53 protein-coding genes (2 of these 53 only partly in view) are annotated in these 56,489 nt (G+C 68.0%); 39 read left to right on the top strand and 14 right to left on the bottom strand.

The window, feature by feature from the left end; all coding sequences use genetic code 11:
* On the bottom strand, window positions 1–1,047 hold the start of the coding sequence (locus OV287_RS35740) for a di-heme oxidoreductase family protein (protein WP_267538516.1). It extends 1,227 nt beyond the left edge of the window; the window shows 1,047 of its 2,274 coding nt (coding positions 1–1,047); the start codon lies at window positions 1,045–1,047; its stop codon lies off the left edge, out of view.
* A 518-nt stretch (window positions 1,048–1,565) separates the two neighbouring features.
* Between OV287_RS35740 and OV287_RS35735 the strand changes: the two genes are divergently transcribed.
* Window positions 1,566–2,132 (top strand): hypothetical protein, encoded by a 567-nt coding sequence (locus OV287_RS35735; RefSeq protein WP_267538515.1) that lies wholly within the window; start codon window positions 1,566–1,568, stop codon window positions 2,130–2,132.
* Window positions 2,133–2,314: 182 nt separating this feature from the next.
* On the opposite strand, the gene OV287_RS35730 is transcribed toward OV287_RS35735, so the two are convergent.
* From OV287_RS35730 to OV287_RS35720, 3 genes are all read right to left on the bottom strand, one after another.
* On the bottom strand, window positions 2,315–3,598 hold the full coding sequence (locus OV287_RS35730; RefSeq protein WP_267538514.1) for an MFS transporter: 1,284 nt from the start codon (window positions 3,596–3,598) through the stop codon (window positions 2,315–2,317).
* A gap of 12 nt (window positions 3,599–3,610) precedes the next feature.
* On the bottom strand, window positions 3,611–4,150 hold the full coding sequence (locus OV287_RS35725) for a TetR/AcrR family transcriptional regulator (protein WP_267538513.1): 540 nt from the start codon (window positions 4,148–4,150) through the stop codon (window positions 3,611–3,613).
* Window positions 4,151–4,327: 177 nt separating this feature from the next.
* Window positions 4,328–4,864, bottom strand: coding sequence for a hypothetical protein (locus OV287_RS35720; RefSeq protein WP_267538512.1), 537 nt, complete (start codon window positions 4,862–4,864; stop codon window positions 4,328–4,330).
* A gap of 504 nt (window positions 4,865–5,368) precedes the next feature.
* Here OV287_RS35720 and OV287_RS35715 point away from each other — a divergent pair.
* The 4 genes from OV287_RS35715 to OV287_RS35700 all read left to right on the top strand — a co-directional run bounded on the left by OV287_RS35715 (window position 5,369) and on the right by OV287_RS35700 (window position 8,758).
* Window positions 5,369–5,992 carry a hypothetical protein gene (locus OV287_RS35715; protein WP_267538511.1) on the top strand — a complete coding sequence of 208 codons (624 nt, stop codon included), beginning with the start codon at window positions 5,369–5,371 and terminating at the stop codon, window positions 5,990–5,992.
* A 432-nt stretch (window positions 5,993–6,424) separates the two neighbouring features.
* Entirely contained in the window at window positions 6,425–6,595 is a 171-nt protein-coding gene (locus tag OV287_RS35710) for a hypothetical protein (RefSeq protein ID WP_267538510.1), read from the top strand.
* Window positions 6,592–8,214 carry a hypothetical protein gene (locus OV287_RS35705; protein ID WP_267538509.1) on the top strand — a complete coding sequence of 541 codons (1,623 nt, stop codon included), beginning with the start codon at window positions 6,592–6,594 and terminating at the stop codon, window positions 8,212–8,214. Before OV287_RS35710 ends, OV287_RS35705 begins: the two co-directional genes overlap by 4 nt.
* A 214-nt stretch (window positions 8,215–8,428) precedes the next feature.
* Window positions 8,429–8,758, top strand: a complete 330-nt coding sequence (locus tag OV287_RS35700; protein WP_267538508.1) for a hypothetical protein — start codon at window positions 8,429–8,431, stop codon at window positions 8,756–8,758.
* An 87-nt stretch (window positions 8,759–8,845) separates the two neighbouring features.
* On the opposite strand, the gene OV287_RS35695 is transcribed toward OV287_RS35700, so the two are convergent.
* Window positions 8,846–9,472 (bottom strand): MBL fold metallo-hydrolase, encoded by a 627-nt coding sequence (locus tag OV287_RS35695; protein ID WP_267538507.1) that lies wholly within the window; start codon window positions 9,470–9,472, stop codon window positions 8,846–8,848.
* A gap of 246 nt (window positions 9,473–9,718) precedes the next feature.
* On the opposite strand from OV287_RS35695, the gene OV287_RS35690 reads away from it, so the two are divergent.
* Window positions 9,719–10,975, top strand: a complete 1,257-nt coding sequence (locus tag OV287_RS35690; RefSeq protein ID WP_267538506.1) for a linear amide C-N hydrolase — start codon at window positions 9,719–9,721, stop codon at window positions 10,973–10,975.
* Between the two features lie 230 nt (window positions 10,976–11,205).
* On the opposite strand, the gene OV287_RS35685 is transcribed toward OV287_RS35690, so the two are convergent.
* Window positions 11,206–11,508 (bottom strand): hypothetical protein, encoded by a 303-nt coding sequence (locus OV287_RS35685; RefSeq protein ID WP_267538505.1) that lies wholly within the window; start codon window positions 11,506–11,508, stop codon window positions 11,206–11,208.
* A 212-nt stretch (window positions 11,509–11,720) separates the two neighbouring features.
* Between OV287_RS35685 and OV287_RS35680 the strand changes: the two genes are divergently transcribed.
* Window positions 11,721–12,959, top strand: a complete 1,239-nt coding sequence (locus OV287_RS35680; protein WP_267538504.1) for a hypothetical protein — start codon at window positions 11,721–11,723, stop codon at window positions 12,957–12,959.
* Between the two features lie 58 nt (window positions 12,960–13,017).
* On the opposite strand, the gene OV287_RS35675 is transcribed toward OV287_RS35680, so the two are convergent.
* The 3 genes from OV287_RS35675 to OV287_RS35665 form a co-directional block, all read right to left on the bottom strand.
* The gene (locus OV287_RS35675) at window positions 13,018–13,968 is read right to left on the bottom strand and encodes a hypothetical protein (protein WP_267538503.1); all 951 of its coding nucleotides are present in this window, start codon (window positions 13,966–13,968) and stop codon (window positions 13,018–13,020) included.
* A 256-nt stretch (window positions 13,969–14,224) separates the two neighbouring features.
* Window positions 14,225–16,849 carry a DUF4962 domain-containing protein gene (locus tag OV287_RS35670; protein ID WP_267538502.1) on the bottom strand — a complete coding sequence of 875 codons (2,625 nt, stop codon included), beginning with the start codon at window positions 16,847–16,849 and terminating at the stop codon, window positions 14,225–14,227.
* Between the two features lie 106 nt (window positions 16,850–16,955).
* Window positions 16,956–17,777: a mechanosensitive ion channel family protein gene (locus tag OV287_RS35665; protein ID WP_267538501.1), complete on the bottom strand. Its 822-nt coding sequence runs from the start codon at window positions 17,775–17,777 to the stop codon at window positions 16,956–16,958.
* A gap of 373 nt (window positions 17,778–18,150) precedes the next feature.
* Here OV287_RS35665 and OV287_RS35660 point away from each other — a divergent pair, with 373 nt between their 5' ends.
* Complete coding sequence (locus OV287_RS35660) at window positions 18,151–20,097, top strand: glycoside hydrolase family 15 protein (protein ID WP_267538500.1); 1,947 nt, start codon at window positions 18,151–18,153, stop codon at window positions 20,095–20,097.
* 80 nt (window positions 20,098–20,177) lie between these two features.
* Here the strand turns inward: OV287_RS35660 and rpmF are convergent, their stop codons facing one another.
* Complete coding sequence (gene rpmF / locus OV287_RS35655) at window positions 20,178–20,366, bottom strand: 50S ribosomal protein L32 (protein WP_047856808.1); 189 nt, start codon at window positions 20,364–20,366, stop codon at window positions 20,178–20,180.
* Between the two features lie 251 nt (window positions 20,367–20,617).
* On the opposite strand from rpmF, the gene plsX reads away from it, so the two are divergent.
* The 10 genes from plsX to ribD all read left to right on the top strand — a co-directional run bounded on the left by plsX (window position 20,618) and on the right by ribD (window position 29,720).
* Entirely contained in the window at window positions 20,618–21,682 is a 1,065-nt protein-coding gene (plsX, locus tag OV287_RS35650; RefSeq protein ID WP_267538499.1) for a phosphate acyltransferase PlsX, read from the top strand.
* Between the two features lie 48 nt (window positions 21,683–21,730).
* On the top strand, window positions 21,731–22,714 hold the full coding sequence (locus OV287_RS35645) for a beta-ketoacyl-ACP synthase III (RefSeq protein ID WP_267538498.1): 984 nt from the start codon (window positions 21,731–21,733) through the stop codon (window positions 22,712–22,714).
* Between the two features lie 29 nt (window positions 22,715–22,743).
* Window positions 22,744–23,676, top strand: coding sequence for an ACP S-malonyltransferase (gene fabD / locus OV287_RS35640; protein ID WP_267538497.1), 933 nt, complete (start codon window positions 22,744–22,746; stop codon window positions 23,674–23,676).
* 1 nt (window position 23,677) lies between these two features.
* A complete protein-coding gene (fabG, locus tag OV287_RS35635; protein ID WP_267538496.1) occupies window positions 23,678–24,424 on the top strand; it encodes a 3-oxoacyl-[acyl-carrier-protein] reductase in 747 nt (248 codons plus the stop codon).
* 105 nt (window positions 24,425–24,529) lie between these two features.
* On the top strand, window positions 24,530–24,772 hold the full coding sequence (acpP, locus tag OV287_RS35630) for an acyl carrier protein (RefSeq protein WP_047856813.1): 243 nt from the start codon (window positions 24,530–24,532) through the stop codon (window positions 24,770–24,772).
* Between the two features lie 77 nt (window positions 24,773–24,849).
* Window positions 24,850–26,106, top strand: a complete 1,257-nt coding sequence (gene fabF, locus OV287_RS35625; protein WP_267538495.1) for a beta-ketoacyl-ACP synthase II — start codon at window positions 24,850–24,852, stop codon at window positions 26,104–26,106.
* A gap of 117 nt (window positions 26,107–26,223) precedes the next feature.
* Entirely contained in the window at window positions 26,224–26,673 is a 450-nt protein-coding gene (gene rpiB / locus OV287_RS35620; protein WP_267538494.1) for a ribose 5-phosphate isomerase B, read from the top strand.
* 32 nt (window positions 26,674–26,705) lie between these two features.
* A complete protein-coding gene (glyA, locus tag OV287_RS35615; protein ID WP_267538493.1) occupies window positions 26,706–27,962 on the top strand; it encodes a serine hydroxymethyltransferase in 1,257 nt (418 codons plus the stop codon).
* Between the two features lie 78 nt (window positions 27,963–28,040).
* Complete coding sequence (nrdR, locus tag OV287_RS35610; RefSeq protein ID WP_267538492.1) at window positions 28,041–28,538, top strand: transcriptional regulator NrdR; 498 nt, start codon at window positions 28,041–28,043, stop codon at window positions 28,536–28,538.
* Window positions 28,539–28,544: 6 nt separating this feature from the next.
* Window positions 28,545–29,720 (top strand): bifunctional diaminohydroxyphosphoribosylaminopyrimidine deaminase/5-amino-6-(5-phosphoribosylamino)uracil reductase RibD, encoded by a 1,176-nt coding sequence (gene ribD / locus OV287_RS35605; RefSeq protein WP_267538491.1) that lies wholly within the window; start codon window positions 28,545–28,547, stop codon window positions 29,718–29,720.
* A 24-nt stretch (window positions 29,721–29,744) separates the two neighbouring features.
* Here ribD and OV287_RS35600 read toward each other — a convergent pair whose 3' ends face one another.
* Entirely contained in the window at window positions 29,745–30,242 is a 498-nt protein-coding gene (locus OV287_RS35600) for a PilZ domain-containing protein (protein ID WP_267538490.1), read from the bottom strand.
* A gap of 285 nt (window positions 30,243–30,527) precedes the next feature.
* Between OV287_RS35600 and OV287_RS35595 the strand changes: the two genes are divergently transcribed.
* From OV287_RS35595 to OV287_RS35580, 4 genes are all read left to right on the top strand, one after another.
* A complete protein-coding gene (locus tag OV287_RS35595) occupies window positions 30,528–33,662 on the top strand; it encodes a serine/threonine-protein kinase (protein ID WP_267538489.1) in 3,135 nt (1,044 codons plus the stop codon).
* The gene (locus OV287_RS35590; protein WP_267538488.1) at window positions 33,659–34,552 is read left to right on the top strand and encodes a sigma factor-like helix-turn-helix DNA-binding protein; all 894 of its coding nucleotides are present in this window, start codon (window positions 33,659–33,661) and stop codon (window positions 34,550–34,552) included. The genes OV287_RS35595 and OV287_RS35590 overlap by 4 nt, the downstream gene beginning before the upstream one ends.
* 17 nt (window positions 34,553–34,569) lie before the next feature.
* Entirely contained in the window at window positions 34,570–35,967 is a 1,398-nt protein-coding gene (locus OV287_RS35585; protein WP_267538487.1) for a hypothetical protein, read from the top strand.
* A gap of 71 nt (window positions 35,968–36,038) precedes the next feature.
* Complete coding sequence (locus OV287_RS35580; RefSeq protein ID WP_267538486.1) at window positions 36,039–36,503, top strand: SRPBCC family protein; 465 nt, start codon at window positions 36,039–36,041, stop codon at window positions 36,501–36,503.
* A gap of 63 nt (window positions 36,504–36,566) precedes the next feature.
* On the opposite strand, the gene OV287_RS35575 is transcribed toward OV287_RS35580, so the two are convergent.
* From OV287_RS35575 to OV287_RS35565, 3 genes are all read right to left on the bottom strand, one after another.
* The gene (locus OV287_RS35575) at window positions 36,567–36,998 is read right to left on the bottom strand and encodes a DUF4265 domain-containing protein (protein ID WP_267538485.1); all 432 of its coding nucleotides are present in this window, start codon (window positions 36,996–36,998) and stop codon (window positions 36,567–36,569) included.
* Window positions 36,995–37,483: an HNH endonuclease gene (locus tag OV287_RS35570; RefSeq protein WP_267538484.1), complete on the bottom strand. Its 489-nt coding sequence runs from the start codon at window positions 37,481–37,483 to the stop codon at window positions 36,995–36,997. The genes OV287_RS35575 and OV287_RS35570 overlap by 4 nt, the downstream gene beginning before the upstream one ends.
* A gap of 71 nt (window positions 37,484–37,554) precedes the next feature.
* Window positions 37,555–39,960: a YfhO family protein gene (locus tag OV287_RS35565; RefSeq protein WP_267538483.1), complete on the bottom strand. Its 2,406-nt coding sequence runs from the start codon at window positions 39,958–39,960 to the stop codon at window positions 37,555–37,557.
* A gap of 238 nt (window positions 39,961–40,198) precedes the next feature.
* On the opposite strand from OV287_RS35565, the gene OV287_RS35560 reads away from it, so the two are divergent.
* From OV287_RS35560 to OV287_RS35480, 17 genes are all read left to right on the top strand, one after another.
* Window positions 40,199–40,843: a riboflavin synthase gene (locus OV287_RS35560; protein ID WP_267538482.1), complete on the top strand. Its 645-nt coding sequence runs from the start codon at window positions 40,199–40,201 to the stop codon at window positions 40,841–40,843.
* Between the two features lie 23 nt (window positions 40,844–40,866).
* Window positions 40,867–42,063, top strand: a complete 1,197-nt coding sequence (ribB, locus tag OV287_RS35555; RefSeq protein WP_267538481.1) for a 3,4-dihydroxy-2-butanone-4-phosphate synthase — start codon at window positions 40,867–40,869, stop codon at window positions 42,061–42,063.
* A 39-nt stretch (window positions 42,064–42,102) separates the two neighbouring features.
* On the top strand, window positions 42,103–42,600 hold the full coding sequence (ribH, locus tag OV287_RS35550) for a 6,7-dimethyl-8-ribityllumazine synthase (protein WP_267538480.1): 498 nt from the start codon (window positions 42,103–42,105) through the stop codon (window positions 42,598–42,600).
* Between the two features lie 2 nt (window positions 42,601–42,602).
* Window positions 42,603–43,022, top strand: coding sequence for a transcription antitermination factor NusB (nusB, locus tag OV287_RS35545; protein ID WP_267538479.1), 420 nt, complete (start codon window positions 42,603–42,605; stop codon window positions 43,020–43,022).
* Window positions 43,019–43,510: a M17 family peptidase N-terminal domain-containing protein gene (locus OV287_RS35540; protein ID WP_267538478.1), complete on the top strand. Its 492-nt coding sequence runs from the start codon at window positions 43,019–43,021 to the stop codon at window positions 43,508–43,510. Before nusB ends, OV287_RS35540 begins: the two co-directional genes overlap by 4 nt.
* A 50-nt stretch (window positions 43,511–43,560) precedes the next feature.
* A complete protein-coding gene (locus OV287_RS35535; protein WP_043409781.1) occupies window positions 43,561–43,935 on the top strand; it encodes a response regulator in 375 nt (124 codons plus the stop codon).
* Window positions 43,932–46,271 (top strand): chemotaxis protein CheA, encoded by a 2,340-nt coding sequence (locus OV287_RS35530; protein WP_267538477.1) that lies wholly within the window; start codon window positions 43,932–43,934, stop codon window positions 46,269–46,271. The genes OV287_RS35535 and OV287_RS35530 overlap by 4 nt, the downstream gene beginning before the upstream one ends.
* A 34-nt stretch (window positions 46,272–46,305) precedes the next feature.
* Window positions 46,306–46,869 carry a chemotaxis protein CheW gene (locus OV287_RS35525; RefSeq protein ID WP_267538476.1) on the top strand — a complete coding sequence of 188 codons (564 nt, stop codon included), beginning with the start codon at window positions 46,306–46,308 and terminating at the stop codon, window positions 46,867–46,869.
* The gene (locus OV287_RS35520; protein WP_267538475.1) at window positions 46,866–47,474 is read left to right on the top strand and encodes a chemotaxis protein CheW; all 609 of its coding nucleotides are present in this window, start codon (window positions 46,866–46,868) and stop codon (window positions 47,472–47,474) included. The genes OV287_RS35525 and OV287_RS35520 overlap by 4 nt, the downstream gene beginning before the upstream one ends.
* Window positions 47,471–49,447: a HEAT repeat domain-containing protein gene (locus OV287_RS35515; protein WP_267538474.1), complete on the top strand. Its 1,977-nt coding sequence runs from the start codon at window positions 47,471–47,473 to the stop codon at window positions 49,445–49,447. Before OV287_RS35520 ends, OV287_RS35515 begins: the two co-directional genes overlap by 4 nt.
* A 24-nt stretch (window positions 49,448–49,471) precedes the next feature.
* Window positions 49,472–50,341, top strand: a complete 870-nt coding sequence (locus OV287_RS35510) for a CheR family methyltransferase (RefSeq protein ID WP_373371857.1) — start codon at window positions 49,472–49,474, stop codon at window positions 50,339–50,341.
* On the top strand, window positions 50,338–51,372 hold the full coding sequence (locus OV287_RS35505) for a protein-glutamate methylesterase/protein-glutamine glutaminase (RefSeq protein ID WP_267538472.1): 1,035 nt from the start codon (window positions 50,338–50,340) through the stop codon (window positions 51,370–51,372). Before OV287_RS35510 ends, OV287_RS35505 begins: the two co-directional genes overlap by 4 nt.
* A 16-nt stretch (window positions 51,373–51,388) precedes the next feature.
* Window positions 51,389–52,180, top strand: a complete 792-nt coding sequence (locus OV287_RS35500) for a hypothetical protein (protein ID WP_267538471.1) — start codon at window positions 51,389–51,391, stop codon at window positions 52,178–52,180.
* 222 nt (window positions 52,181–52,402) lie between these two features.
* Window positions 52,403–53,014 (top strand): transglycosylase SLT domain-containing protein, encoded by a 612-nt coding sequence (locus OV287_RS35495; RefSeq protein ID WP_267538470.1) that lies wholly within the window; start codon window positions 52,403–52,405, stop codon window positions 53,012–53,014.
* Between the two features lie 90 nt (window positions 53,015–53,104).
* Entirely contained in the window at window positions 53,105–53,569 is a 465-nt protein-coding gene (locus tag OV287_RS35490; RefSeq protein ID WP_267538469.1) for a hypothetical protein, read from the top strand.
* A complete protein-coding gene (locus OV287_RS35485; RefSeq protein WP_267538468.1) occupies window positions 53,569–55,389 on the top strand; it encodes a hypothetical protein in 1,821 nt (606 codons plus the stop codon). Before OV287_RS35490 ends, OV287_RS35485 begins: the two co-directional genes overlap by 1 nt.
* A gap of 84 nt (window positions 55,390–55,473) precedes the next feature.
* Window positions 55,474–56,489 carry the 5' portion of an ATP-grasp domain-containing protein gene (locus OV287_RS35480; RefSeq protein ID WP_267538467.1) on the top strand. Its footprint extends 145 nt past the window's final position, so the window shows 1,016 of its 1,161 coding nt (coding positions 1–1,016); the start codon lies at window positions 55,474–55,476; its stop codon lies off the right edge, out of view.

The raw sequence follows: 56,489 nt of genomic DNA, 5'->3' as shown, positions 1-56,489 counted from the left end.
GAAGTGGTTGTCTGCCTCGTTCGACAGATGCTGGTTGCCCGTGGTGCGGCCGCCGCTCTGGCCGATGTCCGGCATCGGGTACGAGTCCTGATAGGCCCCGGAGACCTCGAGCGGCACGATGCCGCCGCTGCCGACGATGTACAGCATGATGGTGGAGTAGTAGTTGAACCGGCCATCCACCGGACCCCGGAGGAAGACACCGACCTCGAGCTCCATCCTGTCACCCACCCGGATGGCGCGGCCCTCCTTGGCGTTGAAGTTGACGCTGGCGGTGTAGAGGTAGTCATTCACCGTGGTGAAGTCTGCGTTGTGCCAGTACTCGGCCACGGTGTTGATGCCGCGGAAGAACGCGCGGAAGTCCGGGCTGTCATACGGGTAGACGGTGTGGAGGTTGACGACGATCCGGCTGCCACCCTTGGCCACCTCGTCCACGATCTCGATGTAGTGCGTGCGCTTCTCGAAGTAGAGCGACAGGTAGTGGTCGTAGGCCTGGTACTCATCCTCACGCGCATGGCGATCACGCACGCGGTCGCCAACCCGGGTGACGATTGCCGTGCCGGTGTCCTGCACCAGGGCGGGCTCCAGCGTCGTGCTGCTGTTGAACAGGGGCACGATGCTGCCAGTGCCGCCGCCGGTGCCAGCATCCGTACCACCACCGGTGCCAGCATCCGTACCGCCGCCGGTGCCGGCGTCGGTGCCTGCATCCGTGCCGCCACCGCCGGTGGTGCTGTGCGTGTACCGGGTCCAGGCCGTGTCGTAGGCGCAGTTACAGGCGACGTCCCAGTAGGTGAAGAAATAGTCGACGACGTTACCTGCGGCCAGGTTGGTCACCGTGTACTCGTTGCGGCCATTGACGACCGCCATCCGCACGTTGATCTGGCCCCCGTTGTTGACCTTGTAGTGAAGGTCCGCCCACGAGGTGGTGCCGATATAGAAAACGGCCGACGAGCCCGAGGGTTGGACCCCGGTCGTGACTGCGAAGGCGTCGCCTGCCATGAGCGTGGCGACCAGTATTCCAACTGCCACTCCAGCAGCTTTGTTGTGCATGTGGTTTTTCTCTCCAGTCGAGCCCTTCGTGCGGAAGCCAGAGATCCTCCACTGTCCGAAGGAAGTCTCCATGTTAGGCAGGTAGGCTCGAATTCCTATGGAGTTCGTTAAACCCAGCTAATAATGTCGAGTTTCGGACAGATTACGCACAGCCGAGTTCACTTTCGCGAAATCATGACTCCACGCGTCATCGTGCTCGGGGCCGCATGGAAGCGAAGACGACAGGCCGGTTCGCGCTCAGGGCCTCATCCGTATGCAAGGGCCTGATTTCGCTGCGCTTCCGTTCCTGGAGCAGACAGCGAAGCTGGCTCGGTCCGACAGCCCGCAGGTTTTGTGCATCATTTTCCGCGTCATTGGCTCAATCCGTTCAGACAGTGCCGGAGCCCGGGGAGGGGGCCCAGGGGCTGGCTGGTCAGGCACGGCATGGAGGGGGGAGCCCTGTCTGGCCAGTCAGCTCCGGGATTTTGATCCTTCACATGAGAAGGTTCGTGCCTGGGCGTTGATGCAGGAGGGAGCAGATGAGGGGTCGTCCTGTACCGGGTGGCTTGCGTGCCCAGCGTGGGGTGGCACTCGTCGAGTTGCTCATCGCCGGCCTCCTCCTCCTCGCCCTGCTTGGCGCTGCCGCGATGCTCACGGGGCGTTTCGTGGCTCCCGCGTACCGGCCGCTCGTGTGGGGCGCGGGGCTGTTGATGGCGGGCGCCTACCTCTATGTCGTCATCGTGCGGCTCATGCATCTCGGCAGGACGGCTTCGCTCTGGGCCGAGGCCGGACGTCGATCGCTCGAGTTTCGGCGGGCCTGCGCCGACTTCGCCCTCGAGCTGCCCGAGGGCAGGGAATGGAGCTCGAAGCGGGGACTGCTCGACGACGGAGCGGTCCTGGCTCCCGAGACGCGCGAGCGCCTCGTACGCGCGGAGGAATGCTTCAGGCCGGTCCTGGAAGAGAATGCATTGGCGAGTGTCGCGCTCGGCGAGCTCATCGTGCGCAGGCGCGGGGACCACTGGCAGCTGCTCTGGCGTGTCGAAGGAACGGAGGAGCGGCTTCACTCCGAGGGGCCGCTCCCCGCCACGATGCCATCCGTCCGGTGAAGCAAAACACCCAGGCCGGAAGTCGTTGGGCTAATCCTTTCTGTGCTTGAGCGGTGTGTCGCCAGCCAAGAGGTCCAGGGCCCCGCCGCGCCCCTGCTGGGAGGGTGGCCTGGGCAGGCGTGTACCCCAAGAGGGCTGCGCGGCCTCTGCGCCGACCGGGCGCACGACTCGGCCAGCCCCCGTCAGCGGCCCTCCGCGGCCGCTGCGCACGAGCCCTCACCCTCCATGGGCATCCCATTTGCCCTATGCGTGACGCGGGCGGCTGACAACACACCCGCCAGCACCAGCACGAGCGTGCCCGCGAGCGGCACCACGAGCAGTCCTATGCGCAAGCCCACGGCGTCGGCGACGAGCCCGACGACCGGGGGCGACACGAGGAACCCGAGGCGCATCAGCCAGCTGACGATGGTAAGGCCGGTACCGGCTCTCAGGCCGGGCAGCTCGTCGGCGCCATGCATCGCGGCGGGCACCAGCGTCGCGACGCCGAAGCCGGCGAGTGCGAAGCCCGCGATGGTGCCCGGCACCGAGGGGAACAGCAGCGCCGCGCTCATACCCGCTACCGTGGTCGCGCCTCCTGTCCGGGCGATCGCGCGCTGGCCGAACCTGTCGACGAGGCCATCGCCGAGCAGCCGCCCGACAAACTGCGAGCCCACGAGCGCGATGAAGCCGAACGAGGCGACGGCGACGCCGGCGCCGAGCGTGCCGGAAAGGTAGACGGCCGCCCAGGTCATGCCGGCGTCTTCGACGAGCGTGCCGCCGACGGCAATCAGGACGAGCGCGGCGATCATGAGCCAGATGCGACCGCGGCCCGTCGACTCGCGCCGCGCGGGGAGGCCGTCTGTCTGCGCGCCTCCTTCAGAGCGCTCGACGGGCTCGATGGGCTCTGGGCCGGGGAGCGTGTACCGCAGCGCCGTCAGCGCGACGACGGCGAAGAGCAGGGCGGACAGGCCCAGATGCACGCCACGCGGCACGTCGAGGCCCACGGCGAGACCGCCCATGAGGCCGCCGCTCACCGCGCCAACACTCCAGATGGCATGGAACGAGTTGAGGATGGACCGGCCGTAGAGCCGCTGCACGCGCAGGCCGTGCGAGTTCTGCGCCACGTCGGTGATGGCGTCCATGCAGCCAGCGAAGAAGAGCGCCCCGGCGAGCACACCCCATGAGGGAGCGAGCCCCGCGAGCAGCACGCCCGCGCTCGTGAGCAACGTGCCAGCCACGGCGACCCGCGACGACCGGAAGCGGCGGATGAGTGCTCCGGCGGCGAGCCCGGCCATCAGGGCCCCGCAGGGGAACGACGCGACGGCGAGTCCGTACTCGGCGTTGCTGAGCCCGAGGTCGGCCTTGAGCTGCGGATAGCGCGGCAACAGGTTGGCGAAGATCGCACCGTTCGTGAGGAACAGCGCTGCGACGGCGACGCGGGCCGCCCGGTGCTGGCGGAGCACCCGCGGAGGATGGGGGGTGGTCATGAGGGTCCAGGTTCAGAGCGAGAGGATGCGGCGCACGGCATCACGCGTGACGTCGCGGCTGCGTGGGGCCGGGTCGAGGCTGATGTGGATGAACAGCCCCTCGATCAGGGCGTCGAGCTCGTGCGCCGTCCTGGCGTCGACGAGTCGCTCGAGCGCCTGGCGGCTCCGGCGCATCCAGTCATGGGTGATCTGCCGGAAGGCGGGCTGGCGTGCGGCGAGCGTGTAGAGCTCGAGGGTGAGCACGAGGTCGTCCGGGCCGGCCGTGAGGTCAGCGTGCACGAGGTGGACGACCGCCTCGACCAGCGCGTCGAGGTCCGCCGCCGCCTCGAGGCGCGCGGTGAAGCGCTCGCTGAGGCGCGTGGCGAAGCGGGTGAACGCCTCGCGCAGCAACTCGTCCATGCTCGTGAAGTGGTAGGTCATCGAGCCAAGCGGAACCCCGGCGCGGTCGGCGACGCGGCGGTGCGAGGTGCCGGCGACGCCGCCCTCGGCGATGACAGCGAGTGCCGCGTCGATGATGCGATCGCGGCGATCGGGGTCGTGCCGGCGGGTCACCACTCGCGTCTCCTGGTTCTCGGGCATGAGAGGGGCATGAGCGTGAAGCAGGTCTCGATGTGTACGAGCGTACATAACATGTGTACGAACGTACATATCGACTGGCATCAGGGCAAGACCCTGTGTGCAAGCAGGGCGGCTGCTCGCTGCCACGCCGGGCAGTCGACGTAGCTTCAGCTACCAGCCCCACCCTTTCCTGAAATGGAGACCCACGTCAGGACAGACAAGGTGTCCACTGATGAGCGTCGTGAGCTTCCAGACGGCGCCCTGGTAGAGCGACGCATCGCGAGAGAAAAACACGTCAGTCTCGGGTGCGTACCTCCTGCCTTGCGACTGGCCATGTGCCCGAAACCAGTGAGCGAATTCGTAGCGGCGCCAAGGCTCCACTTCGTCCAGTCCAAGCAGAGCCTGAAGATCTTCGAAGAGGCCGATCAACTCAGCCCCCCGCCTGGAGGCCACCTCTTTGTATGAAACCTGGTTGAGGTCGCTCGCGACAATCTCCTCCAGGAGGCCATCAATGAAACTGCCCTCACGCGGCAAGAGCCACTCGCGGTTGACAAAGCCCACGCTGTCTGTCCATCCCGACAACGACAACCACTGCTCCAGCTCCAGTGGCGAGCCGCTCGCGCATGGCGAGTGATGGGCTGTTGAAACATCGAGCCAATACTTGCCCGAAACCGTCGTCTTGCTCCACTGCCCCCACTCTCGTGCCACCCGCGCCTCCATTATCTCGTAGAGAGAAGAGACAGCTCCTACCGCGTCTCGAGCTGCTCTGCCTGCTGCGGGTTGAGCATGCGCGGAGAAGTCCTGGAGGTCGAGCTTGGACCCTGGGTGTCGAGGGCCTGAGGATGACGTCCACGATGGCGCTCGTGGCCGTGATGTCCTGGACATGGCGCAAGGCAGGCCCCCTCTCGTGGGCGCAAGGCTCTGAGGAGCGGGAGAACGAGCGCAACAAGGCCGATGAGGCGCGCCGCAAACCGTTGGGGATCGCGGCAACGGAGCTGCGCGGGGACTGGCTGCATGCGCGCACCGTCGCCGTAGCCAGCGCCTCCCGGGTGAGCCAGAGTGCTCGCCCTCGCCACGACGTCCGGGGCGGACGATCGTCCGCTCCTCCGAGTCTCAATCCCTCTCTCACGCAACCGCGTAGGGGGGGCAGAATCCTTGCCATCATGGATGTGCCGTGCAGAGTGCCCGTGCGGTCTTCGATGCCGAGGAGGCATGATGCGTCAATCCAGGATGTTCGCCGTAGCGATGCTGTTGGGAGGGCTGGTTGCCTGCACCGAGAGCCAGGGGCCCAAGGGAGACACGGGCCCCCAGGGGCTCAAGGGAGACACGGGGCCCAAGGGAGACACGGGGCCCCAGGGGCCCAAGGGAGACACGGGCCCCCTGAGTCCCGCCGGCACTTCGCTCCCCGTCGCCGTGTGGCGGGATGCGAACAACACGTTGATCGGCCCGGGAGTGAGCGTGAAAGACGCGGTGCCCTATTTCGATTCCAGGGGCTTCATCTGGCGCCTGGATGAGTCGACCGGGAATATCCTGAAGCAATCGGTTTCCATCTACTACGACGGCGTCGGTTGCACGGGCACTGCATATCTCTCCGTAAGCCGCATGCCCCGGCTCGTGTTCTCGATAGCTGGCGATCCCCCCGATACATTCCGGACCCTGCCCGATACGTTCACCGCCACGACGGTCCAGAGCAAGTCCTACCGGGACAGCACGGGAGCTTGCACCAACTACACGAATGAGGTCCAGGGCGTGCCTCCGGCGGACACTCTGCCCGCGACGCCCATCGTCAAGCCCACCATCAACTTCGTGGTCCCCTTCCGCCTCGTCGTGCAGTAGCCTCCGGGTTTCCAGGCGGTGCGGCCCGAAACCCGCCTCCCCCCTCTCGCTGCCAGACTCGTTTCTGCCGGCTGGAGCATGCGGTGCATTGAAAAGTGATTCGGTGGTCACCCCGCCGAGCTGCCCATCTCGAATGTCGCAATAGAATCCGTAGTGGCGCTGGATGATGGGCTCAGGCAGTCCACGCTCTCGCATTCGTCAGACACCAGCTCAGCAACCGTCGACGCTGTCCAACGCGTCGGCGGCCGGCTGGGTGAGGAGAATTCCGGAATCGGTGTCAAAGACCAGGGTCGCTATGCGCAGGAGTGGGCCGAGCCGGTGGAGTTGGAGGTGGCTCCATTGATTCTTTGACACCCTCGCGGGGTCTTATACGCCGAAGAGGCCCCGTCATACCCGGAATTGGGATACGTTTCATTGCCCCTGGAGGCCCCGATGACCATCCATGTTGGCCGCATCGCCGTGCTGGGCGTACTCGTTCTCCTGTTCGGCTGCCCCGAGCCGAAGAAAGAGGAGGAACCGCGCAGGGATGGCTCGGGACTCGCGCTCACCGGCAACCATGGGCTGGCCTATATCGAGCTCGACCAGTCGAGTGTGAGGCTATGACGAGCCGCGGCGAGGGCCCCGGTCCGGAGAGCATCGAGCATCGCGTGCAGCAGGTCACGGGAACGCCGCCGCTCAGCCAGCGGCAATTCGCAGTGCTCTTCCAGATCCTCGCCGCGACGCTGGGCGAACATCCATTCCACCTGAACTCCACCTCGAAGGTGGTTCGAGATCGGCTCGTCGCCGGGGGCGAGCGTATCTCGCGCGAAAGCGTGTGCCTGGTTCTCAAGGGCATCATGTACAGAACGGACTCCATCCCCGTACGGCCGGAGAACATGAGCGTGCTCGAGCTGGCACAGACGTTCGCGCGCAATGTCATCCACTTCTGCGGCCGCGCGCAGCTCGAACTCCTGCCGGAGGACCGCGCGCGTATCGAGGACTGGCTCATCGGGGGGTTGCTGGCACCGCGAGCCCCGGAGGACGTGCCGCTGAAGACCTCGCCGGGCGCGCATCCTGTCGTGAGGTGGGTCCCGGTGAGACGCGAGAGGCCTCCACGCCCCTCATCGCGGGCTCCGGCTCCGGCACCGCCCCTGGTAGAGCCCGGGGTGTACCTGAGCCGGGCCGAGCCCCTGCTGCTCGAGCTGGAATCGTCGTGGGAGCGCGGCGCACCCGAGCCCGCGCTCGAGGAGTGCTCCAGCCTGTTGGCGCCGAACACCCTCGATAGCTACTGGGAGCGCATCCACAGGGGTGCACCTCCTCCGTTCCGGCGCGTATTGGTGACGAAACTGCTCAAGCAACTCGCCCATGACGTGCGGCCTCCGCAGCAGGTCTTCCGGGCACGCGAGGTGATTCATCAGGCCCCACCTTCAGCCGAGCCCGGTGCCCAGGTCCCATCGCGCGCCGGACTCTTCATCGAGAGCCCGGGAGTCCCGCAGTTCCGCCCGAGCCAGGCGTTCGCCGCCCGGCACTGGGGCGTCTGGTATGTGCTGGACACCCCGGAGTCGCAGGCGCGGCTGGAAGCGTCATGGGCACGGCATGTCATCTCGATGTTCGAGACGAACCTCCGCGCGATGAACCGGCTTCCCGCGAGCTTCCGGCTGGACAAGATGCTGGGAGAGTCGGAGACCGTGGGACCGTGGTTCGAGCAGCTCATCCTGGACCTCTTGAATGAGGAGCAGCATGTGGCACGGCGGGCGTCGCTGCTCGAGGACCTCTTCGAGAAGACCGACCTGCGGGTGCGCTACCCCACGCTCAAGCGAAAGCGGGGAGCGCGTGTCCAGGTCACGCTCATCACGGATGAAGAGCTCCACGGGACCAAGCTGAGGCGCATCGCGCACAGCGACGAGCTTGTCGTCGTCAGCCCGCTCAAGCTCGCCGAAGCGGCGCTGGGGCTGGCGGAAATGCCGCCGCTCACCCAGCAGCAGAAGGACGACCTCTTCGCCGCTCTGTCCCGGCCGGCTCCGAGCGTCCGCGCGGTGGCGGCGGCCCTGAAGAGACACTTCCTGCAGGCGCTCGGCCACCCCGCGTCACCGTTGGGACCTGTACTGGCGGTCGCGGCCCCCGTGCGGCGCTTCATCCGCATGTACGTCGAGCACAAGGCGCACGACTCGACCCAGCACCTGCGGAAACGGGAAGACGAGAGCGAGGTGATCTTGTTCCCCCCATCCCGCTGGATGAGGTGAGCCCCTCGCATCTGGTGGCCCAGACGGTGCCGTCATTCGTCGACTGTCGCGGCTCCCAGGTTGAGTCGAATGCGCCCGCGCCCTATCATCCCGCCTCCAGCTATTTCACAGGGGGTAGTCCATGAAGAGGCTCCAGCGCGTCCACCTTCCGGCAATGTTCGCGGCGTCTGTGATTTCGGTAGCCTGTGGCGGTCCCATGGAGGAGACCCCGGGTATGGCTGAAACGCAGGCCCTCCAGGAGGGGGGGCAGGCTCTGACGACGCTGACCGCAGGCATCGCGCTCTGCACCAATATGGGGAACGGCTACTTCGGGTGCTACGGGGGAGCCAACGGTGGAACGCCTCCCTATACGTTCACCTGGACGTCCAACAGCTACGTCACCATCGCCTACGTGTCCGGCACTTCCCCGAACACCCGAATCGAGGGGACCTGCACGATCAGCACCATCGGCAAGCCGAACCAGGTGCAACTGACCGTCACGGATTCCCTGGGCGCCACGGCGTCGGCTCAGCGCAACTTCCAGTGCACCACCATCGTGCCGTAGCTGTTCCCGCGCACGCTCGTTGATGGACACCTCAGCTATTCCGCTCCCGGGCCCGCGCTCGGTAGATCTCGACCGACTCCAGCAGCTTCAGCGCTTCTTCCGGGCGACCTCCTGGTGGTGAAAAGGGGGCCTCACCGGAGGCTCCCTCTTCACTCCGCGGTGAGCCGCGGAGTTATTGCTTCGTGGTGTAGTTGGCCGGGACGAAGACGTAGCCCTTGCCCTCGGATGCCGGAAGGTCCGCTTGTCCCCAGTCATCAGCCCGCCCATGTGATCCGGATGCAGGTGGGTGATGAGCACGGCATCGATCTGCTCCGGCTGATAGCCGGCTGCCTTCAGGTTCGTCAGCAACTTGCCGAGTGTCGGGCCATAGAGGTTGCCGGCGCCCGTATCCACCAGCACGAGCTGGGAGCCGGTGTTGATGAGGAAGGCATTGAACGAACTCTCCACGGGCGTCTCGAGGAACGCGCGCGCGAATGCCTTCTCCACCTGGGCAGGCTTGATGTTGGTCAGCATCTTGTCCAAAGGCAATTCGAGGGTGCCATCGGACAGGGTGGTGACCTCGAAGTCGCCCAGCATCATGCGGTAGTAGCCCGGCGCCTGGGTCTTGACCAGGGGCGCGGCGGCCTGGGCGGTGGTGGGCACGAGCGCGGCGCCGCTCACGGCGGTGAGGACCGCGGCGACCGTGGCACGCCAGGGGGAAGTACGCAGCTTCATCGGGAGTCTCCAAGTGAGGGTGGAATCGTCCGCGTTATGTTTCAACTTCCGCCTGGTCTCAAATGTAAGAGTTACAGTCCGGCTTGGGCGTCGGCGGCCGGCTGGATGCGGGGAATACCTATATCAAAATGTTTTATCAATCTGGAACGGAAAGGAGCCGAGGCTATTCTCGTGCAGGGCGGCCCGCTCCAACATACGATGGGGCGTCGCGCATAGCGGCGAACGATCATCCAAAGAGGCCCCAAAATGTGCACGAACCTGCTGATCGGAGTCCCCTCCAATCCCAATCAGAGCCCCCCGGATCTGACGAAGACGTTCGTGAGCGCGAGAGCGCTGGAGATGCCGGGAATAATCGAGCAGAGCGTCTACGTCATGCCGAGCAACCAGTCCTGGCCGCTGCAAGCGGTCAATCCCGTCGCGGCAGTCAAGGGGTGGACGACGCTCCAGTGGACCAATCGTTATGGCTTCGTGGGAATCGCCCCCTCCGGGAGCAATTGGACATCTCTGCCGACCTTCAACGACGGCATCAACAGCGAGGGGCTGTCCGTCGGAGGGCTGTGGCTCGCCCCCGATACCATGTACCCAGCCCTTGGGAGTGGGACGAAGGGGACCCAGGTGTCTTTCCTGGATTTTCCTGCGTGGATCCTCGGCAACTTCGCGTCGGTCGATGACTTCACGGCAGCCCTGAAGACGATCACCGTCGTGGGGCCTGCGCCGGGACAGCCGTACTATATCCCGCTGCACTACATCGTGACGGACAGCACCGGTCAGAGCGCCGTCATCGAGTTCATCGAGGGCAAGACCATCGTCTACCCGAGCACCAACGCCGTTTTGACCAACTGGCCGACCTATGACTGGCAGCTGACGAACGTCAAGAACTACTTCAATCTGACGCTCGTCGGCAACGGCACCTCCACCTCGGGTGCCGGCAATCCCGTCGGAGGCGGTCTGGTCGGACTGCCCGGGGACTCGCTGTCCGCCTCGCGATTCGTCAGGGCAACGATCCTCTCCCAGGGCATCAGCCAGCTCCCGGCGGATGGTACGGGTTGGCTGCCGGCGCCAGGCGTCTTCCCGACGACGCCGCCGTCGAAGAACCCGCCCGGCTTCGCCGGTTCGGAGCAGACCGCGGTCATGGTCGCGCTGCAACTCACGCAGATCTGCATGGGGACGCCGTACGGGATGCTGCTGCAGACGAAGGTGAACTCGCAGTCCACGACGGGCACCCCAGCCACGACGCCGCCCTCGTACACGACCACGTACGGCGACTACACGATGTGGACGAGCGTGCGCGATCACACCCATCGCAAGTACTACTTCATGTCTGCGTTCAGCGGGCTCCTCACGATGATCGATCTGAACTCGCTGAACTTCGCCACCACACCGGCGTACCCGAACGCCGCGAGCATCGCGGTCCTGCCCCAGGGGGATGCGCCGTGGAGTGTGGATGCGACGAAGCTGCTCACGCCGGCAATGGGTCAGGCGCCGCTCCAGAACGTTGGATGAGCTGACAGACCTACAGGCCTCCCATTCGTCCTGGCAGGTTGCTGAAAAAGCCGGTCGAAGGGGCTCGACGGACTGAACGGGCGAAGTAACCTCCCGGGCATTACTTGGGAGGTTACTCTGGTCGCGGGACGCACTACGGCAAGCGCCAGCCGAGAACCTTGACGGTCGTCAGCACGTAGGAGTCTTGCCCCACTCCCGGGCGCACGGCTGGAGGCCGCCGCTTCATCGGCTCAATGTTGCTCTTCGAAGAACCCTTCCGCAGCCAGGGTTCTGGCCGCGGCCTCCATGTTGGGCAACGTCACCTCCGTGAGGATGACGAGTCCCGGCTCCGCGAAGAATGGTCTCCCCGCCTGGGAGTCGTCCTCGAGAGTCTGGGCCAACCTCGTCACGTCATAAAACGTCATCCTGTGGCGGCTTCCATCCGCAAGCTCAGCCCAGACATGGCTGCGATACCCACGCATGGGGGTATCGACCTCGTCCCCCGCATTCCATCCGCCCTCGAATACCAGCCGAACCAATTCACGAGACTTCATCTCTCACTCCACTCAGAAGAACTCGACCTGGTTGAGGAATCGTTGGGCATTCACTCTAAGTTGCAGCCCTTCGTGTGTCAGCTTGCGGTGCTGACAGGTCACTGACAGGTCAGCTGTGGAGGCAGATGCAAGGTGCTGGCGTACGTGACGGCATCGCAACGGGTAAGGTACCGGCCGCTTCACGGGTGCTCCCTCTCTGCCCCAGGATCCCCATGACGTCGCCTGCCTCTTCAGCTCAGGACCCCTACGCCTCTGGGCTTCGCCTGCTGTTCCTGGGCGCGTTCTCCAGCTGCGTCCTCCATCTCGCCGCCCTCGTCTCATACGCGTTCTCGGTGCTGCAGCTGCTGCCCGCGGCCCTCCTTGCGCTTGGGCTGCTGAGGTTCGCGTCGCGCCTGGAGAACGAGAAGGTGCGCCGCGGGGCTGCGGCTTCGGTCATGCTCATCGGGGTCCAGGTCGTCCTCTTGCTCGGCTCCATGCTCCTCTCCGAGGGCACGGAGGGAGAGCGCGGGCTGGCAGACTCCATCCTGACCGTCGTCATCACCCTGGCGTTCGCAGCCTTCATCGGGGCCATGCTCCTGACGGTGTGGCAGGGGTGCCTGTTGCTCGAGGTCCGTCCTCCTCGGCCCCTCTTCCTGGCCATCGCGGGTCTAACGGCACTGGAATTCGGGGGGATGCTCCTGGCCCAGTTCCTGTCCGATCACAGCGCGCGGTCCACCGTGCTCGTCGCTCTTACGGCGCCGTTCATGGCCATCCATGTCCTGCTGGCGGGGACCTTCTTCCTGACCCACGCGGAGGTGCTCCGCACGCGGGCTCCCCAGCCCGAGGTGTCGGAGTGGAAGGCCGCGGCAAGCGGACTCACCCTGTGGCTCCGAGGCCTGTATGCGCTCGCCGTCCTGTCCGCCCTTTCGCTCTGGCCCTTCTTTTTCATTGCCGCGTTCTCGAACGTGCACCCCCTGGTGCACTTCACGTCGGTGTTCCCCATCCCCCTCGCCCTGATCAGCATGAGCCTCTTCCAGTACGCCCGTGTACCGGAGGTGTCTGGAGCCAGAGAGCCTGCCTACATCGCCCTCAGCCTGTTCGTCCTCGCGTTCTCGTCCTTCGGGTTGCTGGGCCACCCGATGCTCGAGGACCTACCCCTCGTGCTCAGCCTCGTGGCGATGGGCTTTCTCATCCAGTCCCTCATGCGGGCGGCGCCTGCCCTGGCCGACACCACGAGACACGTGGGCCGGATGCTCATCATCTCGATGGGCGTGACTGTGGGGGTGAGCTTCTTCAAGGTGCCGCGCGTCGGCCCCCTGAGCATCCTCTACTTCGTGGCGGGGCTCGCGAACCTCGTCTACGGGGTGCGCTTCCTCTTCCTGGTGAGCAGGCTGAGGTACCAGTTGGGGACGGCGCATGTTGCTGGCGCCGGTCCCCTGAGCTTGTCCCCACCCAGTGGACAGAGGGGTTAGGCTCCCCCTTCCTCCATACTTATTTGAGCCTGCCCGTAGTCCTACTGTGTCACAAACGTCAGTCATTGCTGGGCACCGCTCCGCCCACGAGAGGGACACACGCCTCGGACGTCTCCTTGCGCGTGCTATCGACGCGATGCCCGAAGAAGTAGCGCACGCCGGGCTCGAAGGCCGCAGCGTGTCCGGCGTCCATGAAGTCCTCCAGGATGGCCAGGGCGGCCAGCCGCTGCAGTCGCCCTTGCTCGTAGAACGCAGTGCAGTCGACGCCGGTGCTGGCCTCGAAGCACATGCGTTCCCACTCCATGCGCGAGCCGCTGGGCTCGCCCGAGCGGATGCGTTCGTGCAGGCGCCTGACCAGCGCTTCCAGGTCGAGCGGCAGGCCGGCCGTCACCGCCTGGTCGCGTGAGGCCAACCGCGACGCAACTTCGGCCGCCGCCTCGCGCACCTGCGCGGCATAGCCGGCACGGTCCAGCACCGTCATGGTCTGGGTGAAGGGCTCCGGATACGCGGGGTCCGGAACCTCCTGCTCCTCGGCGCCGTCATCGATCGCGCCCGGCTGTTCCTCCAGCAGTGTCGACAGGCAGCGCTCGACATGCCGTCGTGCATCCCTGTCAGTGGCCGCCGCATGCAGCCGCAGCAGGGGCTCCACCGCGCGCAGGCTGCAGCCGTTGCGCAGCAGGTCGCCGATGCTCCACTGGATGCCCAGATCGTCTGGCCGGGACAGGAAGCGCTCAGCCGTGTCGAGCATGAACGAGGTGCGCCCGGCGAAGCCGATCAGCTGCACGCAGGCGTTCCAGACCAGGGCCGCGTCGTCCCGCGCCATCAGGTCCGGCAGGACCTCGACCGCGCGCAGGTCGCCCTGGCGCACGCGTGCAAGCACGCTGCCGAGCACGGTCCAGGAGTCGCGGCTGGCCAGGTGTTCGGCGCTCGCGAGCGCCGGCGGCGGCTCGACGGAGAACTGGAAGCCACGCCCCAGCTGGAGGAAGGTTCGGTCGAGGTACTGTTTCACGGCGCTCAATTCTGCGTGCTGTGCAAGACGGATTGCAGCTCTTCGATCCTCGCGCAGGGCTCCCCCAATCAGCTCGACCGGCCTGTGCCCCAGCTCCACGCCGCACCGGCCAGAGACGCCGGAGGGGCACACTGAGGGCACATGAGGAACCGGGGGCAAAGGAAAAGCCCAGCAACCCCTTGAGATTTCTGGGCCTTCCAGGTTGTCCCCGACGGGATTCGAACCCGTCGGGGGGCGGGCACGGGATCTCCCGGTTCTAGCGCACGTGCGAACGCGACGGCCGGCGCCGCCAGCGGGCGAGCACTCCGCTCAGGGCGAGCAGGCCCCAGGTGAAGGCGAGCGGCTCTCCACTCGTGGCACAGGACAGGCCGGCGGGCCGGAAGCGGGAGGTCTCGGACTCTGGATCCTCGAGGGGCGGCATCGCCGAGCCGGAGCCCTCGAGGGGCTCGTTCTCGATGCCATCGGAAGTCGGGGACTCGATGCCGGCAGGGGGCGGGGTCTCGGTGCCGTCTGGAGACGAGGGGCTCGTAGGAAGCGGAGCGTCCACCATCCCCACCACGACGGTGTCTCCCTCACGGTGGAAGGGGACCTCTACGCCGTTCCAGAGGACGCGGGTGGCCTGGGGCGCATGAATGCGGGGCGAACCCTGGCCGTTTCCGGACAGCCGCAGCGTGTCGGAGGCGAGCCCGTCCGCTTCCAGCACCTGCGTGGCCTCGGGTTGGCTGATGAGAGTACGCGAGGCCTCGGAGAGGCTCGTGCCCTGGACCAGCAACACGCGGGTGGGCGTGGTGCCCTCGTAGCGCACGACACCGGCGAGGCCCGCCAGCAGCAGCCCTCCCGCCTCACGGCTCTGCCCGGGGAGGTCGTTGAAGAGGGCGTAGACGGTGGATGTCCCCTCGGTCACCTTCAGTCCAACCTCCGGGGTCCGAGCATCAAGCGCCTTCACCGCCGGGCGCGAGGCCCAGGTCGACTCCGTGGTGGGCACCAGGGCAGTGAGGAAGGTGACGTTGGCAGAGGCGGTGGAGGGCTTCACCTCGGCGTTGACGACGAAGCCGGTGGGGTTGAACTTCTGGATGTGGACGGGCCGCTGCTCGGTGAAGGAGACATCGAAGGACTCGGGCGCCACCACCGCGACGCCAAGGGCCTGGCCGTTCTCGCCGCGCCCATGGAGCCAGCCTCCCTCCCGGGTAGCGCCATTCATGAAGTGGCAGGACCACCGGTACACGTGGGACTTCGAGGCCTGCACCACGTCCCGCAGCACCACCCACCGGCGGTCGAGGAAGAGAGCATGACGGTCCCAGCGGCGCAGTCCCAATGCCGAGGCATAGAGCGAGGCGCCGTCGCCGATGGCGTAGCCGAAGTGCTCGCTGGAGCCGAAGAAGGGGATGCCGCCCTTGCGGTCGAGGTACCAGCTATAGGACGCGGCGGAGTCGCTCTTGTCGCGCACGCCCTCGCCGAGCTGGCCCAGGCCGTCGATGGTGAGCGAGTTGTGAAAGACGGTCTGGTTGGCGGCGGGCCCTGGTGAGCCCGAGTGGCCGATGTAGTAACCGGGAGCCTCGGGGGCCAGCCAGGAGCCCTGGCCGTACAGGTAGAAGCCGTTGTCGTCGGCGTGGTCGTGGCTGATGTTGAGGGTGCCACGCGGCTCCATTCCACTCTTCAGCCACTGCCACCCGGCCATGCCGCCATAGGGGCCGTTCTTGAGCGCGAACAGGATCGAGCCCTTGTCCCAGCCGCCGCGAAACACCGCTGCCTGCTGGTTGTCGCCGTACCAGTCCAAGGGCAGGGCACGCAGGTCCGTGGCGCGCAGGGAGGCGTCGTAGAAGAGGAACTCGAAGACGCGCTGGTTGAGCTCGGGCGCGTAGCTGCTGAAGGTGGTGCCGCGCATCCAGGTGTCCGCGGTGGCTTGGGCCACGGAGTCGCGGTAGCGCGTCGCCGCGTAGCGCAGGGGCATCAGCCCCATGTCCCGGCTGATGGCGTAGAAGTTTCCGTGGAGCAGTAGGGAGTGGTGAGGCCGCTCCGGGAGCTGGGTGGCGGCCAGGGCGCGGGGCATCGCCTTCACCAGGACCAGGTCTCCCACGTCCACGCCAGTGACGCGCTGGAGCGCGTGGACGAAGGGCAGGTACCAGCTCAGCCCGTAGGTGACGTAGCCGAAGCCCTCGTGCCAGAGGCCATCCGTCACCAGATCCAACACCCGCTTCACCTTGCGCGCATTGCCGGTGGCGAGCTCCATCCAGGGCCCGGTGGTGGCGTCCGGCAGGTCTCCCCGGGTGGCGAGCGCCGCAAGCCCAATGGCGGCATGGTTCACCCAGTTGTGGTTCTGCAGGTACTCGTCCGCCCACCACTCGCCGCCCTTGGAGGCCTGCATGAGGGCGTTGGCGTTCTGCTGGAGGGTGGTGCGGACGCGCGAGGCCTCGGTGGCAGTGAGCTTCGGGGCCACCAGATCGTAGGCCACCGCGACGCCTCCGAGCAGGTGCGCCTGGATGAGATCATGCGTGCCGTCGAGGTCGAGGTTTCCCCACGAAGAGACGATCAGCAGCCAGCTCCGGGCCAGCTCGAGGTACCGGCTGTCGGTGGAGAGCTGCCCCACGAAGGCGAGCACCACCAGCAGGTTGCCGACCTCGCGGCGGTCCAGCTGCAACGTCTTCCCGGTCGCCTTCCAGGTGACGAGGCCCGAGGGGGAGACGGTGCTGCCCAGGTAGCTTGTCGCGCCCTTGAACAGGGGTTGGTAGATGGCCTGATGGGTCGTCTGGGCCTTCTGGCGCAGCGACTCGAGCTGGGAGGCCTCGAAGAAGAGGCTGGGGTGTGTTCCCGCGAGCGCGGGGAGGGACACCAGCAGCACCAGCCAGAGGAATGCCCGCCCACGCGTGATGAAGTGCCTCATGCGGGGTGGATGGCACCCTTTATTCCGTCCAATTCACACACTGGGGCGGTGGAGGGCCCGCCTGCCAGGCCGGGGGTTTTCCCCGGTCCCGGATGTGCTCGGCGCTTCAGCTCGCCTTGGCGATGGGCTGCTGCGCGGGCTGCTGGGGCACGGCGTACCCGGAGGCCATGAGGAACTCCGCGACGGCCAGTGAGATGGCGGCCTGGGTCGCCCCGGCCAGGGTTGGCTTGCAGGACACGCCGACGCCCAGCACCGGCCCGAGCGCGGTGAGCTCCACCACGTCGACACTGGGAGCGGGCTGCTCCTGGATGCCGGGCACCACCGCCACTCGCTCCCGCAGGGCGCGCATCATCGTGGGCACGTCCACGCCGTGCATCAGCGGCACCTTGACGACGACCCGGCGGTGGGGGTGGTGGGTGAAGTTGATGATGTTGTCGCCGAACAGCCGGTTGTTGCCGACCGAGATGCGCAGGTTGTCGCCGGTGTCGATGGTGGTGGCGAACAGGCCGATCTCCTGCACCAGGCCGGTGGCACCGCCCGCGGAGATCTCATCGCCCACGCGGAAGGGGCGCAGCACGAGCAGGAAGATGCCCGCGGCGAAGTTGGAGAGCAGTCCGGACCAGGCCGTGCCGATCGCGATGCCCGCCGCCGCCAGCAGCGCGGCGAACGAGGTGGTCTCCACCCCCATCATGCCCAGGATGGCGAGCAGCAGGAGGATGGTGAGGGAGCCCGCGAAGAGCGACTCGATGTAGCGGATGAGCGTGGCGTCCAGCTGGCGCTTCTGCAGGCCGAGGTTCAGCACGCGCCGGAAGCCAGTGATGACCGTGCGGCCCACGTACCACAGCACCAGCGCGCCCATTGCCTTGAGGAGGAAGGGGAGGGCTTCCGTGAGGGCCAGCGACTTCAATTGATTGATGAGGGCTTCCATGGCGTTCCTAGCTGCGGCGGCGGAATACTGTTTGAACTCAAAACAACTATTAGAGAGCCTTCTGCAACTTACAGAAGCGGAAGTCTCTGAGAGAAGAGGGCTTGAGGTTTTCCAAGTCCTCAAAAAGCAAGGACCGTGGGCATCACGCGGAGGCCTGTGCAGGGGCCAGGCCAGCGCGGTCCGGCGCGTAAGCCCGCGGAGGAACGTGCTTCGGGAGCCGGAGGGGGAGCAGGGGGCCGTGCTGACATGACGGCTGGCACGTCAATCCGGGGGCTGACACGTCAGGCGGCGCGGACGTCTGGTTGGTCTCCACCCGGGTTGGCTTCACGGGCCGTGGGGGTTCCTACCCTTGGGGGAGGAGAGGGCAGCGCGCATGGACCTCTACAGTGCCGCCAAGCGGATGAGCCGGCCGTTCCGGTTCACGAATCCGGCGTCGTACCGGGAGATCTCCCTGGCCAGCCGGGGGCTGATTGGTGATGGCATTACCTGCGCCCTGGTCCGGCCCGATGGCATCCTCGACTGGCTCTGTTTTCCCCGCTTCGACAGCCCGAGCGTCTTCGCGGCGATCCTCGATGACGAGAAGGGCGGTTGCACCGGCATCACCCCGGCTGTCTGGCCCTTCGAGAGCCTGCAGCGCTACGACCCGGACACCAACGTGCTGGAGACGCTCTTCCGGGTCGAGAGCCAGGGGGTTGTTCGGATCATCGACTACATGCCGTGGACGAATGATCCCCGCGCCACCATCCACGAGGTGCACCGGCGCATCGAGTGCTTGGAGGGCTCGCTCGAGCTGGATGTCATCTTCGATCCGCGATTCAGGTACGGCGAGTCGGAGACGCGGCTGGACCGAGAGGGGCATGGACTGGTCGCGCGCGGGGCCCTGGGCGAGCGGATGGTGGCGGTCCTCGATGAGGAGGTGCGGTGGGAGCCTCGTGGCGCGTCAGGGGGGGTCCGGGCGAGCATCCGGCTTGGCCGCGGCGAGCGGCGCTGGATGATTCTGGCCTGGGACTCGGAGCATGCGGAGCCCGTTGCCGCGTATCGGCCCTACGAGCTGCTTCGCGCCACGCGCCAGGCCTGGCGGGAGTGGTCCCGGCAGCTCCAGTACGAGGGGCCCTGGCGGCACCATGTGCTCCGCTCGGCACTGGTGTTGAAACTGCTGATGTACGCCCCCACTGGCGCCATGGTGGCCGCGGCCACCACCTCGTTGCCCGAGTGGATTGGCGGGCCTCGCAACTGGGACTACCGCTATAGCTGGGTGCGCGACGCGGCCATGGCCGTGCGTGCCACCAACCTGATCGGCTACCCGAACGAGTCCCGCGAGTTCTTCTACTTCGTGCGCGACACGCTGAAGCGCGGCGATCCCCTCCAGGTGATGTACTCGCTGGATGGGGGCCCGGTGCCCGAGGAGAAGCTCCTCCAGCACCTGTCCGGGTTCCAGGGCTCGAGCCCGGTGCGGATCGGCAATGACGCTCGGGATCAGCTCCAGTTCGATACGGCCGGCGCGTTGCTCGATGCGGCCTATCTCTACGAGCGGTTTGGTGGCCGGTTGCCGCTGCGCACCTGGGCGCTGCTCAAGCAGGTCCTCCAGACCACCGCCCGCCGCTGGCGCGAGCCGGATCACGGCATCTGGGAGCCTCGCCGGGAGATGCGTCACAACGTGCACTCCAAGCTCATGTGCTGGTTGGCGTTCCAGCGGGGCCGGCACCTGGCCCGGCTCTTTGCCGAGCCCGAGCTCCAGGAGGCATGTGCCAACGAGGCGGAGCTCATCCGCAACGACATCCTCCGCAATGGCGTAGACCCTTCGGGCAAGCACTTCGTGGGCTTCTATGGAAGCAACGAGCCGGATGCCTCGCTGCTGCTGCTGCCCGTCGCGGGGTGCTTCCGGGCGTGCGAGCCGCTCGTGCAGGGGACGATCGACTGGTTGCGCACCGAGCTGGGGGCGGGACGATTCCTCCGCCGCTACCGGATGGACGATGGGGTGGCGGGTCCCGAGGGCGGCTTCCTCCTGTGCGGCTTCTGGCTCGTCGAGGCGCTGGCGCTGTCCAACCGGCTGGATGAGGCCGAGAGGGTCTTCATGTTCCACGCCGAGGCGGCCAACCACCTGGGGCTGCTCGCCGAGGAGGTCCATCCGCTCACGCGCGAGCAGCTCGGCAACTTCCCCCAGGCCTTCAGTCACCTGGGGTTGATCAACGCGGCGGCGCGCATCGATCTGGCGCTGCGGATGCGGGACGAGGGCGAGATGGCGCCCCCGCACCTGCTCGAGTCCGAGCCCCCTCCCATCCCGGGGAGTACCTGCCGGGACACGTGGCCCGGGCAGTGAGGGGGGACCAAAGCAGAAAGGCCGCCCCTCGGGAGGAGGGAGCGGCCTTCGTGCCTTCCAGTGGAACTGGAGTCAGGTAATCAGGCCTGAGCGCCCGGCACCGTCTCGCGGCCCTTGTAGTGGCCGCACGCCGCGCAAGCGCGGTGCGGAAGCACCGGCTCCTTGCAGTTGGCGCACTGAATCACCTGCACCGCGCTCCGCAGGTTGTTGTTGGCCGCCCGGCGGCGGTCACGACGCATCTTGGACGTACGCTTCTTGGGAACACCCACGGCTCACCTCTATCTCGTCACGGCCCTGGACCTCGGGGCTTCCCCACCGGTCCCGACCGGCAAAAGCTCGGAAGGCGGCGGACCCTAGCCGCTCGGCGTGTGTGAGTCAACGCGCCTGTGCGGGGGATCGCCGTGCCCAGTCCAACCCTGACCTGGATGCCCACATTCTTACGTCCAGGGGCCCGGAGGTGTCTACCTGTCTGCTCTCCGTGCTCCCAGCTCCAGAGCGTCCATGGAAGGATGCGCCCGCGATGAGGCTCGTCCTGGATGCGATGGGGGGTGACCATGCCCCCGCGGCCCCCGTGGAGGGGGCCCTCCTGTTCGCGCGAGAGCACCCGGCGCACGAGGTCGTGCTGGTGGGTGACCCGGCGCGTCTGCATGAGCCCCTGGCCCGGGCCGGGGGGCTCCCCCCCAACGTGCGCCTCCACCCCGCCTCCCAAGTGGTGGAGATGGAGGATCACGCCATCTCCGCCATCCGCCGCAAGAAGGACTCCTCCCTGCGGGTGGGCTTCGAACTGGTGCGCCGGGGAGAGGCGGAGGCGCTGGTGTCGGCGGGGCACTCGGGGGCGGTGATGGCGGGGGCGCTGCTGGTGCTGGGCCGTATCCCCGGAGTGGATCGCCCGGCCATCGCCACGCTGCTGCCAGCCCTCGAGGGGGCGGGTCGCTGCCTGCTGTTGGACGCCGGGGCCAATGTGGAGTGCCGGCCCGTGCACCTCGCCCAGTGGGCGGTGCTGGGCTCCGCCTATGTCCGGGCCCGCCTGGGCATCCCTCGGCCGCGGGTGGCGGTGCTCTCCAATGGGGAAGAGCCCTCCAAGGGGACATCCCTCACCCGCGAGGCCTCCGAACTGCTGCGGGCCTCGGATCTGGACTTCACCGGCTACGTGGAGGGCAAGGACCTCTTCTCCGGCAATGTGGAGGTGGTCGTCACCGACGGCTTCACCGGCAACGTGGTCCTCAAGACCTCCGAGGGGGTCGCGGCGGCCGTCACGGGGTTGCTGCGCTCGGCCATCGAGCGGCGCGGGGGCCTGCCAGAGAAGCTGGGAGCGTTGTTGCTTCAGCCCACCTTCACCGGTCTGAAGAAGGTGATGGACTACGCGGAGTACGGCGGCGCGCCCCTGCTGGGAATCGAAGGCGTGGGCATCGTGGCCCATGGCCGCAGCTCGCCTCGGGCCATTCAAAAAGCTCTCGAGGCTGCCCTGCAGACAGCCCAGGCGGGATTGCGCACGGAGTTGACGCGTTGCATTGCGGACGCCGCCGCCTGGCTCCCTGCCCGCCAGAGGGGAAAGGGGGCGACAGCCGAGGCCTTTTCCGATTAGAGAGCGCGCCCGAGGCGTTCGTGTCCGGTACACCCACCGGGAGTCCCCTTGGCACGCACGCAAATCATCGGTACCGGCTCGTACGCACCGGAGAAGGTCCTGACCAACGCCGACCTCGAAAAGATCGTCGACACGACCGACGAGTGGATCACCGCCCGAACGGGGATCCGCAAGCGTCGGGTGGCGGCTCCGGGCGAGGCGACCAGCGACATGGCCGTGCAGGCGGCCCGGCGGGCGCTGGAGATGGCGGGAGTGCAGCCGGAGGAGCTGGGGCTCATCGTGGTGGGCACCGTCACGCCGGACATGCCCATGCCCTCCTGTGCGGCCGTGGTGCAGGCCAAGCTGGGTGCGAAGAACGCCTTTGCCTTCGATGTGTCGGCGGCGTGCTCCGGCTCGCTCTATGCCCTCAACGTGGCGGACCAGTTCATCCGCACCGGCCAGGTGAAGCGTGCGCTGGTCATCGGCGCCGAGATGCTCAGCCGGGCGGTCAACTGGGAGGATCGCAACACGTGCGTGCTCTTCGGGGACGCGGCGGGTGCCATGGTGCTCGCGCCCACCGAGGACGCGGACCGCGGGCTGCTCTCCACGCACCTGTACACGGATGGTTCTTTCGCGGACATCCTCTGCATCCCGGGTGGCGGCACCAGCAAGCCCACCTGCGAGGAGGTGCTGAAGGAGAAGCTGCACACGCTGCACATGAAGGGCCGTGAGGTCTTCAAGTTCGCGGTGCGTGCGCTGGCGGACTCGACGCACACGGCCCTGCAGTCCAATGGGCTGCACGTGCGGGACGTGGATCACGTCATCTCGCATCAGGCCAACATCCGCATCCTCGAAGCCGTGCTACAGCGGCTGGAACTGCCGGTGGAGAAGTGCTGGCTCAACCTGCACGAATACGGCAATACGTCCTCCGCGTCCCTGCCCATGACGCTGGACGAGGCCAACCGGGCCGGTCGGCTCAAGCAGGGCGAAGTGGTAGCGATGATGGCCATCGGCGCGGGGATGACGTGGGGCAGTGCGGTGATGCGCTGGTGATGCGCTGTTGAAAGGGAGGGAGCAGGAGTATGTCGAAGATCGCGTTCGTCTTCCCCGGGCAGGGCAGCCAGGCTGTCGGCATGGGGAAGGACCTGTACGAGAAGTTCCCCGAGGCCCGGGCCGTCTTCGAGGCGGCCGACGAGGCGCTGGGTGAGAAGTTCTCCCAGATGCTGTTCGAGGGACCGGAGGCCTCGCTGAAGCTGACGGCCAACACGCAGCCGGCCATCCTCACGGTGTCGGTGGCGGTGCATGCCGTCTTCTCCAAGCGGGGTCCGGCGCCGGCCTTCGTGGCGGGGCACTCGCTGGGTGAGTACTCGGCGCTGGTGGCGGCGGGCTCGCTGCAGCTGGCGGACGCGGTCCGGGCGGTGCGCGCCCGTGGCACCTTCATGCAGGAGGCGGTGCCCGAGGGCGTGGGCGCCATGGCCGCGGTGATGGGCCTGGAGCCGGCCAAGGTGAAGGAGGCCTGTGACGCGGCGGGCGAGGGCCAGGTGGTGTCCCCGGCCAACTACAACTCGCCGGAGCAGACGGTCATCGCCGGCAACGTCCAGGCCGTGGAGCGGGCCATCGCCAAGGCGAAGGAGCTGGGTGGCAAGGCGAAGCTGCTGCCGGTGTCCGCCCCCTTCCACTGCGCGTTGATGGATCCGGTGAAGCCGCGGCTGGCCGAGGTGCTGGCGAAGGTGAAGGTGTCCGCCCCTTCCGTCCCGGTGGTGACGAACGTGGAGGCGGCCCCCAACAGCGACGCGGCCCGTGTGGTGCCGCTGCTGCTGGCGCAGGTGAGCTCCTCGGTGCGCTGGGTGGAGAGCATCCAGGCCCTCCAGGCGCAGGGCGTGACGCGCGTAGTCGAGCTGGGCCCCGGCAAGGTGCTGAACGGGCTCATCAAGCGCATCACCAAGGATATCGAGCTGTTCAACGTGGAAGATTCCGCGAGCCTGGAGAAGACCCTCGCGGCACTGGGAGCCTGAGATGAGCGCGTTCAAGGACAAGGTGGTGCTGGTGACGGGCGGCTCCCGAGGTATCGGCCGCTCCATCGCGTTGGCCTTCGCCAGGCAGGGGGCCACGGTGGTCTTCAGCTACGCGGGCAACGAGGCCGCGGCACAGGAGACCCTGGGCCTCATCCAGTCGGCCGGGGCCAAGGGCGAGGCGGTTCGCTTCGACGTGGCGGACTCCACCGCCTGCGCCAGCGCCGTGGAGAACGTGGTCAAGACGTACGGCCGCCTGGACGTGCTCGTCAACAACGCGGGCGTGGCCGTGGACGGCCTGGTCATGCGGGTGAAGGACGAGGACTGGGACAAGCAGCTGGACACCAACCTCAAGGGCGCCTTCGCGCTCATCCGTGCCGCCAGCCGGCCGATGATGAAGCAGAAGGGCGGCGCCATCATCAGCCTGACCTCTGTGGTCGGGGAGATGGGCAACGGCGGACAGGCTGCCTACTCGGCCTCCAAAGCGGGCCTCATCGGTCTGACCAAGTCCGTGGCCCGCGAGCTGGCCAGCCGCAACATCCGCGTCAACGCCGTGTCCCCCGGCTTTATCGGCACGGACATGACCTCGCACCTGGGCGGGGAGACGCGGGAGAAGATGGAGGCCGCCATCCCCCTGGGCCGCCTGGGCACCCCGGAGGACGTGGCCAACGCCGTCCTCTTCCTCGCCAGCGATGCCGCCGCCTACATCACCGGTGAAGTTCTGAAGGTGAACGGCGGCATGTACATGTAGCCAAGGGTTGGATCGGCGACGGTCGTGGGTTATACCGCGCCCGCCTTTACATAGGTCCGGGGAGTATGCCGGGCCGCCACGCGGTTCCTGGAGGTTTCATTACCTATGTCGACTCATGCTATCGAGGCCAAGGTCAAGAACATCATCGCCGATCAGCTGGGCGTGGGGGAGGACGAGATCAAGCCGGAGTCCTCCTTCATCGAGGACCTGGGCGCGGACAGCCTCGACATCGTGGAGCTGGTGATGGCGATGGAGGAGGAGTTCGAGGTCGAGATCCCCGACGAGGAGGCCGAGAACATCAAGACCGTCGGCGACGCCATCAACTACATCAACACCCACAAGAAGTAGGCATCACCGTAGGGCCGGGGAGCGCTGGTCCCGCCCAGCGTTCCATGGCAGCAGCGCGTATTTGAGTGGAGAGCAACGTGTCAAACCGTCGAGTCGTCATCACCGGCACCGGAATCATCACGGCACTGGGAACCGGGACCGAGAAGAACTGGCAGGCGATGCTCGCCGGCAAGTCTGGTATCGGACCGATCACCCGCTTCGATACGAAGAAGATCGATACGAACTTCGCTGGCGAGGCGAAGGACTTCCAGCCGGAGCAGTTCATCGACAAGCGCGAAGTGCGCCGGATGGACCTGTTCTCCCAGTATGCGCTCGCGGCGGCCGAGATGGCCGTCAAGGAGAGCGGCCTGCCTGTCGGGTCGGACGCGCCTCACGGCTATGCGCCCGAGAAGGTGGGCGTCATCGTCGGCTCGGGCATCGGCGGCATCTCCTCTCTGGAGGAGCAGCACCGCAAGGGGCTGGAGAAGGGGTTTGACCGGCTGTCTCCCTTCTTCATCATCCAGATGATCATCAACATGGCGCCGGGCCTCATCTCCATGCGCTATGGCTGCAAGGGTCCCAACTGGGCGCCCGTGTCGGCCTGCGCCACCAGCGCGCACGCCATCGGTGAGGCGTGGAAGTCCATCCGCCTGGGTGAGACGGACGCCGTTATCGCCGGAGGCTCCGAGGCCGCCATCACCGAGCTGGGCATGGGTGGCTTCTCGGTGATGAAGGCGCTGTCCAACCGCAACGACAACCCGGCGGCCGCCAGCCGTCCCTTCGACAAGGACCGCGACGGCTTCGTGATGGGCGAGGGCGCGGGCATCGTCGTGCTCGAGGAGCTGGAGCACGCGAAGAAGCGCGGCGCCAACATCCTGGCGGAGCTGGTGGGCTACGGTGCCAACTCGGACGCGCACCACGTGACGCAGCCGGCCCCCGAGGGCGAGGGTGCGGCGCGCTGCATGCGCCTGGCGCTGGCCTCGGCGGGGATGAACCCCGAGGACGTGGGCTACATCAACGCGCACGGCACCTCGACGCCGTTCAACGACGCCAACGAGACGAAGGCCATCAAGGCGGTCTTCGGCGCGCATGCCCGCAAGCTGGCGGTGTCGTCCACCAAGTCCATGACCGGCCACATGCTGGGCGCGGCAGGTGGCGCCGAGGCGGTGGTGAGCGTGATGACGCTGCAGCGCGGCGTGCTCGCGCCGACCATCAACTACACCACGCCGGATCCGGACTGCGATCTGGACTACGTGCCAAATCAGGCGCGTGAGCAGCGCGTGGACGCGGTGATGAGCAACTCGTTCGGCTTCGGCGGCACCAACGCGGTGCTCGTCTTCAAGCGCTTCAAGTAGAAACACCCCCCGCCACTCCCTCTCCCACCGGGAGAGGGTCGGGGTGAGGGTAGGGCGGCTTCCGGGTTGCCCCCGTGTCCGCCCGCCCCGTATCCGTCTGGAAGAGGGAGGGCTCACGTGAAGGTCATCATCGCGTCGGATCATGCGGGCCTGGAGCTGCGCCGTGAGCTCGTCAGCGCGCTCCAGGAGCTGCGCGTCGAGGTCCATGACGTCGGTCCCACCACGAACGCCTCGGTGGACTACCCGGACTTCGCCAAGACGGTGTGCAAGGCGGTGGCCGCGGGCGAGTACCAGTACGGCGTGCTGGTGTGCGGGACCGGGATTGGCATGAGCATCACGGCCAACAAGTACCGGGGCATCCGCGCGGCGCTCTGTACCAGTGAGTTCGAGGCGCGCATGACGCGGGCCCACAATGACGCCAACGTGCTGTGCCTGGGCCAGCGGGTCGTCGGAGTGGGGCTGGCGCGCAGCATCGTAGAGGCCTTCGTGGCCACGCCCTTCGAGGGCGGTCGGCACCAGAAGCGCCTGGACAAGATTCGCGAGGCCGAGTCCGAGGGCGGACGCTGAGGCCCGCATTCTCAACCGAGGAGAGCGTGTCCATGGAGAACATCCGTAAGCTGGCCGAGGTCGATCCGGAGATTGCCAAGGTCGTTCACGACGAGACGCGCCGCCAGGAAGAGGGCCTGGAGCTGATCGCCTCGGAGAACTTCGTGAGCCCCGCCGTGATGGAGGCGATGGGCTCGGTGCTGACGAACAAGTACGCCGAGGGCTACCCGGGCAAGCGCTACTACGGCGGTTGCGAGGTGGTGGACGTGGCGGAGAACCTCGCCATCAACCGGGCCAAGGAGCTGTTCGGCGCGGACTACGTCAACGTCCAGCCGCACTCGGGCAGCCAGGCCAACATGGGCGCCTACATGGCGCTGATGAAGCCCGGTGACACCATCCTCTCGCTGGATTTGAACTCGGGCGGCCACCTCACCCACGGCGCCGCGTTCAACTTCTCCGGCAAGCTCTACAAGGTCGTCCACTACGGGCTGACCCGGGACACCGAGACGCTGGACTACGCGCAGGCCGCGGCGCTCGCCAAGGAGCACAAGCCGAAGGTAGTGGTGGTGGGCGCCTCGGCGTACCCGCGCACCATCGACTTCGCGAAGTTCCGCGAGATCGCCGACAGCGTGGGCGCGGCGATGATGGTGGACATGGCGCACATCGCCGGCCTGGTGGCCGCGGGCGTGCACCCCTCGCCGGTGCCCATGGCGGACATCGTCACCTCCACCACGCACAAGACGCTGCGCGGCCCGCGAGGTGGCCTCGTGCTGAGCAAGGAGCAGTACTCCAAGACGCTCAACAGCCAGATCTTCCCGGGCATCCAGGGCGGTCCGCTGATGCACGTCATCGCCGCCAAGGCCGTGGCCTTCCGCGAGGCGCTCAGCCCCGAGTTCAAGGCCTACCAGCGGCAGATCGTCGCCAACGCCCAGGCCCTGGCCGAGGCGCTCAAGCGTGGTGGCCTGCGTCTGTGCTCGGGCGGCACGGACAACCACCTGATGCTGGTGGACCTGCGTCCCAAGAACCTCACCGGCAAGGTGGCCGAGGCGGTGCTGGACAAGGCCGGCATCACGGTGAACAAGAACATGATTCCGTTCGACCCGGAGAAGCCCATGGTGACGTCGGGCGTGCGCATCGGCACTCCGGCCGTCTCCTCGCGCGGGATGAAGGAGGCGGAGATGGCCACCATCGGCGCCTTCGTCGTGGAGGCGCTCGACCACGCGTCGGACGAGAAGCGGCTGACCAACGTCCGTGAGCGCATCCAGGAGTTCACCCGGAGCTTCCCGCTCTACGCTTCGCGGCTGAAGTAACCCTTCCTCCCTCTCTCCCTCTCCCTCTGGGAGAGGGTCGGGGTGAGGGCCTTCCCCTCGCTCCCGAGTCCCGAATTCATGCGTTGCCCCTTCTGCCAGGACGCCGAGAACAAGGTCATCGACTCGCGCGAGTCTCACGAGGGGTCTGTCATCCGTCGGCGCCGCGAGTGTCTGCAGTGCAAGCGGCGCTTCACCACGTATGAGCGGGTGGAGGAGCTCTATCCGCTCATCGTGAAGAAGGACGGGCGGCGGGAGACGTTCGACCGGGACAAGCTGCTCGCGGGACTGAAGAAGGCCTGCGAGAAGCGGCCGGTGTCGGCGGATCAGCTCGAGGAGACGGTGGTCGCCATCGAGCGGCTGCTGCAGGGGATGGGGGAGAAGGAGGTGCCCTCGTCGGTCATCGGCGAGGAGGTCATGCGCCGGCTGCACGGGCTGGACGAGGTGGCCTATGTCCGCTTCGCCTCGGTGTACCGGAGCTTCCGTGACATCTCCGAGTTCATGGAGGAGCTGAAGGACCTGCTGTCGGACCGGACGCGGGAGCTCAGGCCGCCGCGTCCCGCGGGCAAGGACGGTTGACGGGCGATGCGGCTCTTGACGCGAGCGCGGATGCAGGCACGGCGCACTCCCAGGGCGAAGCGCGCGGCGGACTTCGACCGGGCGGTGGCGGAGTTCTTCATGCGCCTGGCGCTGGAGGAGGCCGCCAAGGGACTTGGTCGCACCAGCCCCAACCCGGTGGTGGGCGCGGTGCTGGTGAAGGGCGGCCGGATCATTGCGCGCGGCTACCACCGGCGGGCCGGCACGGCGCACGCCGAGGTGGTGGCGCTGGAGGCCGCGGGAGCCAAGGCGCGCGGGGCGGACCTCTACACGACGCTGGAGCCGTGCGATCACTACGGGCGCACCCCGCCGTGCAGTCAGGCCGTGCTCGATGCGGGCGTGCGCCGCGTCTTCACCGCCTCGTCGGACCCCAACCCGAAGGTGAATGGCAAGGGCGTGGCTCGGCTGCGGCGCGCCGGTGTGGAGGTCGTCACCAGCGTGCTGAAGGAGGAGGCCGACAAGCTCAACCGGCCCTTCTTCAAGGCGGTGAGCACCGGTCTGCCCTACGTCACGCTCAAGGCGGCGGTGACGCTGGATGGCAAGCTGGCCACCGCCACGGGGGACTCGCGCTGGGTGACGGGTGAGTCGGCGCGGGCCTGGGTGCACCGGCTTCGAGATCAGGTGGACGTCATTCTCGTGGGCGCCACCACCGTCAAGAAGGACAACCCCCAGCTCACCACGCGGCTCGCAGAGGGTGGCGGGAAGGATCCAGTGCGCGTGGTGGTGGACTCGCACCTGCGCCTGTCCCCGAAGCTGACCGTCTTCACCCAGCGCTCTCCGGCACGCACCGTGGTGGCCACGCTGGAGGACCCCACCAGCCGCAAGGCGAAGCGCTTCGCCGCCGTGGGCACCGAGGTCTGGCAACTGCCCGCGAAGCAGGGGCGCGTGGACCTCGAGGCGCTGATGCGCCGCCTCGCCAAGGAGGGCCTCAACCACGTGCTGGTGGAGGGTGGGGCGGAGATGTACGGCTCGTTCCTTCGCGAGTCGCTGGCGGACGAGCTGGTGCTCTTCGTTGCCCCGAAGCTCATCGGCAGCGAGGGTCTGTCCTGGTCGGGCTCACTGGGCGTCAAGCAGATGGCCCGGGCGCTCACCGTGGGGAAGCTCTCCTTCGAGCAGGTTGGCGAGGACCTGCTCATCCGGGCCCGACTCTCCGAGCCGAAGTGACGGCCCGGGCGCGCGCGCGGCGGCTCAGGCGACGATGTAGCCGAGCGCCAGATCGAAGATCATCATCTCCAGCCGCTCGCGGTCCTCGTCGCTCACATCCACGAAGGTGAAGGAAACCCGCTGGGAGCCCTGCTGGGAGATCGGGGCGGACGCGACGACGCGTGCCCGGCCCACCACCGGCGCCTCCTCCTGTCCCGGCAGCCACAGCACGAAGCCGCAGAGCTCTCCCCCGGCGGGTGCACCACCCAGCATGCAGGAGAAGCCTCCGGAGGAGATGTCCAGGGTGCGGCTGCGCAGGGGGGCGGCGCGGAAGCTGACATCCACGTGCATCCCCTTGGGCACGCGGAAGTTGCGCCGGGCGCTGGCTCCGGGTTGCAGCTTGTGGCCCTGTGCCGCGAGCAGTGAACGTGCAAGCTGTTCGCGCGCCTCCAGGTAGAGTGCGCGCTCATCACTCGTGTGCAGCCTGCGGCGCGCGCGCTCGTGCAGCTCCCGGAAGTTCGTCAGCCAGACGGACAGATCCATACCCTTCAGTATAGCGCTTTTTCGGACACTTCCGGGCGCACGGGGGGCGGGGGCCTTCGTCACCCCAGGCGTCTGGATGGCGCTCTTTGGGCACAGGAGATTGAAGGCTCACTCGACCACTTCGGCAACGTCGCTTGGGCCGCCTCCGGTCATCCGCCAGATGAAGAGTCTGGAAGACCCGCTTTCTCCGGAGTCGTGAAAAAAGTACATTTTCCCTCCTACCCGACCCAAAGCGCGAGTTCGGATACCCCAGAAATCCCAGGCCCTGATAAATTCAGACGTCGGATGGGGTGCCCGGACGAAACGACGCTGAGTGACTTCCTGGTGGGACTGCTGCCGGAGGCTCGGAGGCAGGAGGTGTTGGCGCACGTGGAGGGCTGTACCAGTTGCCAGCTGGCGCTGGCGGCGGGCCGAGACTCCACGCCATCGGCCGGTGTCCCGAACGTCCCCGCGTCCGGAGGCATCGAGTCGCTGGCTCGGGGCTCCACCCTCTCCCGGTACGTGGTGCTGGAGCGGCTCGGAGCCGGGGCCATGGGGGTGGTGTACGCGGCCTATGATCCGGAGCTGGACCGGCAGGTCGCCCTCAAGCTGCTGCGCCCCGATGGCCGCCATGTGGAGGAGCTGCGGCTGCGGCTGTTGCGCGAGGCCCAGGCGCTGGCTCGGCTCTCCCACCCTCACGTCGTCGCCGTGCATGACGTGGGGGTGTGCGGAGACGGCATCTTCCTGGCCCTGGAACTGGTGGATGGCACCACGCTGGCGGAATGGTTGAAGGAGCCGCGGCCCTGGCGAGAGGTGCTGCGGGTCTTCCTGGATGCAGGGCAGGGGCTGGCGGCCGCGCATGCGGCGGGGCTGGTGCACCGAGACTTCAAGCCCGCCAACGTCCTCGTGGGCCGGGATGGCCGAGCGCGGGTGACGGACTTCGGACTGGCCCGTCCCGTCAGTCGAGGGGGCTCGCCGCCGGAGGCACCCTCCACTCTTTCTCCCTCGCAGGCAGAGGACTCCCTCGGGTTGCTGACTCGGACGGGCGCGCTCCTGGGGACGCCGGCCTACATGGCTCCGGAGCAGCTGGAGGGGCGCGGGGCGGATGCGCTCTCGGACCAGTTCAGCTTCTGCGTGGCCCTCTACGAGGCGCTCCACGGAGTGCGTCCCTTCGAGGGCGTGAGCCTGGAGTCGCTCGGTCGGGCCGCGAAGGAGGGCCGTGTGCGGGCGCCCGGGCGCGACACGAAGGTCCCCTCGCGAGTGAGGAACGCGGTGCTGCGGGGATTGCGGCCCCGCCCCGAGGATCGTTTCCCCTCCATGGAGGCCCTGCTGGAGGCGCTCGCCCTGCGTCCGAGCCGCGTGCGCACCTGGGTGTCCGTGTCCGCCGCCACCGCCTGTCTGGTGGGCGTGGCCATGGGTTACGTGGTGGCGCACCGGCGCGAGGTGCGCTGTTCCCAGGAGGTGCAGAAGCTCGACGCCGCCTGGGGGCCCGAGCGGCGGGACCGGGTGCGTGCGGCCTTCCTCTCCACGAACAAGCCCTACGCCACGGATGCATGGGAGAAGCTCTCCACCGCGCTGGATGCCCACGCCTCACTCTGGCGCTCGCTGCGCACCGAGGCCTGTCTGTCGGCGGGCGAGAGCACCTCCAGCCCCGCGTGGCAGACGTCCGCGTGTCTCGACGCTCGGCTCTGGCAGTTCGCCGCCGTCACCGAGGTGCTGGAGAAGGCGGACGCCCAGACGGTGCAGAACGTGCCGCAGCTGGTGGCCTCACTCGAGGGGCTCGCTGGGTGCAGGGACTCCCCGGCCACCTATACCCGGCCCCAGCCGCCCGAGGTGCTCCGTCCCCGTGTGGATGCCGCTCGCCGCAGGCTCGCCGAGGCCCGTGCCCGCATGGAGGCTGGCAGGCACGCCGAGGGCATCGAGATGACGTCGGCCCTCCTCCAGGAGATCGACGCGCTCGACTACCGTCCGTTGGATGCGGAGGTGCTCGTCCTCCACGGCCAGCTCCACGGCCATGCTGGCAAGGCGAAGGAGGCCGAGGACATCCTCTACCGTGCCCTCTGGGCCGCTGAGGCCGGCCGCGACGATGAGACGGTGGCGCGCGTGTGGGTCCTCCTCGTGTGGATCGTGGGAGATCAGATGGCGCGGGTGGGGGAGGCGGATCGGCTCGCCCAGCACGCCCGGGCCGTGGTGGAGCGATTGGGGCGGGAGCGCTTCCCGGCCATCGCCACGGATCTGCACTTGCGGATGGGCGGGGTGCGGCTGGTTCAGGGCAAGCTGGACCAGGCGGATGAGGAGCTCACCCAGGGCCTGGAGCTGTCGCGCAAGACCTATGGGCCCGAGAGCCTGCGCACTTCCTACTTCTTCTCCAGCCTGGGCCGGGTCCGCTCCCGCCAGGAACGGCCCACGGAGGCGCTGGCGCTGTACCGTCAGGCCCAGGAACTGCGGGAGAGCCTCTGGGGCTCCGAGCACCCCGCGCTCGCCCTCTCTCTCAGCAACATCGCCACGCAGCTCCTGTCCCTGGGTCGGCGCGAGGAGGCGGTCGCCACCTGGCGCCGCGCCCTGTTGCTCCTGGAGACGTCGCGCTCCCCGGACCATGCCAGCCTCGCCCCCCCGCTCAACAACCTCGGCGTGGCCCTGCGCGAGCAGGGCCGGTTGGACGAGGCCCGGCAGTACCTCCAGCGGGCGCTCGCCATCTTCGAGCGCAGCAAGGGCCCGGACCACCCCAACACCGCCACCGCGCTCTGCGCGCTCGGGATGGTGTCCTATGACTCCCAGCGGCTCGACGAGGCGCTCGGCTACCATCAGCAGGCCCTGGAGCGTATCCAGCGCACGCTGGGCCCGGACTCGCCGCGGGCCGCCGCGCCGTTGATGTACATCGGCATCGTCCAGCACCGGATGGGCCACCTCGATGAGGCGCGGCGCCACCTGCAGCGCGCAGTGCAGCTGTGGGAGAAGGAGAACGGCCCGGACAGCGCCACGGTCAACAACGGGCTGCGCCCCCTGGCCCGGCTCGAGCTGACGGCCGGTGCGCCGCGGAAGGCACTTGCGTACTGCCAGCGTGCCCTGAAGAGCGATGAGCAGGCGCAGGGCGCGGAGACTCCGGACATCGCGTTCGATCTCGCATGCATCGCGGAGGCTCACCTGGCGCTCGGGGACCCGACGCGAGCCGTGCCGCTGCTCGAGCGTGCCCGGAAGGTGCACGCGCGCGCCCCGAGGGATCCGCTCGATGAGGCGTGGGCCTCCTTCATGCTGGCCCGAGCGTTGGGAGAGCAGGAGCCGGCCGTGGAGCTCTCGCGTGCCGTCGTGCTGGCGGAGGAGGCCCGGGTTCAGCTGACCGGCCTGGGAACGCGGGCGCGCCTGGAGTTGCGCGAGGTGACGGACTGGCAGGAGCGGCACCCGGCCCCGTCCTCGGTGGCCCGGAAGGTGGAGACTCCATGAGCGGGACACAGGGGGCGAGCTCCCTCTCGGCGCTGCTGCGGGCCCAGGTGCCCCCGGAGCGGCTCACCGGGCTGGAGGCGGTGGAGGGCCTGGAGACACTCCTGCGAGGGCTCCTCGAGGCGGGGAAGGCGGCGTGGCCCACCGTCACGCTCGCGCCGGAGACCTTCGTGCGGCACCTGGCGCGGCACCTGCCTGGAGATGGAAGCGCCGAGGTGCTGCGGCAGCTCCATGGTGCAGACCTGTACCTGGCGTGCGCCTGCGCCATGGGGGAGCGCCAGGCCCTGCTCGCCTTCGAGCAGCACGTCCTCCAGAAGGTGCCCGCCCGGCTCGGGCAGATTCCCGCGTCCACCGCGGACGAGGTGCTGCAGGTGATGCGCCAACGGCTGCTGCTGGGCCGGGGGGACACTCCTCCAAAGATTGCCGACTACTCGGGCCGGGGCCCGCTGCTGGCCTGGGTGCGCATCATCGGGGTGCGCATCGTCGGCGAGCTGGCGAGTCAGGATGGGCGCCAGGAGCTCTTCAACGAGCCGCCCGAGACCCTCGCGCGGATGCTGGCGCCGGATGACCCGGAGCGGGAACTTCTCAAGGCGGACTCGCGCCAGGCGCTCGTGACTGCGCTGCGCACGGCCCTGGCGGCGATGCCCGAGCGGGAGCGGGCCATGTTGCGCCTGCACCACATCCATGGCCTCACCATGGACCGGCTCGCGACGATGTACGGAGAGCCTCGCTCCAGCGTTGCGCGCCGGGTGGTGCAGGCCCGCGAGCGGCTGCTGAAGCTCACCCGTGGAGAGCTGGCCTCTCGGCTGAAGCTCGAGGGCGTTGAGCTGGAGAGCCTCCTGGGCCTGGTGCGCAGCAGACTGGATCTCAGCCTCAACCGGCTGATGGATTGAGTGGGAAAGGAAGACCCATGTCGTTGCGAATCCCCTTGCTGTGTTCGCTGCTCCTGGCGGCTGCCGCCGTGCCGCTCGACGCCGAGGCGGCGTGCAATGCCACCACCAATCGTGACCTGGCTTGGCGCTATGCCCCCATCCATCACCAGGATGCCGACTCCACGAGGTACCGCGGGGACATGGTGACGCGGATCGACTTCGACGGTGATTGGATTCTGAATGACAACTGGGAGGCGGCCGATGCGCTGACCAGCAACCCGCTCCCCTATGTGTACTACAGCGTCACGAGCACGCCGACGCACTGGTACATCCTGTATGCCGTCTACCACCCGCAGGACTGGTCGGACACGGTGTTCGACACGGAGCACGAGAACGACCTGGAAGGGCTGCTCGTCACCGTCTACCGGGATGGCACCCAGTACGGCCAACTGGAGGGCGCCGTCACCGTCGCGCACACGGACCACTACAGCTACACGGCGGGGGGCACTCACTTCTCCGCGAACGCCGAGGGCATCGACGGCTCGCTTCTGCTCTCGGGTGGCCATCCCATGACGTTTCAGGAGGCGAAGGGGCACGGGCTGTATGCCTATGGCGGTGGCCACGTCCAGGACGGGGATGGCATCTGGTATTACCCCTCCAAACCCTATCTTGGGTACGAGACGGCCACCGCTCCGGCGACGCCTTCCAGCGCCAATCCCCAGCCCACGGCCTATTACCAGCTCATCGACATCTTCGAGCCCGGTGGGCTTTGGGAGCACCGCTTCGACTCCAACACCTTCGCCAGCTTCGGATCCTTCCGGGGCAAAGATGGAGGAACCTGTGGCGATGGCGCGAGCTGCTCTAGCAACTCGGCCAATGCACCCTGGGGCTGGGATGACAAGGATGACGGGCCGGTCTTCCCGGGCGAGCTGACGTTCGATCCCGCGCATCTGGTGAGCCACTACTTCAAGACCACCACCAGTTTCTCGCGCGACTTCGACTGCAATCCCTACGCGGTGGAGATCACCCTCAACTCGCTCTACATCGCCTCCGACCAGGACGGCAGCAACGACCTGAGCGATCCCTACTTCAATCTCTTCTTCAGCGACGGCAGGGGCGCGGACTCGCACGACGGCTATGGGGATGGCATCGTCGACGGTGACAGCGGTGCCCAGGTGTCATGGGTCTGGCAGAACCCGTCCATGTCCACGTGGCACAGCCTGGCCGGGAGGATGCCGCGCAACCGCTTCTATACAATCAAGACCCAGGCCCCGACGTTCCGCGTCCGGGTGATGGACTGGGACTCGGGCAGCGGTGACGAGTGGCTCATGTCCCCGGAGACGTACTTCTCGGAGAACGCCACGTCGGGCTCCTTCACCTATGACTTCGGCCGGAGCAGGCTCTCGGTCACACTGGTGAACGCACCCGGGCGCTGAGCGGAGACGGTGCTTGAGCACGTCCGCGGGGGGCCGGTAGTTTCCCCGGCCTCTCTTTGCGGAGTGCATACATGGCCCTCGAGTTCACCGTGCGGAAGGAGATTGCCGCGTCACCGGACCGCGTCTTCAGCGTCCTGAAGGACCTGGATGCCGCGAGCAAGTGGATGCCGAACTTCGTGGGCATCGAGAAGCTCTCGCCCGGCAAGTTCGGGGTGGGCACAAAGTGGCGCGAGACACGGCGGATGTTCGGCAGAGATGCCAGCGAGCTCTTCGAGGTTACAGGCCTCGAGCCTGGTAGGTCGCTTGAACTGTACGTGGATGGGACGCAGGGCAGCTCGAAGCGCGGGTACTACCGCTTCCGGTACCTGCTCGAGCCCGCGGGCGGCAAGACCACCCTGACGATGGCGGCGGAGATCGGCGGGATGGGATTTATTCTGGAGCTGTTCGGCAAGCTTCTGCTGGGCAGCTTCAAGAAGGCCATCATCGCGGACATGGATGCGATGACGAGCTACATCGAGGGCTCGAAGAAGGCGTGAGCTCCTCGTGCACCTGTGAGCCCTGCACTTGTTGGGTCTGGGTTGTTCCCCAACGGGGTGGGGTCACAGGAATCCGAGACACGCCTCCTGATACTCGAACAGCCCGGTCTGTTCTCCTTGCTCTAGGAATGCCTTGACCTTGTCATAACTCACCTCTGGTGGAACATCCACAGCCACCAGGCGAGGCAGATTGCTCACCTCCGAGGCGCACCCCATCTGTCTAAGTGTTCCACGAACAGACTCGACATCCTCTTCATGTGAAAACCAGAGATGGATGGTGCTATGGCCACTGGGGCGTACTAGTTCCGAGTACCATGGGGCTCCGCCCTTATCTGATTGCGCGGCAACGACATCTCCCAGGGCCAGTTCCTTTACGTAGAACGGGATGTTATCAATTTCGTAGCCATCATCCCGCTTGATCACCCACATGGTTTCCGTTTCGTTTTCGCCCGCTGAATTCTCGAAGTGGAAACGAAGCTTCAGGCGTTCGTTCATGGTTTTTTGTCTGACTTTTCAAGATTGCATTCTCGACACAGCACTTGACCGTTCGATGGGGTGCCATCGCCACCTTTGCTTTTCGGAGTGATGTGGTCTCGCTCACGTTGATTGTTTGGTGGCGACACGCCGCGTTGACTCTTCTGTCCGGGCACCACTTCGACCTCGCAGCTTTCGCACTTGTTGACACCATCGTTCTTGGCGGCGTTGGTCGCGTCGATTTCTTTCTTCCCCGCAGGGGTGAACGCCTTGCCAGAGCGTGAGCCTCGTGCACTCCCCTTCGAGACTTTGCCGGCCAGATGGCCTGTCCAAGGCTCCAAAAGCTCCTGGCCCGCCGTGAGTGCGCTTAATGCTTCGACGGGAGTGCTCGAGACCGACTCGATGCTGGTGCTTTGGGCCTGAGCACAAAGAGAGAGCGTTAGAATCACCGCCGCAGCGGTGAGTGACAGAGGGGCGGTGACAGCCTGGCCTCGATGAATGGACATGGTGGCACGCTACCTCGGATTCGCTCTGCAAATGCCTGGGTCCAAGTTGGAAAGGGCTATCATGCGGGCTCCTACCTGCCGCGCTCTGCCCCTGCGCTCCGCCTGCGGCGCTCCACGAGCACCGCGATTCCGAGCAGCCCCAGGGTGCTTAGCGAGATGAACGCCCCAAGTCCCAGGTGCGGCGTGCGGTATGTGAAGGAGACCCGGTGGGTGCCCGCGGGCACTCGCACCCCGCGCACCGCGAGGTTGGCCGGCAGGATGGGCGTGGGCTGCCCGTCCAGCATTGCGCTCCATCCGTCGTAGAAGGCGTCGTTGAGCACCAGGGCCGCCGGCGCGTGTGCCTCCACCTCGAGTTCCACGGACTCCGGCGTGTAATGGACGATTCGCACCTGGCCGGGCTCTCCAGCGGCGGATGCTGCTTCTTCTCGCGGGGTGCCAGCCGGGCACTCCAACACGGCCTGGTGCCCGGGGCGGAAGGCGCGGGAGGTGAGCAGGGCTCGCGCAGTGGGCTCGTCCGGCACGCACACGGGCGTGGCCAGATAGGCGCGAGGCTGGGTGTTGGGATTGCCCAGCAGGACCGCTCCCGCTCCCAGGCGGGGCTCCTCGGCGAGGACGACCTCCCGGTTGCCGGAGATCTGCTGGTAGCTCCGTGCCTCCAGCGTGAGGTAGCGCACGTGGTAGAGGCCGGAGAGTCGGCCTATCCAGAGGTTGCTCGTGTCGGGCGAGTAGAACAGCCCGGCCAGACGTCGGGACACCGCGGGGAGGTAAGGCCCGGCGCTCTCCAGGTGCCAGAGCGCGGGGGTGTCCGGCGCGAGCCCCGCGACGAAGTTGACGGACATGAGATCCACGGGATGTAGCCCCTCGGGGACTTCACGCGGCGAGAGATCCTCGACACCTGCGTAGACCCGCGGCCGCACCGCGCCCGCCTCAGCCTCTCGCTTCAGGATGAGCTCCACGAAGCCGCTGGGCTGCTCCAGCACGTCCGTGTAGGTCACGTGGTACGTGCCCTCATGGGCCAGGTAGAGGACAGCGAACTGGAGCCCGACGATGGCCGCCACGCATCGAACCGGCGGGAGTGGGCGCGCCAGCACGCCGCCCATCAGCCCGAGCGTCACCGCCGCCACCACGGCCGCCTGGAGGAAGTTGCCGTGGAGCACCTCCAGGATGACGGGATCCGCCCCCTTCCAGAGGGAGTGGATCACCCCGCTCGAGAACAGCCGCAGCTGCCACTCGCCCAGCGCGAGCAGGCCGCTGAGCCCAGCGAAGACGAAACCGGCCCGGGCGAGGCGCCGTGCCATGAGGGGCTCGCGGAGGACGGCCTCCAGCCCGGCGCCAGCACCGAGGGCGCACGGGAACAGGATGTAGGGCAGCAGCTTCTCCGGGTAGCGGAAGGCGTTCCAGAGGGGAATCCACTCGTAGAACCAGCGGTACAGCGGGAGATGGTGCGCCAGCGTCAGGGCGAGGATCGCGAGCGTGACGCCGGCCACCTTCCAGGTCAGCGGCTCTCGCCGTCCGTGCCATAGGGCGCCTCCCAGCAGCAGGACGGCCGGGAGCCCCATGTACACCGAGGACACCCAGAAGCCTCCCGCCCCCGACTGGAACAGCTCATCCGCCATCACGCTCGAGGCCGCCGTCCCCGAGCCCGGGTCGAGGTAGAGCGCCCCGAAGACGAGCTCGAGCAGCCGCAGGGGATGGAACGAGAAGAGGGTGGCCACCTGGAGCGTCGGCGCGCTGGGCCAGGCGTTCCTCACCGTGGTGAGCACCGGGAGGATCTGCACCGCGGAGAGCAGCGCACCCAGCACGATGAGCAGTCCAGCGCGGGGCGCGGCTCGCAGGGCCCCGGTGCGGTCCGGGCGCAGCAGGACGAGCACCAGCAGCATGCCGTTGCACAGGGCGAAGCTCTGGGCGTCACCGCTGAGGAGGACCAGGCTCAGCGGGAGGGCGGCGATGGCGGCACGGCTCACGGAGGGCTGGCGCAGGAAGCGCTCGGCGCCCCAGAGGGCCCAGGGGAACGTGCTGGCCGCCATGAGGTAGAGCAGGTTGTTGCTGATGCCCACCATGTAGCCGCACAGCGTGTAGGTGACTCCCGCCAGCAGCGCGGCACCGCGGCCCAGCCCCCAGAGTCGGCCGAAGAGGTACGTGCCTCCCAAGGCCGCCACGTAGGACAGCAGGGTGATCAGCTTGAGCGCCATCCCCAGCGGCAGCAGCAGGTAGAGCAGGTTGGCCGGGTGGAACGCTCCGGAGATGAGCATGCCCGGATAGGGCTGCCCCAGCCCGTTGTAGGGGTACCAGTCGGGGAACTGGAGCTGGGACACGCGCTCGGCCCAGTACTGCTTCAGCGGGTAGTAGACCCGGAGGATGTCGCGCGAGGCGAAGATCTTCTCGGTGAAGGCCGCCCGGTGGAAATAGAGGAGGGGAAGGGCGAAGGTGGCGGCGACCACCGCGAGACGGGCTCTGGCCTGCTGGGAGAGGGGCATGGGCTTCGAGGCGGTCGATGGACGCGGCGACCTTGCCAGGGGCGGCTGTCGGACAGCAACCGGACTCTTCCTGGGACCTCGGTGGTGGGCTCAGGGGCTCTGACGTGGGCCTGCCTGGGCGGGTCCTGGCGGACCGACCCGGCATGATGGCTTCGGTGAGCCCGCCTGCCGAGCGGGGGAGGGTAGAATGGTCGGGCAGCGGATCGCCGGGCCCGGATCCGTTATAAGCCAGCCCGATATGTTCACCGGACTCATCCAGGACATCGGTGTGGTGGAGCGGGTCATCCCCGGCGGGATGACGGACGTGTGGATCCGCACGGCGCTGGGCGCGAAGGACTTCGCTCTCGGTGAGTCGATCGCCGTCGATGGGGCCTGCCTCACCGTGGTGGAGCGCGGCGGGGACTCGTTCCGCGTGCAGGCGGCCCCGGAGACCCTCCGGCGGACCACCCTGGGGGCCGTGGCCCCCGGCTCGCGCGTCAACCTCGAGCGGGCGCTCGCCCTGGGGGACCGGCTGGGCGGCCACCTCGTCAGCGGGCATGTGGATGCCGTCAGCGAGGTTCTGGAGACCCGGCCCGAGGGTGGCTCGTGGGTGATGGTCTTCCGGCTCCCTGGGGAGCTGGCTCCCTTCTTCATCGAGAAGGGCTCGGTGGCCATCGATGGCATCAGCCTCACCGTGAACTCGGTGGGGGTGGACCGCTTCAGTGTTCAGCTCATCCCCGAGACGCAGGAGCGCACCACGCTCCGGGCCAAGGCCGTGGGCGAGCGGGTGAACCTGGAGGGGGACATGATCGGCAAGTACGTGGCGCGGCTGGTGTCGCTGCGCCAGGGCCCGGGTGGCGGGCTCTCCGAGGCGGTCATCAAGGCGGCCGGTTTCGGCGGTTGATTCGAAGGAAAGGCCAGGAAGCAATGGCGCGCAGCAGCAGGAAGCACGAGACGGACAGCATCTCCCTGGTGGAGCAGGCGCTCGCGGAGATCCGCAAGGGGCGCATGGTCATCCTCACGGATGACGAGGACCGCGAGAACGAGGGAGACCTCGTCATGGCGGCGGAGAAGGTGACGCCGGAGGCCATCAACTTCATGGCCACCCACGGGCGCGGGCTCATCTGCCTGTCGCTCGTCGAGGAGCGCATCCGCCGGCTCAACCTGCCCCTCATGGTGCAGGACAACACCTCGTCCTTCCAGACGGCCTTCACCGTCTCCATCGAGGCCTCTCAGGGCGTCTCCACCGGCATCTCCGCCGCGGATCGCGCCCACACCATCAAGGTCGCGGTGGCTCCCAACGCGAAGCCGAGCGACCTGGCTCGCCCCGGCCACGTCTTCCCGCTGCGCGCCCGCGATGGCGGGGTGCTCGTGCGCACCGGCCAGACCGAGGGCAGCGTGGACCTGGCTCGCCTGGCGGGCCTCTCTCCCGCGGGCGTCATCTGCGAGATCATGAACCCCGACGGGACCATGGCTCGCCGGCCGGACCTGGTGAAGTTCGCCCGGAAGCACAAGATGGTGCTGCTGTCCGTGGCGGACATCATCCGCTACCGGCTGGAGCGCGAGCGGCTCGTCAAGCGCATCGGCGAGACGAAGCTGGAGCGCCGGGGCCAGGGGGCCTTCCAGGCCTACACCTACGGCAGCGACGTGGACAGCGCGGTGCACGTGGCCCTGGTCAAGGGCGACATCTCCGGCCGCGAGCCCGTGCTCACCCGCGTCCACCGGGCCTGCCTCGTGGGAGATCAGCTGGGCAGCGCCGGGTGTGACTGCGGCAGCCAGCTCGAGCAGGCCTTCCAGCGGATTCAGGAGGCGGGGCGTGGCGTGGTCGTCGTCCTCCAGCGCGACGTGCCCGCGAAGAACCGCCTGCAGTGCACCCACGTCTCCAATGAGGAGTCCGTACCGGGCCATAACGACCAGACGCGCCTGCGCGAGTTTGGCGTGGGGGCCCAGATCCTCAAGGACCTGGGGCTGTCCCGGCTGCGCCTGCTCACCAACAACCCCAAGAAGATCGTGGGGTTGGAGAGCTACTCGCTGGAGGTGGCGGAGCAGATTCCGCTCACCCTGTCCGCCGAGCCGGTGCGCCGGGTGGCCGCCCGCCGCCCTCCCCGCCGCAAAACTCTATAAGGACGCCAGCCGGGTGGCTGGTGTAGAGAGGGGCCGCACATGCCTCGCTACATCGAAGGTGACTTTCTTCCTCCCAAGGGCCGTTTCGCCATCTGCGTGGCCCGTTTCAACGCGTTCATCACCGAGGAGCTGGTGAAGGGCGCGGTGGACACGCTGGTGCGCCACGGAGTGGCCGACGGCGACATCGACGTCTTCCGCTGCCCCGGCACCTACGAGCTGCCGGCGCTGACGCGGCGCGTGGCGGAGTCGCGCGCCTACGTAGGCGTCATCACCCTGGGGGCCGTCATCCGCGGTGGCACCCCGCACTTCGACTACGTGGCGGGCGAGTGCGCCAAGGGCATCGGCAACGTGGCCTTCAACGCTCAGGCGGCCGTCACTTTCGGCGTGCTGACGTGTGACACGGTGGAGCAGGCCATCGACCGGGCTGGCGTGAAGGCCGGCAACAAGGGCTCGGAGGCCGCCGCCGCCTGCATCGAGATGGTCAACCTCCACGCGAAGCTGGCCACCACCCTGGCCGCGGACGGGAAGAAGGCCTAGCCATGGGCGCTCGGAGAACGGCACGGGAGCGCGCACTGCAGGCGCTCTATCAACTGGAGATGACGCCCGGGTCCGTCCATGAGGCCCTCGAGGCCGCGTGGGCCGCCACCGAGGAAGCCCACAAGGAGCCCGAGGCGGTGAAGTTCGCCCGCGAGCTGGTCGACGGCGTCATGTCGAACCAGGCGGAGATTGACCGGCTCATCGAGCAGCACAGCCACAACTGGCGGTTGGACCGGATGTCCCGCATCGACCGCAACGTGCTGCGCCTGGGCGTCTTCGAGCTGAAGTACCGCCCGGACATCCCCAAGAAGGTGTCCCTCAACGAGGCCGTGGAGCTGGGCAAGAACTTCGGCACCGAGGAGTCCAGCGCCTTCGTCAACGGACTGCTGGACCGCGTGGCCGCGGCGCTGGGGAAGCAGTGAACGTCGCCGCCTACGACGTCAGCTTGCAGGGCCTGGACTCGCTGGAGGGGGTGGACGCGCTCTGCCTCTTCGTCGGCGAGGATGACCGGCCCTTGCCGGGCTCGGCTGGCTACGTGGACTGGCGGCTGTGCGGTGCCCTGTCGCGCGTGGTTCAGTCCGGCTTCTTCGTGGGCGCCCGCGACGACTCCCTGCTGCTGCCCGCCGATGGCCGCTTCCCCGTGCCCCGCATCTTCGTGATCGGCCTGGGGCGCAGGAAGGGCCTGGATGCCTCCTCGCTGGGAGAGGCGCTCGCCAACGCGGGCCAGGTGCTCTCCCGGGCGAAGGTGGAAGCCGTGGCCCTGGAAATTCCCGGAACTGGCGCCCTGGATGAGGCCACCCGGGCCTCTGTCCTGACAGACCGGTTCATCCCGGCTTTCAAGGGAGGCCGGAAGGTCGCCGTGCTGGCGGACAAGGAACTGGCGCGCCGTTTGCCCGGACGCAAGGGCTGAAGCTCGCCGCGGCTCTCCGTTCTGCTACGATGGGTGGCCGGTTCCAACCCATGAAGTTCAAGATCCTGATCGTGGAGGACTCCAAGGCGTCACGCGAGCTGATCGCCGCGACGGTGGAGTCCATCTCCGGTCTGGAGGCGATCGCCACCAGCAGCGGCTTCGAGGCCCTCAAGCTCCTGCCCCGCCACCGGTTCGATCTCATCATCACCGACATCAACATGCCGGACATCAACGGGCTGGAGCTCATCAACTTCGTCAAGAAGAACCCGAACTACCGCGACACGCCGCTGTTCATCGTCACCACCGAGGGCCGTGAGAAGGATCGCGACCGGGGGCTGGCGCTCGGCGCGGCGGAGTATCTCGTCAAGCCCTTCTCGCCGCAGAGCCTGGTTGGGCTCGTGCGCCGCTATCTGAAGCTCGCGTGAACCAGGCCGGAAAAGCACTCGCGGAGTTTGTTGCCGAGGGGACGGAGATCCTCGAGGCCCTGGGCAAGGACTTGCTCGTGCTGGATCAGCAGCGCGGCACGGATCCGGACCCGGAGCTCATCAACGGAATCTTCCGGGCCGCGCACTCGCTCAAGGGGCTCTCTGCACTCTTTGGGCAGGAGCGCATCTCGAAGCTGGCGCACCAGGCCGAGGATCTGCTGGATCGGCTGCGGCTGGGGAAGCTGGCGCTGGACGACCAGGCGCTGGACTCCCTCATCGAGACGCTGGATGTGCTCCAGGCTCTGCTGTCCGAGGCGTCCCGCGAGGTGTCCTCGGACGCTCTGACGGGGCGCGTGACGGAGCTGGGCTCGCGGCTGGCGAACCTGGGCGTCTCGGAGGCCGCGGTCGATGAGGATCCGCTCGACCGGCTGGAGCTGGACGCGCAGGTGCGCGCCGTCTTCACCGAGTACGAGGAGCACCGCCTGCGCGAGAACGTGCGCCGAGGCGTGGCCCTCTACCGCGTGCGCGCCGCGTTCGATCTGTCCGACTTCGACACGGGGCTCGCCGAGCTCAACTCGCGCCTCAAGCCGTTGGGAGAGATCGTCAGCACGCTGCCCTCGTCGGAGCCGGGCGGGGCCTCGGGCATCGCGTTCGATCTCATCTTCGGCGCCAAGGTGCCGGAGTCTGAGTTGGCGGCGAAGCTCCAGGGCACGCCCGCGCAGCTCTTCTCGCTGAAGGTGCGCCCCGCGGCTGGCGGTGCTCCGGCCCCCGCCGCGCGCGCCTCCGTGGCGCAGTCGGTGGCTCAGGTGTTCCGGGAGTCCGCTCCCGCTGCTGAGGCGCCCGCCGCTCCCAAGAAGACGCGCAAGAAGAGGGCCCCCAAGGGCAGCAGCGCGGAGACCCCCGCTGCGGAGGGGGCGGAGGAGTCCACCAGCAAGGCCCCGGCGTTGCGCGCGGTTGAGCCTCCCAGCGCGGATGACCTCACGCAGGAAGTGCTGGCGGCGATGCGGGGGAACGAGTCCTCGACGCTTCGCCTCGAGACGACGGCTGGCCCTCCGGTGCGCACGTTGTCGGATGAGCCGCCGACCTCGCGCGGGCCGCGGATGGAGAACGAGTCGGCTCGCTCGCTCACCCAGACGGTGCGCGTGGACATCAGCCGGCTGGACGCGCTGATGAACACCGTGGGCGAGCTGCTGCTCATCAAGGCCAACCTGCAGCGCATGGTGGAGGCCTCGCGGCAGCAGGACGGCGCGGTGCCGCTCTCCAACAAGATGTGGGGGCAGGAGCTGTCGCGCGAGACGCGGCAGTTGGAGCGCAAGCTGGACGCGCTCCAGCAGGGCCTGCTCGAGGCGCGCATGGTGCCGGTGGGTCAGGTGTTCGACCGGCTGGCCCGGCTGGTGCGCCGCATTGCCCGGGATGCAGGCAAGGAGATCGACTTCGTCATCGGCGGCGGCGACGTGGAGCTGGACAAGCTCATCGTCGAGGAGCTGAGCGATCCGCTGATGCACATCATCCGCAACGCCATCGACCACGGCGCGGAGTCACCGGAGGCGCGGCAGGCAGCGGGCAAGCCCCGGCGGGCGCGGGTGTCGCTGCGGGCCGAGCAGAAGGGCAACCATGTCGTCATCGAGGTGAGTGACGACGGGGCGGGCATCGACGAGCTGGGTGTGCGCGACATGGCGCTGCGCAAGGGCCTCATCACCGAGGCGCAGGCGCGAGAGATGAGCCGACGCGAGCTGCTCAACCTCATCTTCCTGCCAGGCTTCTCCACCGCCCGCAGCGTGTCCGAGCTGTCCGGCCGCGGCGTGGGCTTGGACGTGGTGAAGAACAACATCGGCAACCTGTCCGGCATCATCGACGTGTGGAGCGAGCGCGGGCAGGGCACTGCCTTCCACCTCACGCTGCCCGTCACCCTGGCCATCATCCGCGCCCTGGTGGTGGGCGTGAGTGGGCGCACCTACGCCGTACCGCTCAACAGCGTGCTGGAGATCCTCTCCGTGAAGCCCTCGGAGATTCGCACCGTGGAGCGGCGCGAGGTGCTGGACGTCCGGGGTACCACGCTGCCCCTGATGCGGTTGGCCCGGCAGTTCGGCCACCCCGAGCGCCCGAACGAGCGGCACTTCGTGGTGGTCGCCGGCCTGGCACAGGAGCGGCTGGGCATCGCCGTGGACGAGCTGCAGGGCCAGCAGGACATCGTCGTCAAGTCGCTGGGTGGCCGCCTGCAGGGCGTGCGAGGAATCTCCGGGGCCGCGGACCTGGCCAACCGGCGCACCGTCCTGGTGCTGGACGTCGGTGCCCTGCTGGAGGAGGGGATGAGCTTGGAACGACGCCGCGCGTGATGCCTCCGGCCGTGGGGCTGCTATCCTCCACTCCGTGCCTTCCCTGTCCGTCTTGCTCGACAGCTACTTCTACCGTCCGGATGAGGACGTCGGCCCCATCCAAGAGCTGGTGGCCGGCACCGATGAGACGGTCGAGCCCATTCCCGAGGAGATCCCCGAGGAGTACCTCGCCTTCCGGCTGGAAGGGGAGCACTACGCGGTGCCCATCCACGGGGTGCGGGAGATCGTCAAGGTTCCGCCGCTCACCGAGGTGCCCCGCGCTGCCTCCAACCTGCTCGGGGTGATGTACCTGCGCGGCGAAGTGTTGCCCGTCTACGACATCAAGGTGAAGCTGCGGCTGGCGGACAAGGCGCCCCTGGTGGCCGGCCCGGAGGCCTCGGAACCTCCACGCGGTGCGCGCATCATCGTGGTGCAGACGGCGGACGGGTTGGCGGGCATCTGGGTGGATTCGGTCTCCGAGGTCGTGCGGCTCCGGCCCTCGATGCTGGAGCTGGCCCCTCCCGGAGTGGGCGGCGGGGAGCGCGACTGTGTGGTGGGGCTCGGGCGGCGCAACCAACAGCTCTTCATCCTGCTCGACATCTGGCAGGCCCTCGCATGAGACAGCGCTTCAACGTCCTGAGCCAACTCACGCAGTCCCAGGCCGACGGCGCCGCCGCCGCGGAGAGGGATCCGCTCGTCCAGCTGTGCGCCTTCTTCGTCGGGCCCGAGGAGTACGCGGTGGACATCATGAGGGTGGAGGAGATCCTCCAGCCCCAGCGCCTCACCCCCATCCGGGGCGCGCCGCTCTTCATCGAGGGCGTCATCCGCCTGCGCGGCTCCATCATCCCCGTGGTGGACTTGCGCAAGCGGCTGCTCGGGGTGGAGGCCCCGGTGGACACCCCCAAGACGCGGCTGCTGGTGTGCTGGCTGGGCCGCAGGCGCGTGGCCTTCACCGTGGATCGGGTGTCCGAGGTGGTGCGGCTGCGGCGCAGTGAGATCAAACCCGCCCCGGCCATCGGCGCGGTGGGCCCGGCGCCCTTCGTCGTCGGCGTGTACGGTGAGCAGGAGGAGCGCGAGAAGGAGAGGCGCGAGCCAACCCGGCGCGGACTGGAGAGGCGCGCACCGGAGACGCGGGGACAGGAGCGGCTCAAGCTGCTGCTGGACGTGAAGGCGCTGCTGCTGGCGGAGATGGTGCGAGACACTGGCCGGAGGATGAACGGATGATCGAGGAGGGGCGGAACGCAGAGGAGGCGCGTTACCGGGCCCTGCTGGAGCTGGATGTGTCCGCTGAGGGCGCTCGGGAGACGCTCGTGGCGGGGCTCCATGACGAGAGCTGGCGGGTCCGCCGTGCGGCGGCCGACGGCCTCACCCGGGTACCCGAGCGCGACATCGTGGTGGAGCGCCTCATCTCCGTGCTGGGCGAGCGGGACGAGACGGGCGCGCGCAACGCGGCCGCGGAGTCGCTGGCGGGCATGGGCCTGGAGGCGGTGGCACCCCTGGTGCGGCTGCTCGGGCACGTGGATCCGGATCAGCGCAAGTTCGCCGCGGACATTCTCGGCCAGCTGGGGCGGTCAGAGGCGGAGGACGCCCTGGTGCAGGCGATGCTGGAGGATCCGGACCTCAACGTCCGGGTGGCCGCGGCGGAGGCGCTGGGCCGGGTGGGCGGCAAGGTCTCGGCTCGCGCGCTGGAGCGCATCCTCCACGACCCCGAGCCGCTGCTGCAGTTGAGCGCGCTGGAGTCGCTCGCGGTCCTGCGCCACCCGCCGCCGCTGCCGGAGGTGGTGCGGCTGCTGGGAAATCCGACGCTCAAGCGCAGCGCCTACCGGGTGTTGGGCCTCATTCCGCAGGTGGCAGCCACGGAGCTGGTGTGCCGGGGACTGGGCGCGGAGTCGCGCTCCACCCGCGAGGCGGCGCTCGTGGCGCTGGGCACCCAGGCGGGCCTGGCCGAGCCCTCCCTGCGGCCGGAGATGGACGCCGCGGTGCGGTTGGCGCTCAAGCGGCTGCCGGAGGCGGTGGGCTGGGTGGCCAGTGCGCTGGAGTCCGACGACATCGAGCTGAAGGCCGGAGCGCTCGTCGCGGCGGCGGCCTTGCGGGAGCCGCAGCTGGCGCCGCTGGTAGCGGAGGTGGCGCAGGAAGAGCGGCTGATGCCGGAGGTGATGCGCACGCTGGCGCACTTCGGCCCGGAGACGGGGCGCGAGCTGCTGGCGAGCATGGACCGGCTCTCCTTTCCGGCGCGCGAGGCGGCGGGTCACGTGCTGGTGGAGCTGGTGGACGCCACGTTCGTTCCCGAGCTGGTGCAGATGCTCGACTGGGGCGAGCTGGACCTGAAGTCGGTGGCGGTGCAGGCCCTGGGGCGGACGAGCTCGCTGGAGGCGGTGGAGCCCCTGTCGCAGCTGCTCGGCCACCCGGAGCTGGCCGGACCGGCGGTTCGCGCGCTGGTGATGCTGGCCGCCAACTTCCCGAAGCCGGTGGCGCAGGCGCTGGAGTCAGCGCTGGAGCGCGGGGCGGAGCCTGCGGTGCTGAGCGCCCTGGTGCGAGTGGGAGGCACGGCCATGCTGCCCCTGGTGCGGCGGACGGCGCGCGAGGCCTCTGTGCCGCTGCGTGCCACCGCCGTGGAGGTGCTGGCCGCGGTGGACCCGGCTGGGGGCCTGGAGCTGGCTCGCCAGTCGCTGTCGGACGAGTCCCCGCGGGTGCGCACCGCGGCGGTGCGGGTGGTGGGCCAGCTGGGAGATGGCTCGATGGCGGGGCTGCTGAAGCAGGCCCTGGCCGACGACGCCCTGGAGGTGCGGCTGGCCGCTCTGGAGGCGGTGGGAGAATGCGGGGCCGTGGAGCGGGCGGCGGACCTGGAGGCCCTGGTACCCCACCCGGACGGGGCCATTGCCTGGCGGGCGGTGCAGGCGCTGGCGCGGCTAGGGGCTCTGCGTGACGAGGTGCTTCGGCGCGCGGTGTCCCATGGAGACCATGAAGTGGTGAAGGCGGCGCTGCTGGCGGGCGCGGCCTCGGCCGAGGGGGTGTCGGTGGCGGTGGGACTGCTGGGTCACGCGAGCTGGGATGTGAGAGCCGCGGCGGCACGGGTCCTGGGAGACTCCGGTGGGCCCGGGTGCCTGCCGGCGACACGGGCCGCCCTGGCGGCCGAGACGGATTCACTCGCCCGCCGCGCGCTGGTTGACGCGGTGGAGCGGTTGTCTGGACGCTGAGCTGCCGCGGAGGTTCCGGGGGTGATGCCTTTCGATACAGGCAGGCCGGAGATGACCGCGGAGGAGTTCCGCCTGCTGCGGGACTTCGTCTACGGCCATTGCGGCATCCTCGTGCGTGACGACATGAAGTACGTCATGCAGCGGCGGCTGTGGCCTCGGTTGGAGGCGCTGGGCCTGACGGACTTCAGCGCCTACTACCGCTACCTGCGCTTCGACGCGCAGCGCCGCGCCGAGCTGGAGACGGCCATCGAGGCCCTCACCACGCACGAGACGTACTTCTTCCGCGAGCCGCGCCAGCTCAAGGCCTTCTCTGAGGAAGTGCTGCCTCAGTTGGAGCGCCGCAACGCGCGGGTGAAGCGGCTGCGCATCTGGTCTGCGGGGTGCTCGTCCGGGGAGGAGGCCTACACGGTGGCCATGCTCCTCAAGGACAGCGGGCGCTTCGAGGGATGGGACGTGGATGTGCACGGCACGGACATCTCCCGCCGGGTGCTGGCCGCCGCGCGCCTGGGCGAGTACGGGCCGTCCGCGCTCCGGGCCACGCCGCCGGACAAGGTCGCCCGCTACTTCGTCCACGTGGGGCCCAATCGGGTGCGCGTGCGCGACGACGTGCGCGCCTGGGTGTCCTTCGGGCACCACAACCTGCAGGATCCGGACGCACCCCTGCTCGTGTCCCGGCCGGACGTCGTCTTCTGCCGCAACGTGATGATCTACTTCGACACACCCGCCCGGCAGCGGGTGCTGCGCCTCATCTACGACAAGCTGGTGCCCGGTGGTTACCTGCTGCTGGGACACTCGGAGAACCTCATCAACCTGAGCGCGGACTTCGAGTTGGTGCACCTGCGCAGCGACCTCGTCTACCGCAAGCCGGAGCTGGGCGGAGGGGGTAGCCCATGAGCGCCCTGGAGCCAGTGAAGGTGCTGGTGGTGGATGACTCGGCCCATAACCGGCGGCTGCTGACGGAGCTGCTCGAGTCCTCGCCGGACGTGAAGGTGGTGGGCACGGCGTGCGACGGCAACGAGGGCCTGCGCCAGGTGATGGCCCTGCACCCGGACGTGGTGACGCTGGACCTGGAGATGCCTCGGTTGGGCGGGTACTCCTTCCTGCGACTGCTGAAGAGCTCGGCGCCAACGCCCGTCATCGTCATCTCCAGCTACGCGCACAAGACAGACGTCTTCAAGGCGCTGGAACTGGGCGCCTTCGACTTCATTGCCAAGCCGGCGAAGCCCACGCCGGACGTGTTGGAGAAGCTGCGCAAGGAGCTGTACGAGAAGGTGCAGGCGGCGCGGCTGGTGCGGACGGCCGAGGTGAAGCCGATGGCGCGCAAGCCGAAGGTGCTGCCGCTGGAGCCCTCGTTCGTGGTGGGAATCGGAGCCTCCACGGGTGGACCTCCGGCGGTGCAGCGGCTGCTGGAGTCGCTCGCGCCGGAGCCGTCCATGTGCCTGCTGGTGTGCCAGCACATGCCCAAGCAGTTCACCCGCGCCTTCGCGGAGCGGTTGGACAGGCTGGGGCCCTTCACCGTGCGCGAGGCCCAGGAGGGAGACCTGCTGGCCCCGGGCCACGTCTTCATCGCGCCCGGCGGGAGGCAGCTGGTGGTGTACCGGCAGAACGGGCAGTACGTGCTGGGCACGCCGCCTCCGACGATGCAGGACAAGCACGCGCCCTCGGTGGACCGGCTCTTCACGAGCCTGGCCGAGGTGTTTGGTTCCAAGACGATGGGCGTGGTGCTGACGGGGATGGGCTCGGACGGGGCGGTGGGTGCCAAGGTCATCCGGAAGGCGGGCGGCGAGGTATGGGCCGAGTCCGAGGAGACGGCGGTCATCTACGGGATGCCCCAGGAGGCAGTGGCCACGGGAGCGGTGAGCCGGGTGCTGCCACTGGGGGAGATCGGCCCGGCGCTGGTGGAGCTGGCGCGGAAGCGCCGGTGACTCTAGAAGCGAGGACATGAAGAGATTTCCCACGGAGTTCGCGGAGCTGCTCACCCCCAAGGGGCGGCGCATTCTGGAGGGGCGCGACCGGGAGGCGTGTGGTGCGCTGTTGCGACCGGGACAGCGCTTCGTGGCGCTCGGCGGAGTGCTGGACGCGCGCAAGGCGGTGGCGTGCCGGGAGCTGCTGGAGAAGGCGCTTCGGGACACGCTGGCGCAGATGGAGGACCCGATTCCCCCGGAGAGCATCTGGGGGATGACGGAGAACTACGCGGAGCTGCTGCCCAAGACGGTGCGGGTGAGGACGGCGCTGCTGGAGAGCCGGCGCTCGCGCTCGTGGCAGGCGGCCGAGCAGGTGGGGCTGGTGGGGATGCTCCGCTCGGAGAGCTTCGCGGCGTTCGCGGCGTCGGTGAGCGGGAGGCCGCTGCGGCGCAAGTGGGGGATTCAAGCGCTGTGCTACGGCCCGGGGGACTACACGGGCCCGCACAACGATCACCACCCCGAGGACGCCGAGGCCTTCGACGGCTACGTGGACATGCACCTCACGTTCGCCACGCCGGCGGTGGCGCACCAGTGGCTCGTCTACTCGAAGGGCGGGCACTTCTCGGAGATGCAGAGCGTGAACACCGTGGGAGGCATCACGGTGTACCGGCTGCCCTTCTGGCACTACACGACGCCGCTGATGGCGAAGCCGGGCGCCGCGGAGGATGCACGGCGCTGGGTGCTGCTGGGCACGTTCCTGGACGCGCCCAGAGCGCGCCGCCGGGGCATGGCCATCGAGCCGCCTCCGTCCGCCGCGCGGCCTGGATGACTCCCGGCCTCCGGGTGGTGACAGCAGTCACCAGGGGATGATTGCTGTCACCAGCGGCCACCCGCGCGAAGTGGTGAGGGCTGTCACCATGGACGGCCGGCGCCAGAGCGAAGACGAGTGGAATCAAGGGCTTCCGAGCACAGAGGCGAGGGCTCAGTGCATGGCACGCCTCCTGCTTTGTCCACGTGCATCTACGTCGCTTCCGACTTCGAGGGTACGCACATGGGCAGCTACAGCATCAAGGCCGGGGACACGCTGAACAAGATCGCGCAGCGCCACCACACCAGCGTCGGCGAGCTGATGAAGGCCAACTCGCAGATCAAGGACTCCAACCTCATCTTCGCGGGCGACAAGCTCAACATCCCGGGCAGCAAGGATGAGTTCGTGAAGGCCTCTGGCCCCAAGGGCGTCAACCTCGACGGCGGTTCCCCCACCAAGGGCGCGCAGTCCAGCGCTCCCGTGGGCAACGCTCCCAAGGGGCAGGTGGGTGATTGGATCAAGGAGGCCATGCAGAAGCTGAGCGCCGCGGGCGTGCCGGCCGACAAGATGAACCCGCAGGACATCGCCACCATCATCCAGCACGAGTCCAGCGGTGACCCGAACGTGCAGAACAACTGGGACTACAACGCCCAGGCGGGCCATCCGTCTATCGGCCTGATGCAGACCATCCAGCCGACGTTCGACGCGAACAAGCTCCCGGGACACGACGACATCCGCAACCCCGTGGACAACATCATCGCGGGCGTCCGGTACGCGGTGGAGCGCTACGGCTCGGTGTCCGAGGTGCCCGGCGTCAAGGCGCTCCGCCAGGGTCAGGCCTACGTCGGCTACTGAGGGGCCCTTGCCTCCTTTTCGTGACCTGTGCGTGACTCGACAGTCACAGGGGGAGCCTTCCGGCTCCCAGGGCCGGAAAGGGGAAGTGACTTGCTCCGCATCCTCCGTGCAGTGCTTCTCGTGGCGATGCTCCCAGTGGGACTCGCCTGCGAGGACGGGAAGCTTCAGCTCCCGGAGCTCCCGAAGGTGGATCTCCCAAACCTCCCGTTGCCGAAGCTGGACACCGGCAACCTTGTCCTCATCAAGACGCCCTCGGGCGGTCTTCAGCTTGATCCAACAGGCAGCGATGCCCTGACGGCGCTGGGCGCCTGCTCCGACCTCGTCACCTACTGCTTCCAGCCCGGAGCGCGCTCTCTGGACGAGTGCGTGGCGGCGGTGCCCCAGTGCAAGACCTCCAAGCCCTGGCAGGAGAAGGAGTGCTGCCCCGCGGCCTGCGCCGAGGCCTACGCCCAGGCCCGTGACAAGGGACAGGAGCCGCTCTCCGCCTTCGAGCAGACCTTCTTCCTCCAACCGGACTGCTTCCCCGGCGTCCGCTCGCTGCTGGAGGGCAAGTGATGCGCAAGCTTCTCCTGTCCTCGGCATTGTTGCTGTCGCTGCCCGCCGCTGCCTGGGAGTCCGTCTGCTACGAGCAGAAGGACCCAACGAAGGAGGTGGGGGAGTACCCTCGGGGCTCCGGTTCCTACTGCGCGCCCGCAGCAGGCCCGAACACCGCGCGCCACCGCTGGGTGGGTGAGCTCGACGAGCACCGTCAACTCTGGGAGCTGACCCGGGAGAAGGCGGGCCTGCCGGCCGAGACCTCCGCGACGGCGCGGCTGCGCGTCTTCACCTCGAGCCAGCCGCTGAACGTGGATGGGCAGCAGCTCACCTCGCTGTTGCCGGTGCCCTTTGCCGAGACCGCGCGGGTGCAGGTGCGCGCCTTCACGCCCGGCGAGCTGGCGCAGCTCCCGGACTTCTCGTACGCGCTGTGGGACTGGGCCACGGGCCACGAGACGTGCCCGCTGCCGGGAATCGGTGCGGATGCGACGCAGTGCCATGACTTCGCCACGCACATGGGTCCGGTGAACTCGAACCACTTCGTGCCGCAGGCCGGGCGCTTCTACGCGCACTACCACGGGCTGGCGCTCGCTCGGGCGAGGGAGTGCAAGGCGATGAAGGATGCACTGGGCGCGGCGGGTGGCCGTTACGGGGACTACCTCCGCGCGTGCGAGACCGAGGCGCTGGCGCTGGAGGCGGTGGGCCACCACTACCTGCAGGATGCCTGGAGCATGGGGCACATGTGGCAGCGCTGGGGCTCGCCGGAGCTCTCGGACTTCCCCAGCGGAGGGGATGACCCGAGAGACAAGGCGGTGCTCATCGCGCTCGCCTCGGGGTTGCTGCACGGGGCACGCGGGGTGCTGCAGCGGCTGCCCGAGTGGACGAGCTACGACGTCAACGACGCGCTCTGCGCGCCGCACCCATCGGTCGAGTTCGTCAGTCCGGGGGGCGCCCGCTACCCAGCCATCGGGGATGACTACCTGCACCTGCTGGGGCAGGGGAGCACGTACGCACCGCAGTCCGAGCGCCTGCTGTCGTGCGCCGTCTCGGGGATGCGCGAGGTGTACGCAGCGGCGGGGGAGAACCACGGTGCGCTGGGGGCTCCGGCGGACGGGCTGCGGACGTTGGACCCGACGGGCCCGGAGTGCTTCGGGCAGCGGGCTACCAACCGGTCGATGCTGGAGGCGGCGGCGGTGCAGTTCCGCATCGTCGGCCAGCAGGTGACGCTCGGGTTGGACTCGCGGGTGGTGGGGTGGATCATCCCCACGGTGGCGCACGAGACGGGCGAGGTGCCGGTACCGACGCGGCTGAAGAACCAGTTCCGGTTGGAGATGCAGCGCATCGTCTCGCTCACGCGGCTGCTGGCGAAGGAGCGGCCCGAGGGCACGGAGCTGGCGGATGGGCGCTTCGGGTCCTTCCTGGGGGCGAAGCCCAATGGGGAGTACGCGAGTGGGGGCGTGCTGGCCTCGTACATCGATCCGGTGCTGCCGTGGCCGTCCACGCCGGACACGCTGCCCGAGGCGGGGGAGCGGGCGCTGGCGCTCGCACGCGTCTTCCACCGGGGGCACTCGGCGGACTGGTGCCGGACGAGCTCCTCGGACGGGCTCGAGGCGCTGCGGGCGAGGGCCTCGGACGTGTCGCTCGATGCGCCGACGCGGGCGGCGGCCTGCGAGGTCTGCTCTGAGTTTGCCCGCCGGCACCTGCGAGTGGGGACGAGCCCGGCGAGCTATGACACGTCGGCGGAGCCCCTGTGCCACTACCTCTCGGGAGGCCCGTACCTCTATCAGTCGGGGCCGGGCACATCGGGGGAACTGGCGAACACGTGGTGCGGTTGCCCCTGAGCTCCCTCTTCACTTTCCTTGCCGCTCTGCGTCATTATCGAGCGGCATTGGGAGCGCGTCATCCACCCCGCCGGAAATGCCGCCATGAACGTTGTCTTCATCTCCCCCCAGTTCCCACCCCAGTTCTTCCACTTCGTCGTGGCTCTGCGAGCGCATGGGGTCAATGTGCTGGGGATTGGCGATGCCCCGTATGACGCCCTCCGGCCCGAGCTGCACGAGGCCCTCTCCGAGTATTTCTTCACGCCCCGCCTCGATGACTACAACGCCTTGCTGCGTGCCGTCGGTTACTTCACCTGGCGCCACGGCCGCATCGATCGCATCGACTCGCTCAACGAGACATGGCTCGAGGTCGAGGCTCGCTTGCGTGAGGACTTCCACGTCCCAGGCCTCTTGCCAGCGGACATCGCCCGGCTGCGCTCCAAGCTGGGAATGCATGACCTCTTCAAGAAGGCGGGCGTCCCGCACCCCGATGCCATTCCCGTCCGGGATGCGAGCGGTGTGAAGGCCTTCGCCCAGCGCGTGGGCTATCCCCTCGTCATCAAGCCCGACGTGGGAGTCGGCGCCGCTCGCACCTTCAAGGTGTCCAGTGACGCCGAGGTGGATGCCGCGTTTCGTGAGTCCTTGGCTGGCTACGTGGCGCAGGCCTTTGTTCGCGGCACCATCGTCACTTACGACGGGCTCGTGGACCGGGACGGCCACATCGTCTTCGTCTTCAGCCACGAGTACAGCGACGGCATCATGGAGACGGTCCTCGAGCGGCGCGACCTGGCCATCTGGAGCCTCAAGGAGATTCCCTCGGCGCTGGACGCACTGGGGCGCCAGGCGGTGGCCGCGCTCGGCCTGCGCGAGCGCTGGTTCCACCTCGAGTTCTTCCGCCTCGCCGACGGGAGCTACGTCGCGCTGGAAGCCAACCTGCGTCCGCCCGGGGCCTACCTGCCGGACATGATGAACTACGCGTGCGATATCGACGTGTACCGCCTCTGGGGACGGATGCTCGCCGGGGAGGACGTGCGAGGCTTCCGCTACGAGCCCAAGTACCACGTGTGTCATGTGGCACGGCGTTCCGGTCGCCAGTACCGCCATGGCCACCAGGAGGTGGT

Origin of the sequence: Archangium lansingense (genome assembly GCF_026626635.1) — a bacterium.
Classification (GTDB): Bacteria; Myxococcota; Myxococcia; order Myxococcales; family Myxococcaceae; genus Archangium; species Archangium lansingense.
Note: the sequence above shows the minus strand (reverse complement) of the source record. Positions and strands in the feature narration are given on the sequence as shown.

Excerpts from the sequence above, each read along its gene's own strand:
- OV287_RS35485 (WP_267538468.1), top strand. The coding sequence starts at position 53,569 with ATGCGCAAGCTTCTCCTGTCCTCGGCATTGTTGCTGTCGCTGCCCGCC.
- ribD (WP_267538491.1), top strand. The coding sequence starts at position 28,545 with ATGCGGCTCTTGACGCGAGCGCGGATGCAGGCACGGCGCACTCCCAGG.
- plsX (WP_267538499.1), top strand. The coding sequence starts at position 20,618 with ATGAGGCTCGTCCTGGATGCGATGGGGGGTGACCATGCCCCCGCGGCC.
- OV287_RS35670 (WP_267538502.1), bottom strand. The coding sequence starts at position 16,849 with ATGAGGCACTTCATCACGCGTGGGCGGGCATTCCTCTGGCTGGTGCTG.
- OV287_RS35715 (WP_267538511.1), top strand. The coding sequence starts at position 5,369 with ATGATGCGTCAATCCAGGATGTTCGCCGTAGCGATGCTGTTGGGAGGG.
- OV287_RS35665 (WP_267538501.1), bottom strand. The coding sequence starts at position 17,777 with ATGGAAGCCCTCATCAATCAATTGAAGTCGCTGGCCCTCACGGAAGCC.
- OV287_RS35710 (WP_267538510.1), top strand. The coding sequence starts at position 6,425 with ATGACCATCCATGTTGGCCGCATCGCCGTGCTGGGCGTACTCGTTCTC.
- glyA (WP_267538493.1), top strand. The coding sequence starts at position 26,706 with ATGGAGAACATCCGTAAGCTGGCCGAGGTCGATCCGGAGATTGCCAAG.
- OV287_RS35690 (WP_267538506.1), top strand. The coding sequence starts at position 9,719 with ATGTGCACGAACCTGCTGATCGGAGTCCCCTCCAATCCCAATCAGAGC.
- OV287_RS35510 (WP_373371857.1), top strand. The coding sequence starts at position 49,472 with ATGCCTTTCGATACAGGCAGGCCGGAGATGACCGCGGAGGAGTTCCGC.
- OV287_RS35520 (WP_267538475.1), top strand. The coding sequence starts at position 46,866 with ATGAGACAGCGCTTCAACGTCCTGAGCCAACTCACGCAGTCCCAGGCC.
- OV287_RS35680 (WP_267538504.1), top strand. The coding sequence starts at position 11,721 with ATGACGTCGCCTGCCTCTTCAGCTCAGGACCCCTACGCCTCTGGGCTT.
- OV287_RS35695 (WP_267538507.1), bottom strand. The coding sequence starts at position 9,472 with ATGAAGCTGCGTACTTCCCCCTGGCGTGCCACGGTCGCCGCGGTCCTC.
- ribH (WP_267538480.1), top strand. The coding sequence starts at position 42,103 with ATGCCTCGCTACATCGAAGGTGACTTTCTTCCTCCCAAGGGCCGTTTC.
- OV287_RS35735 (WP_267538515.1), top strand. The coding sequence starts at position 1,566 with ATGAGGGGTCGTCCTGTACCGGGTGGCTTGCGTGCCCAGCGTGGGGTG.
- OV287_RS35705 (WP_267538509.1), top strand. The coding sequence starts at position 6,592 with ATGACGAGCCGCGGCGAGGGCCCCGGTCCGGAGAGCATCGAGCATCGC.
- OV287_RS35730 (WP_267538514.1), bottom strand. The coding sequence starts at position 3,598 with ATGACCACCCCCCATCCTCCGCGGGTGCTCCGCCAGCACCGGGCGGCC.
- OV287_RS35500 (WP_267538471.1), top strand. The coding sequence starts at position 51,389 with ATGAAGAGATTTCCCACGGAGTTCGCGGAGCTGCTCACCCCCAAGGGG.
- OV287_RS35590 (WP_267538488.1), top strand. The coding sequence starts at position 33,659 with ATGAGCGGGACACAGGGGGCGAGCTCCCTCTCGGCGCTGCTGCGGGCC.
- OV287_RS35495 (WP_267538470.1), top strand. The coding sequence starts at position 52,403 with ATGGGCAGCTACAGCATCAAGGCCGGGGACACGCTGAACAAGATCGCG.
- fabD (WP_267538497.1), top strand. The coding sequence starts at position 22,744 with ATGTCGAAGATCGCGTTCGTCTTCCCCGGGCAGGGCAGCCAGGCTGTC.
- OV287_RS35700 (WP_267538508.1), top strand. The coding sequence starts at position 8,429 with ATGGCTGAAACGCAGGCCCTCCAGGAGGGGGGGCAGGCTCTGACGACG.
- OV287_RS35570 (WP_267538484.1), bottom strand. The coding sequence starts at position 37,483 with ATGTCCATTCATCGAGGCCAGGCTGTCACCGCCCCTCTGTCACTCACC.
- OV287_RS35580 (WP_267538486.1), top strand. The coding sequence starts at position 36,039 with ATGGCCCTCGAGTTCACCGTGCGGAAGGAGATTGCCGCGTCACCGGAC.
- OV287_RS35560 (WP_267538482.1), top strand. The coding sequence starts at position 40,199 with ATGTTCACCGGACTCATCCAGGACATCGGTGTGGTGGAGCGGGTCATC.
- OV287_RS35660 (WP_267538500.1), top strand. The coding sequence starts at position 18,151 with ATGGACCTCTACAGTGCCGCCAAGCGGATGAGCCGGCCGTTCCGGTTC.
- OV287_RS35585 (WP_267538487.1), top strand. The coding sequence starts at position 34,570 with ATGTCGTTGCGAATCCCCTTGCTGTGTTCGCTGCTCCTGGCGGCTGCC.
- OV287_RS35600 (WP_267538490.1), bottom strand. The coding sequence starts at position 30,242 with ATGGATCTGTCCGTCTGGCTGACGAACTTCCGGGAGCTGCACGAGCGC.
- OV287_RS35685 (WP_267538505.1), bottom strand. The coding sequence starts at position 11,508 with ATGAAGTCTCGTGAATTGGTTCGGCTGGTATTCGAGGGCGGATGGAAT.
- fabG (WP_267538496.1), top strand. The coding sequence starts at position 23,678 with ATGAGCGCGTTCAAGGACAAGGTGGTGCTGGTGACGGGCGGCTCCCGA.
- OV287_RS35575 (WP_267538485.1), bottom strand. The coding sequence starts at position 36,998 with ATGAACGAACGCCTGAAGCTTCGTTTCCACTTCGAGAATTCAGCGGGC.
- OV287_RS35515 (WP_267538474.1), top strand. The coding sequence starts at position 47,471 with ATGATCGAGGAGGGGCGGAACGCAGAGGAGGCGCGTTACCGGGCCCTG.
- OV287_RS35535 (WP_043409781.1), top strand. The coding sequence starts at position 43,561 with ATGAAGTTCAAGATCCTGATCGTGGAGGACTCCAAGGCGTCACGCGAG.
- OV287_RS35505 (WP_267538472.1), top strand. The coding sequence starts at position 50,338 with ATGAGCGCCCTGGAGCCAGTGAAGGTGCTGGTGGTGGATGACTCGGCC.
- acpP (WP_047856813.1), top strand. The coding sequence starts at position 24,530 with ATGTCGACTCATGCTATCGAGGCCAAGGTCAAGAACATCATCGCCGAT.
- ribB (WP_267538481.1), top strand. The coding sequence starts at position 40,867 with ATGGCGCGCAGCAGCAGGAAGCACGAGACGGACAGCATCTCCCTGGTG.
- OV287_RS35565 (WP_267538483.1), bottom strand. The coding sequence starts at position 39,960 with ATGCCCCTCTCCCAGCAGGCCAGAGCCCGTCTCGCGGTGGTCGCCGCC.
- nusB (WP_267538479.1), top strand. The coding sequence starts at position 42,603 with ATGGGCGCTCGGAGAACGGCACGGGAGCGCGCACTGCAGGCGCTCTAT.
- OV287_RS35595 (WP_267538489.1), top strand. The coding sequence starts at position 30,528 with ATGGGGTGCCCGGACGAAACGACGCTGAGTGACTTCCTGGTGGGACTG.
- nrdR (WP_267538492.1), top strand. The coding sequence starts at position 28,041 with ATGCGTTGCCCCTTCTGCCAGGACGCCGAGAACAAGGTCATCGACTCG.